The organism is Craterilacuibacter sp. RT1T, assembly GCF_023502145.1.
Taxonomy (GTDB): Bacteria; Pseudomonadota; Gammaproteobacteria; order Burkholderiales; family Chromobacteriaceae; genus Craterilacuibacter.
The window spans coordinates 1-57,671 of sequence record NZ_JAMFLI010000012.1 but is presented as its reverse complement, the minus strand read 5'-3'; the positions used below and the strand labels follow the sequence as shown (position 1 = coordinate 57,671).

The 57,671-nt window shown below is 57.1% G+C and carries 49 protein-coding genes and 1 pseudogene (1 of these 50 running past the window's edge); 28 read left to right on the top strand and 22 right to left on the bottom strand.

Annotated features, from left to right (window positions below; translation table 11 throughout):
• Both M3P88_RS14330 and M3P88_RS14325 read left to right on the top strand, forming a co-directional pair.
• Window positions 1-389: the 3' portion of a phosphoheptose isomerase gene (locus tag M3P88_RS14330; protein WP_249616679.1), read on the top strand. Its footprint begins 202 nt before the window's first position; 389 of the gene's 591 nt are visible here — the last part of the coding sequence; its start codon lies beyond the left edge, outside the window; the stop codon is at window positions 387-389.
• The gene (locus tag M3P88_RS14325) at window positions 386-967 is read left to right on the top strand and encodes a BON domain-containing protein (RefSeq protein WP_249616678.1); all 582 of its coding nucleotides are present in this window, start codon (window positions 386-388) and stop codon (window positions 965-967) included. Before M3P88_RS14330 ends, M3P88_RS14325 begins: the two co-directional genes overlap by 4 nt.
• Window positions 968-1,036: 69 nt before the next feature.
• On the opposite strand, the gene M3P88_RS14320 is transcribed toward M3P88_RS14325, so the two are convergent.
• The 3 genes from M3P88_RS14320 to tsaA form a co-directional block, all read right to left on the bottom strand.
• The gene (locus M3P88_RS14320; RefSeq protein ID WP_249616677.1) at window positions 1,037-2,227 is read right to left on the bottom strand and encodes a sensor domain-containing phosphodiesterase; all 1,191 of its coding nucleotides are present in this window, start codon (window positions 2,225-2,227) and stop codon (window positions 1,037-1,039) included.
• 143 nt (window positions 2,228-2,370) lie between these two features.
• Window positions 2,371-3,288, bottom strand: coding sequence for a Tim44 domain-containing protein (locus tag M3P88_RS14315; RefSeq protein WP_249616676.1), 918 nt, complete (start codon window positions 3,286-3,288; stop codon window positions 2,371-2,373).
• A gap of 58 nt (window positions 3,289-3,346) precedes the next feature.
• On the bottom strand, window positions 3,347-4,039 hold the full coding sequence (tsaA, locus tag M3P88_RS14310) for a tRNA (N6-threonylcarbamoyladenosine(37)-N6)-methyltransferase TrmO (RefSeq protein ID WP_249616675.1): 693 nt from the start codon (window positions 4,037-4,039) through the stop codon (window positions 3,347-3,349).
• Window positions 4,040-4,190: 151 nt separating this feature from the next.
• On the opposite strand from tsaA, the gene mnmG reads away from it, so the two are divergent.
• The 4 genes from mnmG to M3P88_RS14290 are packed head-to-tail and all read left to right on the top strand — an operon-like array spanning window position 4,191 to window position 8,344.
• Window positions 4,191-6,080 (top strand): tRNA uridine-5-carboxymethylaminomethyl(34) synthesis enzyme MnmG, encoded by a 1,890-nt coding sequence (gene mnmG, locus M3P88_RS14305; RefSeq protein WP_249616674.1) that lies wholly within the window; start codon window positions 4,191-4,193, stop codon window positions 6,078-6,080.
• A complete protein-coding gene (gene rsmG, locus M3P88_RS14300) occupies window positions 6,077-6,703 on the top strand; it encodes a 16S rRNA (guanine(527)-N(7))-methyltransferase RsmG (protein WP_249616673.1) in 627 nt (208 codons plus the stop codon). Before mnmG ends, rsmG begins: the two co-directional genes overlap by 4 nt.
• Window positions 6,700-7,491 carry a ParA family protein gene (locus M3P88_RS14295; protein WP_124735907.1) on the top strand — a complete coding sequence of 264 codons (792 nt, stop codon included), beginning with the start codon at window positions 6,700-6,702 and terminating at the stop codon, window positions 7,489-7,491. The genes rsmG and M3P88_RS14295 overlap by 4 nt, the downstream gene beginning before the upstream one ends.
• A 4-nt stretch (window positions 7,492-7,495) precedes the next feature.
• Window positions 7,496-8,344 carry a ParB/RepB/Spo0J family partition protein gene (locus tag M3P88_RS14290; RefSeq protein ID WP_249616672.1) on the top strand — a complete coding sequence of 283 codons (849 nt, stop codon included), beginning with the start codon at window positions 7,496-7,498 and terminating at the stop codon, window positions 8,342-8,344.
• 79 nt (window positions 8,345-8,423) lie between these two features.
• On the opposite strand, the gene M3P88_RS14285 is transcribed toward M3P88_RS14290, so the two are convergent.
• A complete protein-coding gene (locus tag M3P88_RS14285; protein ID WP_249616671.1) occupies window positions 8,424-9,314 on the bottom strand; it encodes a LysR family transcriptional regulator in 891 nt (296 codons plus the stop codon).
• Between the two features lie 124 nt (window positions 9,315-9,438).
• Between M3P88_RS14285 and M3P88_RS14280 the strand changes: the two genes are divergently transcribed.
• From M3P88_RS14280 to M3P88_RS14210, 15 genes are all read left to right on the top strand, one after another.
• Window positions 9,439-10,434, top strand: coding sequence for a TDT family transporter (locus M3P88_RS14280; RefSeq protein ID WP_249616670.1), 996 nt, complete (start codon window positions 9,439-9,441; stop codon window positions 10,432-10,434).
• A gap of 209 nt (window positions 10,435-10,643) precedes the next feature.
• Window positions 10,644-11,651 carry an ornithine carbamoyltransferase gene (locus M3P88_RS14275; protein WP_249616669.1) on the top strand — a complete coding sequence of 336 codons (1,008 nt, stop codon included), beginning with the start codon at window positions 10,644-10,646 and terminating at the stop codon, window positions 11,649-11,651.
• Window positions 11,652-12,032: 381 nt separating this feature from the next.
• The gene (locus tag M3P88_RS14270) at window positions 12,033-12,404 is read left to right on the top strand and encodes an ATP synthase subunit I (RefSeq protein ID WP_249616668.1); all 372 of its coding nucleotides are present in this window, start codon (window positions 12,033-12,035) and stop codon (window positions 12,402-12,404) included.
• A complete protein-coding gene (gene atpB / locus M3P88_RS14265; RefSeq protein WP_249616667.1) occupies window positions 12,404-13,213 on the top strand; it encodes a F0F1 ATP synthase subunit A in 810 nt (269 codons plus the stop codon). Before M3P88_RS14270 ends, atpB begins: the two co-directional genes overlap by 1 nt.
• A gap of 65 nt (window positions 13,214-13,278) precedes the next feature.
• The gene (atpE, locus tag M3P88_RS14260; RefSeq protein ID WP_124735913.1) at window positions 13,279-13,566 is read left to right on the top strand and encodes a F0F1 ATP synthase subunit C; all 288 of its coding nucleotides are present in this window, start codon (window positions 13,279-13,281) and stop codon (window positions 13,564-13,566) included.
• 52 nt (window positions 13,567-13,618) lie between these two features.
• Window positions 13,619-14,089, top strand: coding sequence for a F0F1 ATP synthase subunit B (locus M3P88_RS14255; RefSeq protein WP_124735914.1), 471 nt, complete (start codon window positions 13,619-13,621; stop codon window positions 14,087-14,089).
• A 7-nt stretch (window positions 14,090-14,096) separates the two neighbouring features.
• Entirely contained in the window at window positions 14,097-14,633 is a 537-nt protein-coding gene (locus tag M3P88_RS14250; RefSeq protein ID WP_249616666.1) for a F0F1 ATP synthase subunit delta, read from the top strand.
• An 8-nt stretch (window positions 14,634-14,641) separates the two neighbouring features.
• Window positions 14,642-16,186, top strand: a complete 1,545-nt coding sequence (atpA, locus tag M3P88_RS14245) for a F0F1 ATP synthase subunit alpha (RefSeq protein WP_249616665.1) — start codon at window positions 14,642-14,644, stop codon at window positions 16,184-16,186.
• 36 nt (window positions 16,187-16,222) lie between these two features.
• Window positions 16,223-17,089: a F0F1 ATP synthase subunit gamma gene (gene atpG / locus M3P88_RS14240; protein ID WP_249616664.1), complete on the top strand. Its 867-nt coding sequence runs from the start codon at window positions 16,223-16,225 to the stop codon at window positions 17,087-17,089.
• Window positions 17,090-17,132: 43 nt separating this feature from the next.
• Window positions 17,133-18,527: a F0F1 ATP synthase subunit beta gene (atpD, locus tag M3P88_RS14235; RefSeq protein WP_249616663.1), complete on the top strand. Its 1,395-nt coding sequence runs from the start codon at window positions 17,133-17,135 to the stop codon at window positions 18,525-18,527.
• A gap of 15 nt (window positions 18,528-18,542) precedes the next feature.
• A complete protein-coding gene (locus M3P88_RS14230) occupies window positions 18,543-18,965 on the top strand; it encodes a F0F1 ATP synthase subunit epsilon (RefSeq protein WP_124735919.1) in 423 nt (140 codons plus the stop codon).
• Between the two features lie 84 nt (window positions 18,966-19,049).
• Window positions 19,050-20,414: a bifunctional UDP-N-acetylglucosamine diphosphorylase/glucosamine-1-phosphate N-acetyltransferase GlmU gene (gene glmU / locus M3P88_RS14225; RefSeq protein ID WP_249616662.1), complete on the top strand. Its 1,365-nt coding sequence runs from the start codon at window positions 19,050-19,052 to the stop codon at window positions 20,412-20,414.
• 142 nt (window positions 20,415-20,556) lie between these two features.
• A complete protein-coding gene (locus M3P88_RS14220; RefSeq protein ID WP_249616661.1) occupies window positions 20,557-21,342 on the top strand; it encodes a DeoR/GlpR family DNA-binding transcription regulator in 786 nt (261 codons plus the stop codon).
• A gap of 2 nt (window positions 21,343-21,344) precedes the next feature.
• On the top strand, window positions 21,345-23,174 hold the full coding sequence (glmS, locus tag M3P88_RS14215) for a glutamine--fructose-6-phosphate transaminase (isomerizing) (RefSeq protein ID WP_249616660.1): 1,830 nt from the start codon (window positions 21,345-21,347) through the stop codon (window positions 23,172-23,174).
• A 206-nt stretch (window positions 23,175-23,380) separates the two neighbouring features.
• Window positions 23,381-25,111 carry a TnsD family Tn7-like transposition protein gene (locus tag M3P88_RS14210; protein ID WP_249616659.1) on the top strand — a complete coding sequence of 577 codons (1,731 nt, stop codon included), beginning with the start codon at window positions 23,381-23,383 and terminating at the stop codon, window positions 25,109-25,111.
• Here M3P88_RS14210 and M3P88_RS14205 read toward each other — a convergent pair.
• From M3P88_RS14205 to M3P88_RS14185, 5 genes are all read right to left on the bottom strand, one after another.
• Window positions 25,082-26,869 (bottom strand): TnsD family Tn7-like transposition protein, encoded by a 1,788-nt coding sequence (locus tag M3P88_RS14205; RefSeq protein ID WP_249616658.1) that lies wholly within the window; start codon window positions 26,867-26,869, stop codon window positions 25,082-25,084. The genes M3P88_RS14210 and M3P88_RS14205 overlap by 30 nt on opposite strands.
• A gap of 3 nt (window positions 26,870-26,872) precedes the next feature.
• The gene (locus M3P88_RS14200; RefSeq protein WP_249616657.1) at window positions 26,873-28,351 is read right to left on the bottom strand and encodes an ATP-binding protein; all 1,479 of its coding nucleotides are present in this window, start codon (window positions 28,349-28,351) and stop codon (window positions 26,873-26,875) included.
• 5 nt (window positions 28,352-28,356) lie between these two features.
• Window positions 28,357-30,525 carry a TnsB C-terminal domain-containing protein gene (locus M3P88_RS14195; RefSeq protein WP_249616656.1) on the bottom strand — a complete coding sequence of 723 codons (2,169 nt, stop codon included), beginning with the start codon at window positions 30,523-30,525 and terminating at the stop codon, window positions 28,357-28,359.
• Entirely contained in the window at window positions 30,518-31,393 is an 876-nt protein-coding gene (locus M3P88_RS14190) for a TnsA endonuclease N-terminal domain-containing protein (protein WP_249616655.1), read from the bottom strand. Before M3P88_RS14190 ends, M3P88_RS14195 begins: the two co-directional genes overlap by 8 nt.
• A 331-nt stretch (window positions 31,394-31,724) precedes the next feature.
• Window positions 31,725-33,062 carry an IS4 family transposase gene (locus M3P88_RS14185; protein WP_283773230.1) on the bottom strand — a complete coding sequence of 446 codons (1,338 nt, stop codon included), beginning with the start codon at window positions 33,060-33,062 and terminating at the stop codon, window positions 31,725-31,727.
• Between the two features lie 302 nt (window positions 33,063-33,364).
• Here M3P88_RS14185 and M3P88_RS14180 point away from each other — a divergent pair, with 302 nt between their 5' ends.
• The 3 genes and pseudogenes from M3P88_RS14180 (at window position 33,365) to M3P88_RS14170 (ending at window position 36,420) form a co-directional block, all read left to right on the top strand.
• Window positions 33,365-34,855, top strand: a complete 1,491-nt coding sequence (locus M3P88_RS14180) for a DUF8370 family protein (RefSeq protein WP_249616654.1) — start codon at window positions 33,365-33,367, stop codon at window positions 34,853-34,855.
• Between the two features lie 562 nt (window positions 34,856-35,417).
• Window positions 35,418-35,540: pseudogene (locus tag M3P88_RS14175) on the top strand (IS3 family transposase); the annotation flags it as partial.
• Between the two features lie 244 nt (window positions 35,541-35,784).
• Window positions 35,785-36,420: a hypothetical protein gene (locus M3P88_RS14170; protein WP_249616653.1), complete on the top strand. Its 636-nt coding sequence runs from the start codon at window positions 35,785-35,787 to the stop codon at window positions 36,418-36,420.
• A gap of 389 nt (window positions 36,421-36,809) precedes the next feature.
• On the opposite strand, the gene M3P88_RS14165 is transcribed toward M3P88_RS14170, so the two are convergent.
• Window positions 36,810-39,914: an ATP-binding protein gene (locus M3P88_RS14165; protein WP_249616652.1), complete on the bottom strand. Its 3,105-nt coding sequence runs from the start codon at window positions 39,912-39,914 to the stop codon at window positions 36,810-36,812.
• 2 nt (window positions 39,915-39,916) lie between these two features.
• The gene (locus M3P88_RS14160) at window positions 39,917-41,677 is read right to left on the bottom strand and encodes a hypothetical protein (protein ID WP_249616651.1); all 1,761 of its coding nucleotides are present in this window, start codon (window positions 41,675-41,677) and stop codon (window positions 39,917-39,919) included.
• Between the two features lie 809 nt (window positions 41,678-42,486).
• Between M3P88_RS14160 and M3P88_RS14155 the strand changes: the two genes are divergently transcribed.
• Entirely contained in the window at window positions 42,487-43,518 is a 1,032-nt protein-coding gene (locus M3P88_RS14155; protein WP_249616650.1) for a L,D-transpeptidase family protein, read from the top strand.
• Between the two features lie 71 nt (window positions 43,519-43,589).
• Here M3P88_RS14155 and M3P88_RS14150 read toward each other — a convergent pair whose 3' ends face one another.
• From M3P88_RS14150 to M3P88_RS14115, 8 genes are all read right to left on the bottom strand, one after another.
• Entirely contained in the window at window positions 43,590-43,838 is a 249-nt protein-coding gene (locus tag M3P88_RS14150) for an alanine-zipper protein (RefSeq protein ID WP_249616649.1), read from the bottom strand.
• 171 nt (window positions 43,839-44,009) lie between these two features.
• Complete coding sequence (gene copM / locus M3P88_RS14145; protein ID WP_249616648.1) at window positions 44,010-44,462, bottom strand: CopM family metallochaperone; 453 nt, start codon at window positions 44,460-44,462, stop codon at window positions 44,010-44,012.
• 18 nt (window positions 44,463-44,480) lie between these two features.
• Complete coding sequence (locus tag M3P88_RS14140) at window positions 44,481-44,912, bottom strand: DUF411 domain-containing protein (protein WP_249616647.1); 432 nt, start codon at window positions 44,910-44,912, stop codon at window positions 44,481-44,483.
• Between the two features lie 54 nt (window positions 44,913-44,966).
• The gene (locus M3P88_RS14135) at window positions 44,967-45,287 is read right to left on the bottom strand and encodes a hypothetical protein (RefSeq protein ID WP_249616646.1); all 321 of its coding nucleotides are present in this window, start codon (window positions 45,285-45,287) and stop codon (window positions 44,967-44,969) included.
• Window positions 45,288-45,366: 79 nt separating this feature from the next.
• The gene (locus M3P88_RS14130; protein ID WP_249616645.1) at window positions 45,367-46,149 is read right to left on the bottom strand and encodes an MOSC domain-containing protein; all 783 of its coding nucleotides are present in this window, start codon (window positions 46,147-46,149) and stop codon (window positions 45,367-45,369) included.
• 28 nt (window positions 46,150-46,177) lie between these two features.
• Complete coding sequence (gene hemF / locus M3P88_RS14125; RefSeq protein WP_249616644.1) at window positions 46,178-47,086, bottom strand: oxygen-dependent coproporphyrinogen oxidase; 909 nt, start codon at window positions 47,084-47,086, stop codon at window positions 46,178-46,180.
• Window positions 47,087-47,179: 93 nt separating this feature from the next.
• Complete coding sequence (locus tag M3P88_RS14120) at window positions 47,180-48,211, bottom strand: YeiH family protein (RefSeq protein ID WP_249616643.1); 1,032 nt, start codon at window positions 48,209-48,211, stop codon at window positions 47,180-47,182.
• A 115-nt stretch (window positions 48,212-48,326) separates the two neighbouring features.
• The gene (locus M3P88_RS14115; protein WP_249616642.1) at window positions 48,327-49,259 is read right to left on the bottom strand and encodes a YeiH family protein; all 933 of its coding nucleotides are present in this window, start codon (window positions 49,257-49,259) and stop codon (window positions 48,327-48,329) included.
• A gap of 160 nt (window positions 49,260-49,419) precedes the next feature.
• On the opposite strand from M3P88_RS14115, the gene M3P88_RS14110 reads away from it, so the two are divergent.
• Both M3P88_RS14110 and M3P88_RS14105 read left to right on the top strand, forming a co-directional pair.
• The gene (locus M3P88_RS14110; protein WP_249616641.1) at window positions 49,420-50,280 is read left to right on the top strand and encodes a LysR family transcriptional regulator; all 861 of its coding nucleotides are present in this window, start codon (window positions 49,420-49,422) and stop codon (window positions 50,278-50,280) included.
• Window positions 50,281-50,370: 90 nt separating this feature from the next.
• Window positions 50,371-52,701, top strand: coding sequence for a putative bifunctional diguanylate cyclase/phosphodiesterase (locus tag M3P88_RS14105; RefSeq protein WP_249616640.1), 2,331 nt, complete (start codon window positions 50,371-50,373; stop codon window positions 52,699-52,701).
• Between the two features lie 56 nt (window positions 52,702-52,757).
• Here M3P88_RS14105 and thrB read toward each other — a convergent pair whose 3' ends face one another.
• Genes thrB through M3P88_RS14090 form a run of 3 tightly spaced genes read right to left on the bottom strand, consistent with a single transcriptional unit; the run spans window position 52,758 to window position 54,775 of the window.
• A complete protein-coding gene (gene thrB, locus M3P88_RS14100; RefSeq protein ID WP_249616639.1) occupies window positions 52,758-53,696 on the bottom strand; it encodes a homoserine kinase in 939 nt (312 codons plus the stop codon).
• 9 nt (window positions 53,697-53,705) lie between these two features.
• Window positions 53,706-54,029 carry a DUF2782 domain-containing protein gene (locus tag M3P88_RS14095; protein WP_249616638.1) on the bottom strand — a complete coding sequence of 108 codons (324 nt, stop codon included), beginning with the start codon at window positions 54,027-54,029 and terminating at the stop codon, window positions 53,706-53,708.
• A gap of 17 nt (window positions 54,030-54,046) precedes the next feature.
• Entirely contained in the window at window positions 54,047-54,775 is a 729-nt protein-coding gene (locus tag M3P88_RS14090; RefSeq protein ID WP_124735937.1) for an LOG family protein, read from the bottom strand.
• Window positions 54,776-54,789: 14 nt separating this feature from the next.
• Between M3P88_RS14090 and polA the strand changes: the two genes are divergently transcribed.
• A complete protein-coding gene (gene polA, locus M3P88_RS14085; protein ID WP_249616637.1) occupies window positions 54,790-57,591 on the top strand; it encodes a DNA polymerase I in 2,802 nt (933 codons plus the stop codon).
• Window positions 57,592-57,671: the final 80 nt, after the last annotated feature.

The window sequence follows — 57,671 nt, the reverse complement described above, 5'->3', positions numbered from 1 at the left end:
GCTTTGAAAAAGAGCGTCCGGGTCTGGCCGCGATTTCGCTGGCGACCGATACCTCGGCGCTGACGGCTATTGGCAATGACTACGATTTCGATCTGATTTTTTCCAAGCAGGTGCGTGCGCTGGGGCAGCAGGGCGATGTGTTGCTGGCGATTTCGACCTCGGGCAACTCGGCCAATGTAATCGAAGCCATTTATGCCGCGCACGAGCGCGGCATGACGGTGATTGCCCTTACCGGCAAGGATGGCGGCAAGATTGCCGAGATTCTGGGGGCGGATGATGTGCACCTGAATGTGCCGGCCAGCCGTACCGCGCGTATTCAGGAAGTGCATCTGCTGCTGATTCACGCCATGTGTGATGCGATCGATTGCATGTTGCTGGGGGGCGAATGATGAAATTACGCGCTCTGGTGTTGGCTTCTGTCTGTGCGGCAACCCTGTCCGGCTGTGTGGCACTGGTTGCCGGCGGTGCTGCAACCGGCGCGCTGGTCGCTTCCGACCGGCGTAGCAGCGGGACCTATGTCGATGACCAGGCCATCGAGTTGAAGGCCGCGCGGCAAGTGGCGGATAAGCTGCCTTCCTCGCATGTGAATCTGACCAGCTATAACCGGACTGTATTGTTAAGTGGTGAGGCCGCATCGGATGCGGCGCGTGCCAGCGCCGAAATGATTGCGCGCTCGCAGCCTAATGTGCAGCGTGTGTACAACTATCTGGTGGTGGCGCCGGTCAGCGGGATTACCGAGCGCAGTAACGATACCTGGCTGACCAGCAAGGTACGTGCACGCCTGCTGGACGGTAAAGGTTACCCGCCCAATGCAATCAAGGTCGTGAGCGAGCGCGGCGTGGTGTATATGCTGGGTCTGGTTACCCGCGCCGAGGGTGAGGCGGCGGCACGGGTGGCCAGTGAAACCAGCGGTGTGCAGCAGGTGGTGACCTTGTATGAATATATTGCGGATGTAGCCGGGCAATAACAGTCTGCAGCATGGGTAGGTGAAAAAGGCATAGCTTGCGCGCTATGCCTTTTTTGTTGTGCAGTGGTTTTAATCGGGCAGCCCCATGGTTTTTGGCACCAGTACATCGGCACATAACACATGCAGGTCTTCATCGATCTCGATTGCCATCGACAGGGTGATGCAATGGCGGGTATCGGTCATCGACAGATAAGGCTCGCTCATATACAACACGCCGGGCTGGTCTATGGCGTGTTGGAAATAGGGGCGGCGTGACCAGACCGCGCCGGTGGTATCGGCCAGTGGTGCAAATTTGGGGTTGGCGCGTGACGGCGCTTCCCGCGTATTCAGATTGCGACCGATCTGGCGGCCGGTGCTGTCGAGCAAAAAGCAGCGGATGACATCAGGCAGGGTCAACATGGGCTGGGCGGCATCGGTAAAGTTGGTGCCCTGCATCAGTGCGATGGCGCTTTGTACAAAAGCCTGACGCGCCAGTTCGATCTGGCGCCGCGCCAGTTTGCGCTTCATCAGTTCGCGCACCATCAGTTCGTCCCAGCGGGTATCGATACGGCGGGTAATGATTTCATCCGTATCCGGCTGCAAGGCCGGGCGGGCCACATAATAGCCCTGGATTAGATCGCAGCCGGACTCTAGGGCAACCAGTACATCGGCTTCGGTCTCTACGCCCTCCACCACTACCAGCGCCCCAATTTCGTGCGCTAGATGCACCAACTTGGTCAGGAGGTTGCGCGTACGGGCTTGTTTGGTCGCGCTACGCAGCAAGTTGCGGTCAAACTTGATCAGGTCGGGCTCCAGCAGGCAGACCCGGTCCAGATTGGAGTGGCCGGTGCCGAAGTCGTCGATGGCGATCAGGAAGCCGGCTTCGCGCAAGAGCCGGCTGCCGGCGATCAGCGCTTCATCGGCTTCCAGCGCATGCTCCAGTATTTCCACGACCACCCGTGCGGCGGGGACACCGCTTTGTTGCAGCATGCTGATCAGGGCCTGGGTGCGGGTGAGACTGCTGAGCGTGCTGGCGTCGACATTGAGAAATAGCCAGCTTTCACCCGGGGTCGAGGCCGCAAAGTGGCGGATGTGCTCCGTGCTGACGCGAAGATCAAACTCATGGCGGCTTTGCGTATCTTCGTGGGCAAGATAGGCCTGCTGTGGCGGGATGGCTACACCGGCTTGTTCGGCGCGTAATAGTGCTTCAAAGCCAACTGTGCGGCGGTGCGCCAGGCTGTAAATGGGCTGGAAGTGGCTATGCAGGGCGAGGGTGGACAACGGATAACTCCTTATCGGGTTTTATTCTGTGTAGCAATCCGTGTTCCAGTCTAACGCATAATTATGACATGGGTGTTTTGTTGTAATGGGCGTAAAAAAACGGACGCGGGTAAGCGTCCGTTGGAGCAATCCTTGTTGCAGGCTTAATCCTGCTGTATGCCTGCCAGCAGCCAGCGCGGGCTGTCGCTGTCCTTGACGTAGTGCCAGGTTTCGGCAAACGGTACCGTGGCGGCGTTGACGTCTTCGCTGACCGTGCCGGAAAAACGCACGCTGGCAATATAGCGGCCGCCTTCGGTGACGGCATCGATCACGCTGCATTCCAGTTGCGGGAAATCGGCCATGCCGCTATTGGACAGAATGTCTTCGCGCATGGCGGCAAACAGGTCCGGCGTCATGTATTTGCTGATTTCATCCACATTGTCCGGCGAGTTCAGGCTTTGCAGATGCAGGAAGGTCGCCTTGGCCTGACGCAGGAAGGCCGGCACTTCGGTGCCGTCCGGCAGTCGTTGCTGGCCGTAGCTGCCTGCCATGGCGCCGGCTGCGCCGCCTTGCAAGCCTGAACCTATGCTCGGGATGCCATCGAAGCGTGCCGGCTGTGCGGCGGGTGCCATGCTTTGTGGTGGCATGCCGGCCATTTGCGGAGTGCGCATGGCGGGTGCGGCTTGATTGGCCATGCGGCGACGGAACAGCATCATGCCGCCGGCAAACAGAAGACCCAGCATGGCCAGCGTGCCCCAAGGCATGCCCGAGCCCGCGGTTTCGCTGGCCCCGCCTGAGGCTTCGCCTCCGCTCATGGCCGAACCCAGCATATAACCTGCGGCGGCACCGGCGGCGCCGGCGGCAATCGCCGTGCCTACGCCCGGGCCTTTGCGTGGCTGCTGCTGCGCGGGCGCCATAGGCTGAACCGGCGCACGTGCCGGCTGTTGATAGCTCTGGGTCGGTGCCGAACGCTTCATGCCGAAGCTTTTGCTTTTGCCCAGTTTGGCCGCTTCGGCAAACGGAGCTGCCAGCATTGATGCCATGGACAACGCGAGAACCAGTGTCTTCGCGTAGGAACTCATAGGTCTTACTCCTGTAGGGTGAGGCTGGTGTGACATGCGCTTGTCTGACAAAGTTCGGTCAGAGGGCATTAATTTCAAGTGCGGTGACGATGTTGTCGGCAATGCGAAAGCGGATATCCAGCTGATAAAGGCGCACGCCGTAGATGCGCAAGGGGTCATCCTGATAAGCGGGGCGCGGGTCTTGGGCCAAAATTTCCTCTATCAGCGTCGCCAGTTCCGGGTGCTGAAGACGGTGGATAGCCAGATCGGCCAGCGCCTTTTCGCTCCAGCATACGCTCAGACGTGGTGGCGGGCCGTCGATAAAACCGGCACGGGCTTGCGGGCGCGATTCGACAAAGGGGATATAGGGTTTGATATCCAGCACCGGCGTGCCATCCAGCAAGTCGGCGCCAGCCAGCTCCAGCGTTACACCGGCGCGGGTGTCAATATGGACAAGCTCGACCAGTGACAGGCCGATGGGGTTGGGACGGTGAGTCGCGCGGCTGGCAAAAACCCCGACCTTGTCATTGCCGCCCAGTCGTGGCGGGCGCACCAGTGGCCGCCAGCCGCGCGCCGCCGTTTCATGAAAGACAAACTGCAGCCATAGATGGGAAAAGTCGGCCAGACCACGCACCGTGTCGGCATGGTTGTAAGGCGCAAGCAGTTCCAGCGTCATGCGTGCCGACGGTGCCAGCGAAGGCTGGCGCGGGATGCCGAACTTTTCCTTGTACGGCGAATGGATGATGCCTATGGGCGTAAAGCTGAAATTCATCGGCGGATTGTAGCAGGGCTAGAGGTGGCTGCGGTCGATGAAGTTCGGGTAAAGCCTTACCGCCGGATAGCGTTAGTCAAATCAATAACTTACATGAGGCCATGTTTTGCCGTAAAATGCCCGGTTTTCCGCCAGATTTGTCGTATTGATCATGATCTATCCAACAACTTTCGACGTGATAGTCGTCGGTGGCGGGCACGCCGGCACCGAGGCTGCGCTTGCCGCTGCGCGCATGGGGCGTCAGACACTGCTCTTGACGCACAATATCGAGACTCTGGGTCAGATGTCGTGCAATCCGTCGATAGGCGGGATAGGCAAGGGCCATCTGGTGCGTGAGGTCGATGCGCTGGGCGGCGCGATGGCGCTGGCCACCGATATCGGCGGCATCCAGTTCCGCACGCTGAACGCATCCAAAGGCCCGGCCGTGCGCGCCACCCGTGCCCAGGCCGACCGCGTGCTGTATAAGGCGGCCATTCGTGAAATGCTGGAAAACCAGCCCAATCTGACCCTGTTCCAGCAACCGGTAGATGATCTGCTGCTGGAAGGCGATCAGGTAGCCGGTGCCATTACCGCCATTGGCCTGGTGTTCCGCGCGCGTACCGTGGTACTGACCGCCGGCACCTTCCTGTCGGGCAAGATTCACGTCGGTCTGGAAAACTATACCGGGGGACGGGCCGGCGATTCGGCTGCATCGGTGCTGGGCGCAAAACTGCGTGAACTGGATCTGCCGGTCGGCCGCCTGAAAACCGGCACGCCGCCGCGTCTGGATGGCCGCACGATTGATTTTTCCGTGCTGGAAGTGCAGCCGGGGGATACGCCGGAGCCGGTATTCTCTTTCCGTGGCTCGCGCGATCTGCATCCGCGCCAGTTGCCGTGCTGGGTGACGCATACCAATGAGCGTACCCATGACATCATCCGCTCCGGTTTTGACCGCAGCCCGATGTTCACCGGCAAGATCGAGGGCGTCGGCCCGCGCTACTGCCCGTCGATAGAAGACAAGATCAACCGTTTTGCCGACAAGGACAGTCACCAGATCTTCCTCGAGCCGGAAGGTCTGACCACGCACGAGATCTACCCTAACGGGATCTCTACTTCACTGCCTTTCGATATCCAGCTGGCGGCGGTGCGTTCGATGAAGGGCATGGAAAACGCCAATATCCTGCGTCCGGGCTATGCCATCGAATACGATTACTTCGATCCGCGCGGCCTGAAGTCCACCTTCGAGAGCAAGGCCATCAAGGGCCTGTTTTTTGCCGGCCAACTGAACGGCACCACCGGTTATGAAGAAGCGGCCGCACAAGGCCTGCTGGCCGGCTTGAATGCCGCGCTTTACAGCCGCGATGAAGAAGGCTGGTGTCCGCGCCGTGATGAGGCCTATCTGGGTGTGATGTCGGATGACCTGGTGACCAAGGGCGTGACCGAGCCTTACCGCATGTTCACCAGCCGTGCCGAGTTCCGTTTGCAGTTGCGCGAGGATAATGCCGATCTGCGCCTGACCGAGGCCGGCCGCAAGCTGGGGCTGGTCGGGGATGCGCAGTGGGATGCCTTCTGCCGTAAACGGGATGCTGTCGCAGCAGAAAAGCAACGCCTCGCCACAACCTTTATTCATCCGGGTAAAGCGCCGGCGGGCGAGGTTGAGCGCGTCGTGGGCCAAGCGCTGACGCGCGAGTATAGCCTGATGGATTTGCTGCGCCGCCCTGCCGTCGACTACGCCTTGCTGATGACGTTGCCCGGGGCGGGGGAGGGGGTGGATGCGATGGATGTTGCCGAACAGGTAGAAATTCAGGTCAAATACCAAGGCTATATCGACCGCCAGAACGACGAGCTGGCGCGTCAGGACAAGCTGGACGACGTACGCCTGCCCGAGGGGATCGATTATTCGCTGGTGTCCGGGCTGTCGCGCGAGGTGCAGCAGAAACTCACGCAGCAGCAGCCGGAAACACTGGGGCAGGCCTCGCGTATTCAGGGGATTACACCGGCCGCGGTGGCCCTGCTGATGGTTCACCTTAAACGCGGCCTGGGCGATAAGAAGACGGCATGACACATACTGAAGAATTGAAACAGGGGCTGGCCGAGCTGAAGCTGGGCCTGAGTGACGCACAGGTCGCACAGCTGGAGGGCTATCTGGCCCTGCTGGCCAAGTGGAACCACACTTACAATCTGACTGCCGTGCGCGAAGAAGCGCGCATGGTCAGCCATCACCTGCTGGACAGCCTGACGCTGGTGCCGCATCTGGCGGGTTTTAAGCGCTTGCTGGATGTAGGCTCGGGTGGCGGTATGCCCGGCATTCCGGCGGCGATTGCCCGCCCGGACTTGCAGGTGGTGCTGCTGGACTCCAACCATAAAAAGACCACCTTTTTGCGCCAGGCCGTGATCGAGCTGGGTCTTGCCAATGTAGAAGTCATCACCAGCCGGGTCGAAGCCTATCAGCCCGAGCAGAAGTTTGATGCGATCACCAGCCGCGCCTTCTCCGAGCTGGCCGAGTTTGTTCGCCTGACGCCGCATTTGCTGGCGCAGGACGGGCAGTGGCTGGCGATGAAGGGAGTCTACCCGTATGAAGAAATTGCCCAGTTGCCGGAGAGTGTGGTCATGGCGGAAGTCTTGCCGCTGATGGTGCCGGGGCTGGATGCCGAACGCCATCTGGTGCGGGTTGTCGCGCGATGAGCGCGCGCATTATTGCCATTGCCAACCAGAAGGGCGGGGTCGGCAAGACCACGACCGGCGTCAATCTGGCCACCGGTCTGGTGCAGTTGGAGCGGCGTGTCTTGCTGGTCGATCTTGATCCGCAGGCGAATGCCACCATGGGCAGCGGCATTCAGAAAGCCGGTTTGACGCAGACGATCTATCAGGTGCTGCTGGGCGAGGCAACGGTGGCGGAAGCGCGTCAACGCTCGCCTGAGGGCGGTTACGATGTATTGCCGGCGACGCGCGATCTGGGCGGTGCCGAGGTTGAACTGGTGCAGGAGCTGGCGCGCGAAGCGCGCCTGAAGCAGGCGCTGGCCGAGGTCGAGGATGAGTACGACTACATCCTGATCGACAGTCCGCCTTCGCTGACGCTGCTTACGCTTAACGGCCTGGTGGCGGCGCAGGGGGTATTGATCCCTATGGTGTGCGAATACTATGCGTTGGAAGGCTTGTCCGATCTGGTGACCACCCTGCGCAAGGTGAGGCAGGCCGTCAATCCCAAGATCGAGATTCTGGGGCTGGTGCGTACCATGTTTGATGCGCGCAGCAACCTGTCGCAACAGGTGTCCGGCCAGCTTGCCGCTCATTTCGGCAACAAGGTGTTCGAAACCGTTATCCCGCGCAATGTCCGTCTGGCCGAGGCGCCCAGCCACGGTCTGCCCGGTGTTGTATATGATCCTTCCTCGCGCGGCGCACGCGCTTACAAGGCGTTGGCTGCCGAGCTGCTTGCCCGTCTGGAAACTGCGCCAGTAGCTGGAATCCAATAGAAACATGGCCAAACTCAAAGGACTGGGGCGCGGACTTGACGCGCTCCTTGCCGTGACCGATCCGGCAGACGACAGGCTGCAAACACTCGCTGTCAGCAGTATCCGCCCGGGGCGTTATCAGCCCCGCTCCCATATGAATGAAGCGGCGCTGGAAGAGCTGGCCGCCTCCATCCGCGCGCAGGGCATTATCCAGCCGGTAGTGGTGCGCGAGATCGGTCTGGGCGAGTATGAGCTGATTGCCGGTGAACGGCGCTGGCGTGCCAGCCAGAAAGCCGGACTGAGCGAAATTCCTGCCGTGATCCGTAGCGTGGCGGATGAGTCCGCGCTGGCCATGGCGCTGATCGAGAATATCCAGCGTCAGGAGCTGGATCCGATCGAAGAGGCGCTGGGTATTGCCCGGCTGATCAAGGAGTTCGAGCTGACACACGATGCCGCCGCCGCCGCGGTCGGCCGCTCGCGCAGTGCAGTGTCGAATCTGCTTAGATTGTTGTCCTTGCCGGAGCCGGTGCAGCTTTTACTGCATCAGGGGCAGATCGAGATGGGGCATGCCCGCGCCTTGCTGGCCCTGCCTGCATTGCAGCAACTGGAGCTGGCCAATCAGGTCGTGCTGCATGGCTGGTCGGTGCGCGAGGTCGAGCGCAGAGTGCATGCCTTGGCCGGCGCGGTTGCGCGGACATCCGCAGCCGCCAGTACGCGGGACGCCGATGTAGCCAGACTGTGTGAAGAGCTGTCGGAAGTGCTGGGTGCCAAAGTGGCCATCAGGACGGCCAAGGGCGGGCGAGGCAAAATGACTATCGAGTATGCAACGCTGGATGAACTGGACGGCATTATCGGCCGTTTGCAGATCCGCTAGCGCTAGCGGCGGCACAGGTGGCCGCCGCTTTTTTTCGCCATGCGCCCGGTTTTCTCAGGTCAATCATGCCGGCGCTTTCTTACTCTTGCGGGCTGGATTCCTGGCCTGCCAGCCATTGTAGGACCTGTGTGGTGCGCGGTGTGATATAGCGGTTTTTCAGCCGGACAATGGTCATCGGCCGGCTGAGCTGCTGCGGCAGCGTGACCCGCCTCAATGCACCATCCTCGACGCGCTTGCTGACGGCCAGTGAGGAAAGCAGGGCGCAGCCCAGTCCGGCGCAGACAGCTTGTACGATCGCTTCGGTGGTATTGAATATCAGGGTGTTTGGTGTGTCTCCTAGTTGCGGCAGTAGCAGTTGCTCAAACTGAACCCGGCTACTGGAGCCAGCCTCCCGCACGATCCAGCGCTGTTGCCGTAGTGCCGGCCAGTCCATAGGGCTTGCGCTGTTGCCAGGTGCGACAATCCACAGCTCATCCTCTCTCCATGGCGTTACCGCCAGCTCGCTATCGAGTACTTCTCCTTCAATCAGCGCCAGATCCAGCTCATAGCGTTGCAGCTGGCCGCACAGGGTTTGGCTGTTGTAAATGCCGACTTCAAGCTGCAGGTCTGGAAAATGCGCCTGCAGCCGGGCGACGATTTTCGGTAGCAAATAGCTGCCGATGGTATCGCTGGCACCCAGCCGCAATTTGCTTGGCAGTTTGTCCGGTTCGCCAAACTGTTGTTCTATTTGCCGGGTGCGGGTCAAAAGCTCATCTGCCATTGGTAGCAGGGTTTCACCTGCGGCATTCAGCCGCAAGCGGTAGCCGCTGCGGTCGAATAGGGTGCAGCCAAGTTGTCGCTCCAGTTCCTGTAGCGACTGGCTGAGCGCTGCCCGGCTCAAGCCTTGTTCTTCGGCTGCCGGGGTGAGCGAACCCAGGCGGGCAACGGACAGGAATGCCTGCAATTGGCGTAAGGTCAGGTGTGTTGTCAATTTTTTATTTACGTTATGTAAAAAACATTCAGATGTTATTTATTTTTGGCCGGACGTACAGTGTTGTTCATCGATACCAGAGCAGTCAGACGTTGGCAATATCTGCTGCAGCAAGGAGATCAGCATGGAAACCATTCTGCACAACCCGGCCGGCGACACCGCCAAATCAACCTTGGACAGCTGCCTGTGCGCCATCCCGACGCCGATGGGGGGGCTCGCCTTGGGTATTGCCAGTCTGGGCTGGTGTTGGGAGAACTTTATGCCAGCCGGCGGCATGTTCCAGCTGACTGGTGCCGCACTTGCCGGCGTGTTGCTGCTGGCGCTGTTGCTGAAGTTTATCCATGCTCCGCAACTGTTGCGTCAGGATCTGGCGCACCCGGTGGTCGGTAGTGTGGTGCCAACGATGGCGATGGCGTTGATGGTGGTCGCCAAGGCGATTTCGTTGTTCTCTTTGCCGCTGGCGCTGACGGTCTGGTTGTCGGCCATCGTCCTGCATCTGGTGTTCCTGACGAGTTTTGTCTGGCACCGTGCCCGCGACTTTCGCCTGCACCATATGGTACCCAGCTGGTTCGTGCCGCCGGTCGGCATCATCGTGGCCGCGGTCAGCTTTCCGGGTGGCAGCTTGCTGTGGCTTGCGCAGGCGTTGATCGCATTCGGCCTGGCTTGTTATCTGGTGATGCTGCCGGTGATGATCTACCGTCTGGTGTTTGCCAGCGAAGTGCCCGACCAGGCCAAGCCTACGCTGGCGATTCTGGCCGCGCCAGCCAGCCTGGGTCTCGCCGGTTACCTGACTGTGGTGCAACAGCCTTCGTTCCTGCTGGTGGGGCTGCTCGCCGGGATCGCCGTACTGATGACCAGTGTGATCTACCTCTTTTTCCTGCGCCTGATGCGCCTGCCGTTCTCTCCTGCTTATGCGGCCTTTACTTTCCCGATGGTGATTGGCGCTACGGCATTGTACAAGTTGTCGGCACAGCTGGGTGTGTGGGGCTTGGCGAATAAATACGTGGCTCAAGTGCATGCGCTGGCTGATTTCGAGCTGTGGGTCGCCGCACTGGTGGTGGGCTATGTAAGCTGGAAGTTTCTGCGTCATTACTTGCTCGCTCGTCTGCTTGGACGCTGAAAAGGAAGCACAGGGCTGGCATACGTGGCGCTGCGTGCTATACAAATATTAGTGAATTATTAAATGTTAATTCGTATTGGGGCGATCCGTCTGTCAGTAGGGGTCACATCCAGTGCGGGTAGGGCAGGATCTTTAAGTTGTTTGAACGTCACTCGCCTGCCATTGCTGGTGAGGCGCTCAGGGTAGTTTTAATCTCAAGGAGTATCAAAATGGCTTTCAATCTGAAAAACCGTCACTTTCTGAAAGAGCTGGACTTCACCCAACGCGAGTTGCTGTACTTGCTCGATCTGGCACGCGACCTGAAACGTGCCAAGTACGTCGGTAACGAAGTGCAGCGCCTGGTTGGCAAGAACGTCGCGCTGATTTTTGAGAAGACCTCGACCCGCACCCGCTGCTCGTTCGAAGTGGCCGCCCACGATCAGGGCGCGCATGTGACCTATATCGATCCAAGCAGCTCGCAGCTGGGGCACAAGGAAAGCATCGCCGATACCGCCCGTGTGTTGAGCCGCTTCTACGACGGTATTGAATTCCGCGGTTTTGCCCAGGACGACGTGGAAGAGCTGGCCAAGTATTCCAGCGTACCGGTTTTCAACGGCCTGACCGATGCCTGGCACCCGACGCAGATGCTGTGCGATGTGATGACCATGACCGAAAATTGCGACAAACCGATGTCGCAGATCGCTTACGCCTATGTCGGTGACGCACACAACAATATGGGCCACTCGTTGATGGTGATTGGCTGCCTGATGGGCATGGACGTGCGTATCGCTGGTCCGAAGGGGCTGGAGCCGGATGCAGAGTTGGTTAAGCAGTGCCAGGAGATCGCCAAGAAGACCGGCGCTCGCCTGTTGGTGACGAATGATCCACAAGCTGCGGTTAAGGGTGCAGACTTTATCCACACCGACGTCTGGGTGTCGATGGGTGAGCCGATGGAACGCTGGGGCGAGCGTATCGCGCTGCTCAAGCCATTCCGCGTCGATAGCGCGCTGATGGCCGCTTCGGGCAACCCGCAGATCAAACTGATGCACTGCCTGCCAGCCTTCCACAATACGAACACCAAGGTCGGTAAGCAGATTGCGGCTCAATATCCTGAATTCGCCAACGGTATCGAAGTGACCGACGAGGTGTTTGAAAGCGCCGCGAGTCTGGCTTTTGAGCAGGCGGAAAACCGCATGCACACCATCAAGGCGATTATGGTCGCAACCATGGGTAGCTAAGCTGCCGCGGTGTGGTAAGCCGGGATGAGATGGCGGATGTTTCTCCAGATCTCATCCCGGGTGGCAGTTTATTCGTTTGCCCAAGGCGGTGTGTTGCCACCTTGTTCTGCCGCGCCTAGAGTGCGGCTTTGCGCATTATGGCCCAATGCCATTGTTGTCAAAGTCGTGTTTGGCAGTGAGTGGAATAGGGTGGCCAGATTTTTTCGTGTAATGACTATCGAGTATTAGGCGCTAACTGAATGTCGCTGTATGATCGGCCGCTTGCGGGGCGAGCAGGGCTGGATGGGGTATGCTGCACTGCAGCTATATTAGTCGTAATTTGTTGACGTCATTTTAATGGCGTGACTATAATCGGTCGATTTTTCTAAGACGATGTGCGTCATGGCTAAGCCGGAAATTAAGCGCATCGTGCGCTTGCAGTTTGTATTGACAGCAATAGCTGTCCTGATTGCAGCGGTACTGGGGCAGGGGAGTATTAGCGGTGCTGTCTCGGCATTGCTGGGCGGATTGACGGTCATCCTGCCAGCATTGCTGTACATCCGCATCGCTTACTCGGTGCCGCGTGCATCACCTGCAGTATTGATGAAGGCTCACTACAAGGCGGAAGCGGTCAAGTTTGTTATGACCATTCTTATATTTGCAGTGGTTCTTCTGTTTTTCAAGGATATATCGGTAGCAGCGTACTTCGCCAGTTACATGCTGGTCGTGTTCGGCTACTGGTTCGGGCTTCTAATCAAAATTGAGAAAAAGTGATGGCAGGCAACGCAACAGAGTATATCAAGCACCACCTGACGTTCTGGAAGTCTTCTCATGAAGGGTTCTGGTCCATTCACGTCGATACCTTCAGCGTCTCGCTGATTCTGGGTTTCCTTTTTGTAGGCGTCTTTGCACTGGTTGCCAAGAATGCCAAGCTGGAAAACCCGGGTCGCCTGCAGCTGTTTGTTGAGTCGTTGGTGGAGATGGTCAATACCCAGGTCAAGGAAATTTTCCATGCCGAAAGTAAAGTGGTTGCGCCTCTGGCTCTGACCATTTTCTGCTGGGTGTTCCTGATGAACGCGATGGACATGCTGCCGGTGGATTTGATTCCGCAAATCGCAGCATGGATTGGTTCCACCTTCTTCGGTGCGGATCCTCATCATGTGTATTTCCGCGTGGTACCGTCGGCTGACGTTAACTCCACCTTTGCTATGTCGATTTCGGTGATGTTCTGCATTATCGGTTTCTCGATCAAGGCCAAGGGTCTGGGCGGCTGGGGCAAGGAGTTGTTGACCGCTCCGTTCCACGCACACAGCCCGATTCTGGTTGCCATCCTGGCTCCGGTGAACTTCGCGTTCCAGATGGTTGAGCTGATTGCCAAGCCGATTTCGCTGTCGCTGCGTCTGTTCGGCAATATGTATGCCGGCGAACTGATCTTCATTCTGATTGCGCTGCTGCCTTGGGGTGCACAGTGGATTCTGGGCGCGCCATGGGCGATCTTCCATATCCTGGTGATCACCTTGCAGGCCTTCGTCTTCATGATGCTGACCATCGTGTATCTCAGCCTAGCGGTCGAGAAGCACTAAAGAGTTCCTTAGTTTTTTAAACGTTTCACCAACCATCCTTAGTTTTAGTTTCAGGAGATATCTAAATGGAAAAACTTGCACTGATTTCCCAGATCCAGTCGATGACCGTTCTGGCTGCCGCACTGATCATCGGTCTGGGTGCCATCGGCACCGCTCTGGGCTTCGCCATCCTCGGCGGCAAGTTCCTCGAGTCTTCCGCTCGTCAACCAGAAATGATCCCAGTTCTGCAAACCAAGCTGTTCATTATCGCCGGTCTGCTGGATGCGATCTCCATGATTGGTGTTGGTGTGGCTATGCTCTACACCTTCAACAACCCGTTCCTGGCTGCTGCTCTGGCCGCTGTGGGCGCTTAATCCCTGAACAGGGATAGGTTGTTGCAAGTCATCATTCTGGAGGGAAACAAGCGTGGAATTTAACGCAACACTACTGGGTCAGGCGATCACGTTCGCCATCCTGGTGTGGTTCACCATGAAGTTTGTTTGGCCTCCGCTTACCAACATGATGGATGAGCGCGCCAGGCGCATTGCAGATGGCCTGGCTGCTGCCGAACGTGGCAAGCAGGATCTGGAGGCCGCTGAAAAACGCGTTGCGGATGAAGTTCGCAAAGCCAAACAGCAGTCGACCGAAATCATGCTGGCCGCCGAAAAACGTGCCAATCAGATCGTGGAAGAGGCAAAAGACGCTGCACGCGTCGAGGGTGCCAAGCTGGTATCCGATGCCAAGGCTGAAATCGAGCAGGAAGTGCTGCGTGCCAAGGAGGTTCTGCGTGAGCAGGTTGCCGTCCTCGCCGTAGCCGGTGCAGAGAAGATTCTGCGCCGCGAGATCGATCAAGCCAAAAACGCCGATCTGTTGGCCTCCATCAAAGCGGAGTTGTAATCAGCTCATGGCAGAACTTACTACCGTAGCAAGGCCCTACGCCGAAGCGGTATACAGCCTCGCCGGCGAACAGCAGTCTATGGGCGCGTGGTCCGAGACGCTGTCCTGGCTGGCTGCCATGGTGAAAACCCCGGGTGTGGCCGAAGTAATCACCCACCCGAAACATACCGCACAAGAGGTTGAGGCATTGCTGCTGGACGTGCTCGCCGAGCGTGGCAACGAAGAAGTGAAACACTTCCTCGGCGCGCTTATCGAAAACGGACGCCTGCTGTTGTTGCCCGAAATCGCCGAACAGTTTGAACTCCTGAAGGCCGAGGCAGAAGGGGTGCTGGATGCAGTCGCAGACAGCGCCTTCCCCATGACCGACGTCCAGAAGTCCGAACTCACCGACACGCTTTCCAGGAAGTACGGCAAGACCGTACGCCTTGACGTGCGTGTGGACCCCGAGCTGATCGGTGGTATCCGGGTGTTGATCGGTGATGACGTCATCGACGCTTCCGTTCGCGGCAAACTGCACGCGATGGCGGCAAGCCTCAAGAATTAGGAGAGATCATGCAGTTGAACCCCTCTGAAATCAGCGACCTGATCAAGGCCAAGATCCAGAACCTGGCTGAAAGCGCCGAAGCACGTACCATGGGTACCGTGATTTCCGTGACTGACGGTATCGTTCGTGTTCATGGCCTGATGGACGTGATGCAGGGCGAAATGCTCGAGTTCCCGGGCAATACATTCGGCCTCGCCATGAACCTGGAGCGCGACTCTGTCGGCGCCGTGATTCTGGGCGAGTACGAGCACATTTCCGAAGGTGACGAAGTCAAGTGCACCGGCCGCATTCTGGAAGTTCCGGTAGGTCCGGAACTGATCGGTCGCGTAGTCGATGCACTGGGCCGTCCTATCGATGGCAAGGGCCCGATCGCCGCCAAGGCGTTCTCCCCTATCGAAAAAATCGCACCGGGCGTGATTGCCCGTCAGTCGGTGTCGCAGCCTATGCAGACTGGCCTGAAGTCGATTGACTCGATGGTGCCTATCGGCCGTGGCCAGCGCGAGCTGATCATTGGTGACCGCCAGACCGGTAAGACCGCTGTGGCGCTGGATGCGATCGTCAACCAGAAAGACACCGGCGTTATCTGTATCTATGTTGCTATCGGCCAGAAAGCCTCGTCGATCGCCAACGTGGTACGCAAGCTGGAAGAGCACGGCGCGATGGGTCACACCATCATCGTTGCTGCCACCGCTTCCGAAGCCGCTGCCCTGCAGTACATCGCACCGTACTCCGGTTGCGCCATGGGTGAGTACTTCCGCGACCGCGGCGAAGATGCGCTGATCGTATACGATGACCTGTCCAAGCAGGCCGTGGCTTACCGTCAGATTTCCCTGCTGCTGCGTCGTCCACCGGGCCGTGAAGCCTATCCTGGTGACGTGTTCTACCTCCACTCCCGTCTGTTGGAGCGCGCATCGCGTATCAACGAAGACGAAGTGACCAAGCTGACCGCAGGCGCCGTAACGGGCCAGACCGGTTCGCTGACTGCTTTGCCGATTATCGAAACCCAGGCTGGCGACGTGTCTGCCTTCGTTCCGACCAACGTGATTTCGATCACCGACGGCCAGATCTTCCTGGAAAGCGACCTGTTCAACTCCGGTATCCGTCCAGCTATTAACGCTGGTATTTCGGTATCGCGTGTGGGTGGTGCAGCGCAGACCAAGGTGATCAAGAAGCTGGGTGGCGGTATTCGTCTGGCGCTGGCTCAGTATCGCGAACTGGCTGCGTTTGCGCAGTTTGCTTCCGATCTGGACGAAGCGACCCGCAAGCAGTTGTCGCATGGCGAGATCGTGACCGAGCTGATGAAGCAGAAGCAGTTCTCCACCCTGTCGACCGCCGAAATGGCGCTGACACTGTGGGCGGTGAACAAGGGTTACTACGAAGACGTTCCAGTCAAGAAGGCATTGGCATTCGAAGCGAGCTTCCTCGCTTACGTTCGTGCCAACCACGCCGAGCTGCTGAAGACCGTCGACGACAAGGGTGACCTGTCTGCCGATAACGAGCAAATTCTGGCTAAGGCGATGGAATCGTTCAAGGCCGGCTACAGCTTTAACTGAGCCTTTCGCTAACGCTGTTCAAAGAAAGGTCTAGTTATGGCAGTCGGCAAAGAGATTCTCACCAAGATCCGCAGCGTGAAAAACACGCAGAAGATCACCCGCGCAATGCAGATGGTGTCGACCTCCAAGATGCGCAAATCGCAGGAACGCATGCGTGCTGCGCGTCCCTACGCCGAAAAGGTGCGCGCAGTGATGGCGCACCTTGCCCAGGCCAATGCTGACCTGGAGCACCCGCTGCTTGCCCGTCGCGACGAAATCAAGCGTGCCGGCATTATCCTGATCACCTCGGACAAGGGTCTGTGTGGCGGCTTGAACGTCAACACACTCAAGGCCTTCTACGGTAAGGTGAAGGATCTGACTGACGCAGGCGTCGAAGTCGACGTTTGCGCCCTGGGTCAGAAAGGCCTCGCGGCCTGCCAGCGTACACGCATGAATGTCGTGTCGAGCGCGGTCCAGCTGGGCGATGTGCCCAAGATGGAAAAACTGATCGGCCCGCTGACGGTGTTGTTTAAGAAATACGCCGCCGGTGAGCTGGATGCGATTTATATCGTGTATCCGGGCTTCGTGAATACGATGAAACAGGAGCCGGTGTTGGAGCAGTTGCTGCCGCTGACACCGCACTTGATGGTGGTTGAGCATTCGCACTCGTGGGATTACCTGTACGAGCCGAACGCACACGACGTCATGGAGTTCCTGGTGCGTCGCTATATCGAGTCGGTGGTGTATCAGGCTGCAGCCGAATCTTCTGCTTCCGAGCAGGCAGCCCGTATGGTTGCCATGAAGTCGGCCACTGATAACGCCGGTAACGCTATCAAGCAGCTGCAACTTGTGTACAACAAGTCGCGCCAGACGGCGATTACCACGGAACTGTCCGAAATCGTAGCCGGTGCCGCCGCAGTTTAAGCGCACAGCGCCTGTAAAAGTTTATTGAGTTTAGGAACCGATAATGAGCCAAGGCAAAATCGTACAAATCATTGGTGCGGTGATTGACGTGGAGTTTCCACGCGACGCCATGCCAAAGGTTTATGATGCCCTGAAGCTGGTGGATGCCGAGCTGACGCTCGAAGTCCAGCAGCAGCTGGGTGACGGCGTGGTCCGTACCATCGCCATGGGCAGCTCGGACGGTCTGAAGCGCGGCATGGCAGTTGCCAACACCGGGGCGCCGATTTCGGTGCCGGTGGGCAAGGCTACGCTGGGTCGCATCATGGACGTGCTGGGTAACCCGGTGGACGAAGCCGGTGCAGTTGCCACCGACGCGCGTCGCGCCATTCACCAGAGCGCACCGAAGTTCGACGAACTGTCGCCTGCTACCGAACTGTTGGAAACCGGCATCAAGGTGATTGACCTGCTGTGCCCGTTTGCCAAGGGCGGTAAGGTAGGTCTGTTCGGCGGCGCCGGTGTGGGCAAAACCGTGAACATGATGGAGCTCATCAACAACATCGCCAAGGCGCACTCGGGTCTGTCCGTGTTCGCAGGCGTAGGTGAGCGTACGCGTGAAGGTAACGACTTCTACCACGAAATGAAGGACTCCAACGTTCTTGATAAAGTGGCAATGGTCTACGGCCAGATGAACGAACCACCGGGCAACCGTCTGCGCGTTGCGCTGACCGGTCTGACCATGGCCGAGCATTTCCGTGACGAGAAGGACGAAAGCGGCAAGGGCCGTGACGTACTGTTCTTCGTGGACAACATCTACCGCTACACCCTGGCCGGTACCGAAGTTTCGGCACTGCTGGGTCGTATGCCTTCCGCCGTGGGCTACCAGCCTACACTGGCTGAAGAGATGGGCCGTCTGCAGGAGCGTATTACCTCCACCCGCTCCGGTTCGATCACCTCCATCCAGGCCGTTTACGTGCCTGCGGATGACTTGACCGACCCGTCGCCAGCGACCACCTTTGCGCACTTGGATGCAACCGTGGTGCTGTCCCGTGACATCGCTTCGCTGGGTATTTACCCTGCCGTTGACCCGCTGGACTCGACTTCGCGTCAGCTGGACCCAATGGTTGTGGGCGACGAGCACTACTCCGTAGCGCGCGGCGTGCAGACTACGCTGCAGAAGTACAAGGAACTGCGTGACATTATCGCGATTCTGGGTATGGACGAACTGTCGGAAGAAGACAAACTCGTCGTGTACCGTGCGCGTAAGATTCAGCGTTTCCTGTCGCAGCCGTTCCATGTAGCTGAAGTCTTTACCGGCTCGCCGGGCAAGTACGTACCGCTCAAGGAAACGATCAAGGGTTTCAAGGCCATTCTGTCGGGCGAATACGACCACCTGCCGGAACAAGCGTTCTATATGGTAGGCGGGATCGAAGAAGCCGCAGAAAAAGCCAAGACCCTTTAATAGAGGAGACGGCTCATGGCTACGATGCAGGTGGAAGTGGTCAGCACCGAACAGCTGATTTATTCGGGTGAAGCCGAGTTTCTGGTGGCTCCGGCTGCCGAAGGCGAAATCGGTGTCTATCCGCGTCACGTTCCGCTGCTGACCCGTATCAAGCCGGGCGTATTGCGTCTGACGGTACCGGGTAGCAAGGAAGAAGTGCTGGTGGCCGTGTCGGGTGGCATGATGGAAGTGCAGCCTACACTGGTGACCGTACTGACCGACACCGCGATTCGCGGCGAGGACCTGGACGAAGCGCGTGCAAACGAAGCGAAGCGTGTAGCCGAAGAGGCTATCCGCAAGTCCGGCGACGATATGGACACAGCCAAGGCGCAAGCCGCGCTGGCAGTGGCCATCGCCGAACTCAAGACGCTCGACTACCTGAGGAAGCGCGTCCGCTAAGGATGTGCCGATTTTGGTGTATATTCGAAGGCTGCCACGTTACGTGGCAGCCTTTTTCTTATCCGTTGAAAACATAGAACTCACATGAACCGTCTGAGCGTCGCCATTCTCGCTGCCGGCAAGGGCAAGCGCATGTATTCCCGTCTTCCCAAAGTGCTGCACAAGATCGGTGGGGCACCCATGCTGTCGCGCGTGGTCGCAACCGCACGTACGCTGAAGCCGGCCAAGCTGGTCATTGTGTATGGCCATGGTGGCGAGCAGGTGCGCGAGACGCTGCGTGATACCGATCTGGGGTGGGCCTTGCAGGCCGAGCAGCTGGGCACCGGCCACGCGCTGAAAATGGCCTTGTCCGAACTGCCGGCCGATGGCCATACCCTGGTGCTGTATGGCGATGTACCGCTGACCCGTGCCGATACCCTGAGCGAGCTGGTGGCACTGGCCGGTGACGAAGTGGCGCTGTTGACCGATACCCTGGCCAATCCGTCCGGCTATGGCCGCATCGTACGCGGCAGCGACGGCGCGATTGCCGCCATTGTCGAAGACAAGGATTGCAGCGCCGAGCAGCGTGCGATTACCGAGATCAATACCGGCATGCTGGTGCTGCCGAACAAGCATCTGGCGCGCTGGCTGGAAGAGCTGAAAAACGGCAATGCTCAGGGCGAGTATTACCTGACCGATGTGATTGCCCTGGCGGTGCGCGACGGCGTGCGCGTGCACGGCATGAAGGTGGCGGATAGCTGGCAGGCCGCCGGCGTCAATAACAAGGTGCAGCTGGCCGAGCTCGAGCGCATCTTGCAGCTTAATCAGGCGCATGAACTGCTGGTCAACGGCGTCGGCCTGGCTGATCCTGCGCGCATCGATATCCGCGGCACGCTCAGCCATGGCCAGGATGTGCTGATCGACGTCGGCTGTGTGTTTGAAGGCGAAGTCAGCCTGGGTGAGGGCGTGGAAGTTGGCGCCTATTGCGTGCTGAAGAACGTCAAGGTCGCTGCCGGCAGCAAGATTGCACCGTATTCGCATCTGGAAGACGCGGTAGTGGGCGAGGCTTGCCGCATCGGGCCGTATGCGCGCCTGCGCCCGGGCGCCGAACTGGCGGCACATGTCCATGTCGGCAACTTTGTCGAAATCAAGAAAAGCGTGGTGGGCGAAGGCTCCAAGGTCAATCATCTCACCTATATCGGCGACACCGATATCGGCAGCCTGGTCAATGTGGGTGCCGGCACCGTTACCTGCAACTACGACGGGGTGAACAAGTTCCGCACCGTGATCGGCGATAATGTCTTTGTCGGCTCCGGTTCCATGCTGGTGGCACCGGTGACGCTGGAGGCCGGGGCGACCATTGCCGCCGGTTCGGTGATCAGCAAAACCGCGCCGGCCGGCCAGCTGACGGTGGCGCGTGCCCGCCAGACCAGCATCCCCGGCTGGAGCCGGCCGCAGAAAAAAGCCTGATAGATAGAGCTTCTGGCTGCTCACGCCTTGCCCTGCGGCAAGGCGTTTTTTTGTGCCGTCTCACCTGCTTGCTGCGCGCCTTTCTTGCCCTGTCCTGCATGCTGCTGCTATAGTCGGAAAACTTTCGAAACGAAATTTAGCCATGACCAAACGAAACACCCAGCAGCGGCGCCACGCCATTGTGGCACTGGTGCAGGAGCGTGGTGAAATCAGCGTGGACGAACTGACGCAGTGTTTTTCCACCTCGGAAGTCACCATACGCAAGGATCTGGCTTTGCTGGAGACGGGCGGCTTGTTGTTGCGGCGCTATGGCGGCGCGGTGTCTTTGCCGGCGGAAATGGTCGGTATCGAGCCGCTAAAAGTTTCGCCACGAAAGCTGGCCATCGCCAGTGCTGCGGCCGAATGCATACGCGACCACAACCGCATCATTATCGATAGCGGCACCACCACCAGCGCCATGATTCCCTTGCTTGGCAACAAGCGGGGCTTAGTGGTGATGACCAATTCGCTGAATGTGGCCGGTGCGCTATGCGAGCTGGAGAACGAGCCGACGCTATTGATGACTGGCGGCACTTGGGACCCACATTCGGAATCGTTTCAGGGGCAGGTAGCCGAACAGGTGCTGCGCTCCTACGATTTTGACCAGTTGTTTATCGGTGCCGACGGCATCGATCTGGAACGCGGCACCACCACCTTTAACGAACTGGTGGGGCTGTCGCAGGTGATGGCCGAGGTCGCGCGCGAAGTGGTGGTGATGGTCGAGTCGGACAAGATAGGCCGGCGTATTCCCAATCTGGAGCTGCCGTGGGCACGCATCCGGACGCTGGTGACCGACGACGCGCTGTCGCCGGCGGCAAGGGACATGATTCAGGCCAAAGGGGTGACGCTGATCTGCGCGCCATGGCCTGCGGATTCTTCAAGGAGATAAAGATGTGTGGAATTGTTGGCGCTATTGCCTCGCGTAATGTCGTTCCGGTTTTGGTCGAAGGCCTGAAGCGCCTCGAATATCGCGGTTATGACTCGGCTGGCATCGCCGTATTGGCCGGCGACAAGATCCGCCGCGTGCGCCGTGTCGGCCGGGTGGTCGAGATGGAAAATGCGGCGCTGGCCGAAGCGCTGACCGGTCAGCTCGGCATCGGCCATACCCGCTGGGCCACCCACGGTGGCGTCACCGAGCCTAATGCCCACCCGCATGTCTCCGGCGAGCTGATCGCCGTGGTGCATAACGGCATTATCGAAAACCATGAAGCCAAACGCGCCGAGCTAAGAGACGCCGGCTATCACTTCACCTCGCAGACCGACACCGAAGTGATTGCCCATCTGGTGCATCACTACTACCAGCAGGAGCGCAACCTGTTTGCTGCGGTCAAGCATGCGGTGCGCGAGCTGACCGGTGCCTACGCCATCGGCGTGATTGCGCTGGACCGTCCGGACGAACTGGTGTGCGCGCGCATGGGCTGCCCGCTGCTGGTGGGCTTGGGTGAGGGCGAAAACTTCATCGCCTCCGATGTGTCCGCCATTTTGTCGGCCACCCGCCGCGTGATCTTCCTGGAAGAGGGCGATATCGGCCTCTTGACCCGTGACGGCGTAACGCTGACCGACAAGGACGACCAGCCGGCCCTGCGCGCCATCCATGTGTCCGATGTCTCGCTGGCTTCGCTGGAGCTGGGGCCGTACAGCCACTTCATGCAGAAGGAAATCCACGAACAGCCCAAGGCGATTGCCGACACGCTGGAAAACCTGCTGGATAGCGGTTTCGTGCCCGAGTTGTTTGGCGAAAAGGCGGCCGAAGTATTGAGCCGTGTGCGCGGGGTGAAGATTCTCGCTTGCGGCACCAGCTACTACGCCGGCCTGACCGCCAAATACTGGATAGAAGCCATGGCCGGCATCCAGTGCGATGTGGAGATCGCCAGCGAATACCGCTACCGTGCCGCCTGGGCCGACCCCGAGCATCTGGTGGTGACCATTTCGCAGTCGGGCGAAACGCTGGACACCATGGAAGCGCTGAAGTACGCACGCGAACTGGGTCACAAGTGGGCGCTGTCCATTTGCAATGTGCGCGAGAGCGCCATTCCGCGCGCCTCCGATCTGGTGTTCTATACCCGCGCCGGCGCCGAAATCGGTGTGGCTTCGACCAAGGCGTTCACCACCCAGCTGGTTGCGCTGTTCACCCTGGCCGCAACCCTGGCCAAGCTGCGCGGCAAGCTGGGCGACGCGGACGAGGCACGCCTGATCGACGAGCTGCGCCATCTGCCGGGCTCGGTGCAACATGCGCTGAATCTCGAGCCGCAGATCAAGGCCTGGGCCGAGCGTTTTGCCGCCAAGAATGATGCCCTGTTCCTCGGGCGCGGTCTGCACTACCCGATCGCACTGGAAGGCGCGCTTAAGCTGAAGGAAATCACCTATATCCACGCCGAAGCCTACCCGGCTGGCGAGCTCAAGCATGGCCCGCTGGCACTGGTGGATGAAAACATGCCGGTGGTGGTGATTGCGCCTAACGACAGCCTGCTGGAGAAGGTCAAGTCGAATATGCAGGAAGTCTCGGCCCGTGGCGGCGAGCTGTTCGTGTTTGCCGATCTGGACAGCCATTTCGAAGACAGCCCGGGCGTGCATGTGATCCGCACGCCGCGCCACTCCGGCGTTTTGTCGCCTATCGTGCACACCATTCCGGTACAGATGTTGTCCTACCATGTGGCGTTGGCCCGTGGCACCGATGTCGATAAGCCGCGTAATCTGGCCAAGTCGGTCACTGTCGAGTAAGGCATTAGCATCATGCTGGTGAAAATGATGAATGACATAAATGTTTGCACTGTGACAATTCTGTCTGCGCTCTAACAAATATGTTTGTACTCTAAGTTCTTCGTCAGTGGTGCCTGTAGCGCTGCAGTGCCCCCAAGAGTTCTTGGGGGCACGGTTGTTTCGTCAGTGTCACAGTTCAGAGTTTCTTGGTTGAAATAAGGTTTCCCGTGAGTTCCAAGCGCGTCACTCATTCCCTTTCAGAAAAGGTCAAGCCCGCTGCTTTCGATGCCGAAGCATGTTTAGCGCTGCCATACCTGACTGATGAGACCATCATCTCGATGGTGTCCCGTTACCATGTACAGAGTGGTAACCCCACAGTAGATCGCACACTGAATGTGCTATTTGGTACCCAGATGATCACACTGAATCACTGGATTCCTCGCCATCTTGATCGGTTGGCCGAATACATGCCGGGGTCGACGAATCTCCTGCTGGAAGGACTTCTGAAGAACAACACGCTTTTCCCTTTGGTCAACTTGTTCCTTGGTCGGATGGAGGAGTCTGCGTACCTGATGCAGCAGTCGTTACCCAAAAGAGCGTTCTCGGGGGCGGGAGCAGTGAGGATCTGCCTGCCTTGCTTGAGAGAAGATGAACAGACTCATGGCACACCTTATATCCATCTGTCCCATCAAACTCCCGGGGTCTATGTTTGTACCAAGCATCAAGTCTGGCTGACCGAGCGTTGCCCTTACTGCAGACAGCCATTATCTCGGGATGGTAGCTTGCCCTTGGGGCTATGGCGAGAATGCGTATGTGGGCATTCCTTGTCTTCATTTGACGCGGAGCCAGCGTCTAGTTGGCAGAATGTGGAGTTGAGCTATGCGTCTTTCTGTGCGGACTTGCTTGGTTCCCGTGCATTCCCAGTCCCTGCTGACGTACTTAGAGAGATGTACCGATCACGTGCAATCGAGGTTTGTGGTGGGCATCGGAATGGCGCCCTTGACCGGCTAGAATTCCAGAGGATGATTCATGAGTATTATGGACCATTGTTTCTTGCCAAGCTGGATATGGACTATAGCCTAGGAAATTTCACCAAAAGTTATCATTGGTTGAGTACCTCGACTGTCAAGGAAGTCCCCTTGATTCGGCATCTGGTGCTATCAAATTTTCTTTTCCGTTCTGCCCAAGATTTCAATGAGGCTCGGACTGTGGCTGAGGTACGCTGTGTCGAACAACGTAGGAAAGAAGACGAATCTCAGCAGCCCCCGGACAAGTCGGTCAAATTGTTTGAGGATATGCTCTCGGCGGCAAGAGAGATCCCAAAATGCACGCTTGAAAAGCTGTGGGAACAACACTTCGGCCTGACTAAGCGATTTATCAAACGATTCCCTGACCGCCTTGATGAGTTACTCCTTGCTGCACGAAAGAAGTCACCGGCTGCGGCCAAGCCGCTTCAACGACGAGCTTTGACAAAGCATGAGGATCATGAATGGGCGGATCGATTTAGGGAGACGGCCTTTTCGCTTTATCAGCTTGTTGACGAACGGCCGGTTCGAGTGAGCCGTAACCGGATCATGGGGGAGGCCGGTTGGAAGCGCCCCTATCCGAACGTCGAAACAAGTCCATCAGCTTGGAGGGCTTTGGAGGAATCCCTCGAGTCAGATTGGCACTATCATGCGCGACGTTATGTGTGGGCGTCGATTTATCTTCGGCCTGAACAAGGGACTTCTCGCATTACAAAAGCATCTGGTCTCGATAACTTGCGAATCAAGGAACTTCGCCTCTTTTTTAGCGCTGTGACACATTGGCCTCTGCTTAAACCAGGGATCCTCATGGAGTTCCTTGAGAGTTTCGGGATCACAAGGCAGTGGGTGGGGCCTTGCCCTGATAAGCAGTTTCCTCTGTTGGGACGTAAGTACCAGCGCAAATTACGGGAGCCCGGCCTGGCGTCGGAGTAGCCAGCTGGGGGGATCATTTCCTACCTCTTCTTCATATTTCTTGCGGTACCAGTCCAGTCTGCGCTGCTGAAAAGCCGGGATCGATTCTAAGTATTTACTTAGGAAGTCCCGAGTGAGGGGGAGATGGTTGAGTTGCTTATCAAGCCAGTCGGGATGTTCGACAAACTCGGATAGGGATGCGAGGCTGATTCGTCGAGGCTTATCTGAGATGGTCTGCAGGGTGAGGATTGCTGCCTCCAATGCATTAATCATCGTAAGATCTCGAGAATTCCAATCGATAGCATGGCGTCTGTGAGTCAATGGATGGGCCAGTGTCTGTCTGAATCTATCCAGCCAGATATGGTCGTGTCGGGTAAGCCAAGCGCAGGCTGCGGGTGCTCGATTGCGTAGTTGTTGCCAACTCGATGCTTTGTTTCGATGCCGGATATGTCGCAAGTTCGCTCTATATGCCACACGCTGGCTCAAGAACAGCCTTTTCTCGCGGACCCTCTTGGCGTCGGGGTATGCCGCTAAGATGCGGCATAAAGTTGACATGGAGGCGTGATGATCTCTGGCGATCTCAACCAGCGATCGTGGTTCCAGAAGAGCGGTTAGGAGTTGACTGCGTTTTCTGGCGTCGAATTTCTTCGGGCGTCGCGGCACAGGGACGTGAAGTTTCAGTGCAAGGGTTTGTACCGTTTGCAAGCTGAGGCCCAACTTGCAGGCAGCTTGTCTGAGCGAGATTGGCTCCTGTTCGAGCAAACGTGACAACTGAGCAAGTCTCTCATCCCTGCTTGGTGTCAGGGCTGGGGTTGGATTCGATGCTCTGGCTGGCTCTACCGGCGCGAGAGAAAAGAATTCCTCAATGCTGCGTGCGAGGAAACCCATCAAGAGGAGATGTTTTAAGGGGTGATGTGCAGCTCGTTGATGCCGGCATAACGTTGCAAGCCAATGGCCCTCTGTTCGTTGGAGGTCGCTGAGCAATCGATCAAATGGCGGGATGCTACTCAGTGGCTGCCAATAGGTGGTCAGTGCCTTTGCAAGCACCTGTTGGTCGATGTAGGCGGACTGTTTGGCCAGCCCAGCCTGCAGCAGCCAGGCTGCATAGTGCCAGCGTAGTGGAGACCGCACGGGAATCGGTTCTGCGCCGAGTAATTCGCTGCTCATCTTGGCGATTTGGCACAGCCGTTCCAGTGTGGCTTGAGCACAAGTCCCTTCGGTCTCCGGCTGGCAGAGGTCACCAATATCCTCCGGCAAAGGCAAGCGATACGGATGGCGTTGCAGTAGTCGAGTTGGCAAGCCCACAAGTGGGAGGTAATGTTCGGCGCAGACTAACACCCCGGGCAATTGAACGTCACGGTGCCAAGTTGCAATACCAATGCGTTGGAAATCTTGCTTCGCACAAGCAGGGCAGAAGGCCAAGCGGTTGGATCCGCCTAGACGACTAGCCAACAAGCCCAGAGATAGCTTGCAACCCCCTGCATTTGGCCCGGCCATGGCATCCATGGCACGGGTGTAGATGGTTGGTGTGACAAAGCGTTTGAAGTACGGTAGCGCAGTGTGTGTTTCGATAAAGTCTGTGACGGAGTCAGGATATTCAAGTTGTTTTACCATCCATTGCAGATGGCTAGGCAGCATATTGGCCGGTTTAGCGTTACGGGTGCCGAATACAGCGTGGAGGGTATCTTGGTAGCGGAGCAGACCCGCCAGCCGATGGAGGCGGGCTGCTATTCCCAATACGGATTCGCCGCAACCGAGTACAGGCAATAGGGGAAGCATGACTCATTCGTCAGGGACGTTTGGCAGTAAGCCGGGGGAGGCCGTGTTCAAGTGGCCGGCCGCATGGAGAAACTCGAGCGGTGTCGTGTGGGAAACCGCATGGCGCAAGTCTTTGGGATCGCTAGGAGACGAAGAGCGGCCTCCTTTCTTGGGCGCCGCAGGAACAGGGGCAGGTGGGGAGGCATGGCTGGGAACTTCAAACAGCTCATCGATGTGTTCCTCCAGGTTTTCGAGGCAGGGAAGTTGAGGTTGTCTCAGCTGATCGAGATAACGGTCGGGTGGGAGGAGGTCTTCGAAGGCGAACAGCGATTCAATCGTATTCTTCCTCAGTGCGTTGATCGCAGGCTGGAGCAGGGGGAACGACTCGTCGTATGTCGCCTGAATGGCGGCTTCGGTAAGCGTCTCGGTGCCGTCCTCCATCACCCGCTGCTGGGTCAACTTGAACAGGATGACCAGGAAGTCTGTTACGCCCTGGGTCAAGTCGAACAAGCGATCCTGCATTGAGGGAGTAAGAGACGTATAATTGTGCACCCACTGATAATTCCAGAGGCGTTCCACTAGTTTGTCCCATTCGGCATCTCGGCACACCGGGCGCTTGAAATCGAGCAAGCCTGACTCTGACGCCCGTCTGGCATCCTTCATTTCCTCCTTGAACAGGCTGACTGCCTTATACGTGCCGACCAGCACGATCGGAACCTTCAGCATGTCGCGCAGATTCTGGATAAAGTCCAGCAGTCGTTCGGCACCACCTGATTTCGGCACGCTTAGTCGCTGAATTTCATCAATGACCAACACACCCAGAAAATAGGTTGCCGCATGTTGTCGCATCATGCCTTCCGCCTCATCGGTCGTCACACGAGAGCGCGAGTACATTTTTTCGTACTCTTGGGTTCCGAGCGCGAGGTCAAGCTGACGGGCGAATTCCCGGCAAAAAGCGAGGATTGAGCCATTTTTTGGACAGGTGACCTTCAACCATACCAATTGCTGAATCGGTAAGGGCTTATTGCGCCAACGTTGGTGTCGGATAAGCTGCTGGGGATAAGTTCGCAAGACAGCATCGATGGCGGTGGTTTTCCCCATTCCACTGAGTCCGACGACTACACATTCAGAATCGGTGGCGGTCAGATGACGGTGTAGGAGTGGTGGCGGCGTGTTGGCCTGCGCCTTGTAAACGGCTTGCCATGTCTCTGGCTTACAGGGATTCCGTAACACATAGCCGGACCGAATGAGCCGGGATACTGTTCGCTCCAGTTGATAAAAATAGGGGCGGGGGGCGACCAGATGTTTCAGGCGCCCTAGTAGATGCCAGCGTTCTTCGACAGTAAATGACTTCTCCGCCAGATCAAAGGGAGGTTTGTACATCATGTGAATACCAGCCTCCCGAGCACTCAGAATAGGTGGAAGCGCCTCGATCAAAGGGTTGTCCTGATATTCCTGGATTTTTTGTCGCAGGTATGTCGGTGAGCGATCTTGGGTACTCATAAGGATTACCAAATGTCATCAAGAGGGTCTGGAATGGTCGGGCGTACCGGTGTTTGAGCAGTGCCAGACTGGGGTGGGGTGGTGCTATAGGACTCGACTTCTTTGCGAAGACGTTCGGCACGACCGGCTTCCTTTTCGAAGGCTCGATGGCTGGCAATCGAAGCTTTGGCCTGTGCCTTACTCAGACCTTGTCGAGCATCTTTTGTGGCGGCCAGGGCTTGTTGGATGATGTCATCGCATTCTGCATCCAACCGAGCGTTGATCTGCCTTTGCTCGTCCTGTTTCTTTTCTGCGGCGTGATTCAGTATCTGAATCTGATCCCAGATTTCCTCGATGCGCGCCTCTGCAAAGTGTCGTTCATGCTCAACCAGGTGGCAGGGTTCCCATTGCCGGGTTTCCGGGTTCATGATCCAAATTTGCTTTGGGGCATATGGCAAATGGCGAATCTCGATAGTGTCGTACTTACCCTTGGTGCGGACTCTGGCAAACAGCTCTTCACGGCATAGTCGATCGTTGATGTAATGACGACCGCCGAAATAGAGCCCTTTAGGTCTAATTGAGGCCGTGTCTTTAGGCAGTAGAGCCGTCCAGACAGTTTGGGAGTCTTCCTTGCGTGCTCGCCCTGTCTTGTTGGCCAGTCCCCAGTTCCAAACAGCTAATGGCGTAGCATCCAGCAACCCTTCGCCAACCATTTCTGGCGGCAATCTGTCAGCCTTATATCTGGAGTGATTGAACTTGAGGAAGCGCCGGATCAAGATAGCGGTCAGCTGGCGAAGCGTTAGGCACGCATCCAGAGGATTTCCACGCTTGCGGACCTCCCGCTCCCTTTGAACGAGTGCTCCAGGAAGAAACTGCACTGTGCCGGTATTGATCAGATGGAATTGCTGCTCGATGTTCGGTTTCCAGTCAGCCCGCCGCACAGCAGCATTTTCTGGGTCAATCTTTAACGTATTGACCAGTGTGTCAGAGGCTTTGCTAATCATCTCGCCGTTATCACCCAGCAACTTATGTGGGAGGTGATGACATGGCCAATCTTCAGGAGAGATGTCAACGCCAAACGATTTACAGAATTCAACCTTGTCGGTGAAGGCGTTGAACAACGTCAGCCTGGCCCCTTCCCAACTCGGTCCTTCCAGCCCCAAGTGAAAGCCCACGACCATGCCTGAGAAGACATCGACAATGACATATAGAACTGGCCTGCCAATGATCCAGGCACGGTTAAAGACGGACACGAGATAAATGTCCATGATCGTGGCATCAATTTCAAACCGGGCACAGGGACCGAACAGCCGGCTTCGCGATGAGCCGAGAACCCCTCTATAAGCCAAGTTCCACGTTGATGTATCGATCTGTTTCTTGGTAAGGGACAGGTCATAGTCGAGCTGTTTGACCAGGTAGCGAAACTGCCGCAGTGAAGGCTTTTCATGAGCGGCCGGCATGATCGGGACGGTCGTCTTACCATGCTGCTCATAGCCTTTATTGAAGTGTTTCTTGGTTGTATCGTCATAGGCTTTGGTGACGGTTATACCGGGTTTAAGAAACTCAGTTATACCGGCGACCAGGCGTGCTCTCACACTGGCGGCAGCAACCCCAACTTGCCCGGGAGAATCATCAAATTTGAGGCGGCCGGGCTTGCGACCACGTTTACCCATAGTGGGTTTTTGACGGCGCTCGTCCTTATCCCCCTGTGGGCCGCAGAGGTCATAGCAAGGGAGGAGCGCATTGGGCGTACTGCCATAGGCCCAGTATTGATAAAGGATACGGCGAAGCTGACTAGGGGGAACGGTTAGTATTTTCGCGCGATGTGCAATGGCAGAACCGCGGTACGCTTTCAGATAAATCCAGGGGGTCATGGTTTCACTTACGAGCGGTTCGATCATCCCCCAAGATCTATCTCGCATGGCCTTATATCGCTCAGGTAGGGCATCTTCACTAGTCGTCCCAAGTGAGCGTAGTGTTAGTTGCGTTGATTGAATTAACTGCTCGTTGAGAAGTTGCTGCAATCCGCTCAGTTGGAATTCTTGTGGGGCCTTGAGGGGAAATTGGATCTTAATGGCGACCAGCAAGTCATTGCCAGGATCAACCCAGAGAGTGCGGTGCAGACCCTTCAGCGGCGGGTTGTCCAAACCGGGGGATGGCTCGAACAGGGTGTTTTCCAGGAAAATGTCATCCATGGCGAGACTCCGGTTGCTCGCGTGTGAAGCGTTCCTTAGCCGGGCTCGGTTGAGCTGCTTGAAGGGCGCGAACTGGCTGTGTAAGAGAAATCGGTCGACTTAGATCTACTTGGAGGTGATGTGTCCATACGCCGTGGCAGAACAATTGCTGTGCGTCCTCTTGGCCTTCAAGACCGATTTGGTCGGCCACGATCGCCAATAATTGAGAAAGCGGTAGGTTCGCATGATCAAGAGAGATGACTCTCTCCAGAAAGTGCGAAAGCTGAGCTAGGAGTTCTGGTGGCACGCCACGTGCTCCATAACTGAGCCAATGTAAATTGTCGATGATAATGGGATTGAAGGCTTGCTCGGTGACCAGCGTCCATGGCACGTTTAGCGATTGCCATAGGCGTCGTTCAATTTCGAGTTTCTCTAGCGTGCGTTTGCGCCGGCGTCTACTTTCTGTCAATCGCGATGATGGTTTGATGCTGTAGGCGTGGTAGTGGGGGAGGCAAGCTCCATCTAGTCGTGTCAGGACGAAATCAGTAGTCATCACAACCTGTTCATCTTTCTTCCGGTCCCATGGATGACGAACTCCCATCTCCTGAGCAATCTGTAGTGTTAGCTCAATCGGCAGCAAGGGGAACTGCTCACGGATGTCGATGACATCCGGTGCAAAGTCGGCCAGCAAAAAAAACTGGGTTTCCAAATCAGAGAGTAAGTGATAACCCCTGTCGACAGTGTGGCCGGCTGCTCGGGTTTTGCGGCCATGGGATGGCACATCCCTGACCGTGAGCCAATGTTGATATGCCGTTCCTTCCCCCTGTAGTGCGAGAACCAAAGGGGGGCATCTTTGTTCAGCGGTCAGGGCAGCAGATGAAATTTTCATGGCAATAGAGCAAATGAGAAGTGGCGATTTTGAAAGTGATGTCGGGATGGATAGCCGTTCCGTGGAGCGCGAACCTAGGTAAATAGCTGGGTTCCGCGCAGGGCGGCCGGACGATTCAAGCAGGTTTCAAGTCCCGATTACTCTGACTTCTAGCCACACCCAACATGCCTTTGGCAGGTTGATCGAAAGGTAGCCACGCGTGTTTCCTAAGCCAATGCTCCAAGCAGGCTGACCGCAGCTTTGTTTTCCATATTTTCAGATGCGTATCGTTTCCAACATTATAGCGTGTGCAATTTGTAAGAGTGTAGAGGAGACGTTCGAGGGCATTCCGTTACCCATAAGTCCCCTGGAACCGCATCCCGAGAACGCAGGCTGCTATTTTCTGCAGCCCGTTCCATATCGCTTTGACGCCGGGTTCGCCATCTCCTTTGCGGCCAAGGAAGCCGCCCTGTCGGGCAATCATGCGCACCGCCTCACGCAGGGTGGGCGTTTGCTGCGGAACCGGCTTGCGCGCCAAGATCCACGCCGCCTGCCACTCCTCCCGCGATAGCAGGAGTTCGGCATCCCAGTCCGGGCAGGCTCTGCCTAGTCTCATCAACTGTCCGATGCGCCAGGACACCACCAGGTACAGCGCCAGCGCGCGCTCAATGCGCTCCATACTCGCCAGTTGCAAGGATTCGACACGGCAGCCGCTCTTCAGCGTATTGAAGAAGATCTCGATCTCCCAGCGTGCCCGGTACCAGTCGATCAAGGTCGCTGCAGCCTCCAGATCAGGTACATCCCGATTGGTGAGCAACCGCCATTCCAAGCCTTTTACGCCCGGGGGCGGTTCAAGTTCGGTTGCCACAACGGCGCTCACTTCCAGCATCTTGCCGTTAATCGGCAGCTTGACGCGCTGAATGCGAACACTTTGCCGCACGGGGCGAGCCTTCTGGCCATGACGGGACGGCAGATCGAACAGGATCTCGCCGCAAGCTTCCACATGCGCGACCTGATCCCATAAACGCTCGCCTTTCTTGGCCAGCTTACGGTTGTGCTGGCTGCGCAGCAGCCAGTCCGCCGGATGACCCAATGCAGCCGCGCGCTGCATCAGCCCCAACATGTCGCCTTCACGGTCAGCTACATAGACCAGACGGACTTCAGGCAGGGCTTGAGCCTGCTCGGCGACCCGCTCGTAGCCTTCGATCCAGCGTGTACCATCCTTGATGGCGGGTGGTCGACGGCCATCTTTGCCCTTGGGCTCTCGCGCCCACATCCAGGCATCCAGCACGCCAAGCGGCACTCGGTCTGTGGTGACGGACAGCGTGGCATGCAGATACATGCCGCGCTGGGCTTCATAGCTCAACGGGCCAAGCCCTTCGATAGTCTGGCCGTTGAAGTCCAGTTCGGTGGTGTCCTGCAGGCAGAGAACCACCGGTTCGGCACGCATGCGCTCCTGCGTCCGCGCCCAGTGCGGCTCCAGGATGTCTTCCCAGCCGATCTTGTCTTGGGCCAGCAGCCGATAAGCGGCCTTGGTTTCGGCCCAACCGTCACAGGCGTCCGGAATGCTGGCGCTGGGCCGCTCGCTCAGGCTTTCCAGCAACTTTACCACCCGACTATTCAACCGCTGGTCGCCCAGATCGATTCCCGACATCTCCGTCTCCGCCCACGTCACCACATCATCCTTCATTCGTCAGGGCATGATGGTAACGGCTGGTGCGGGACTTGTGGGTAATGGGATGGTTCGAGGGGGGGTAGTAGAACAGAAATTCATAATAAAATGTACTAAGTAGTTTGCCGTCCAAATCGTGGGGCAGGCCAAAAGTGTGGCATAGTGCCGTTAGCTGGCTATCGCGGGTAGAGTATAAATAATAACAATTAATAACAACTCGTGAGCATCCAGAGAACCAAAGGTTCTCCAAAGTAGAGATCAGTTTGAAGATGCCCTTGATGTGCTGAACGCCTACATAAAATAGTGATTTAGGAGTCAAGATGTGTGCAAAAATTTATTTTTCTGATTTCTTTAACGTTGCGCCTGATATTTTGGAGCGGTATGGTGCCTTCAATATATCTCTAATAAATGATCTTCCACTATTTATTGACCCTTTTTTGCTTTTTGATAGCAAAGAAGATAAGTACCAGGCTCTTCATGAGGAAATCATCCGCTACGTGAGGTTTCTACGGGATGTATCTGGGGATGAGTCCATCGCAGTTGGTCTAATAGAAAGCTGGTTTTTATTTCCAGAAGTCAGCCAGAACTGGCTAGGATTTAGTAAGACTGGAAATAAGGGAAGTGGTTTGGGTAAAGACTTCGCGAAAAGTCTTAACAAGAACCTGCATCGGGTATTCAAAAGCTTTGGCCAAGAAACGATCACTAGAGGAAGTCACCTTGAGAAGCTATGCCTGCTTGCCGATGGGGTTGGGCGTGATCATCTCAGTGATTTTACGGCCAATCTGATCAAGGGATATCTGTTGGAGTACACACAGCAGTTTGCTCGTGAGCACATTGACCCTGTACTTCGTAAGACCTTTGCGGTTAAACGGGTCAGTTTCGATTATGAAACACGTAGATGGCACGACGCGCGCTTTGAGCTGCCAGCGCATCAGGGCGACTATATTCTACTGACGCCAAAGAACATGCTGACCAAGGATGAATCTTGGATCAATAGAACGGACCTGCTCGATACCTTTACTGATATTTACCCAGCAGTTCCTGATGAGCAACTTCGTGCACAGGTTCAGGAGCATTTTCTGAAACGACTATCAGAAAAGCCAAAGGGGCAAGAGATTCGTGAAGCGGCCTCGGCAACAGTTGAGCAGTTTCCTGAAGTGTTGGATTATTACATTCGCATGAAGGAAGAATCGGCAGATGAGGCTCATCTAGTCAGTAATCTAAAGGTGCGGGACACAGAGGAACAATTTATCGATCAAGTTCAGCAATTGGTTGGTAATCACCTAGAAGGTACCGAATTTTATAATCTTGGTGATAGCTTTGAGGAGTCTTTACGGCGTGTTCACTTCCTCAAGAAAGTCATTGAGGATAATGATGGATATAGGCTGTTTTATGTAAAGGGTAAGCCAGTTCAGCGCGAGGCTGATTTGCAAATAATGTACCGGTTGACGTGGTATGCTACAATTTTTGACGTTAATCGTGAGGTCAATAATGGTCGTGGCCCCGTTGACTTTAAAGTTTCAAAAGGTAATGCAGATAAAACATTAGTTGAGTTCAAACTCGCGTCAAACAGTAAGCTTAAACAGAATCTTAAGCACCAAGTTGATGTGTATGAGGCAGCCAACGACACATCCAAGTCGATCAAGGCAATCTTGCATTTTTCCTTATCTGAATACCGCAGAGTTCAAGAAATTCTAAAGGATCTTGGATTGCTGGCACGCAGAGATGTTGTCCTGATTGATGCAAGCGTAGAGAGCAAAGTGTCCGCTTCTAATGTTACTGATCAAAATCAAACGGATTTGGATTTCTGAGAGTGAGCGTTCCATCAAGGATTTAATGGTTAGATATAAAGTTGAGCCCATCTGTAGGTCTCGAAGTTTGACGTAAGCAATCTGCCTGCTTGCGGGCTTTATGCTGAGAGTGGAAAGCGAGCACCCTGATCGAGGAAAACGATAGCTTTCGGTACGTTGTTGCCACTTGGCTTTAGGGGTATGATAATGACATTCGCTAGGGGTGTTTATGGTTTTTGAATTCATGCCGGTGTTGTTATGAGTTATTGGCATGGATATTCAAGGTTCTCCCATAACCCTGTCGAGCTTGGCTGCAGCATATCTCCAAGGCTGTAGCTTCCTCTTCGCCATACCAGACACTAAAGCAATTAGAGGGTGCTAATCCAATGTACGTCCACCGTGCTATCGAATGGGGCTATCTCAACAGTGGGGTGCACGACTCCCAATGAGACCATGAGTTCGATCGCGCCACTGTACGCACAATAGTTGAATCGGTCACAGCTTTGGATGAAGCATTAGTCGTGCTACTCAACCGTTAACTCAAGGTAAGAAATCGATCCACGTGACATGTTTCTTAGTCACCCGCCGTGACCTCTTCGATTACATCGGTATACTCTACAACCCGAATCGCTGGAATGGTTTTGCAAATGAGTTTTCGCCGGTAGAGTATGAAAGGAAGTATTTCCAACAGCCACGGAGTGTCTAGAGAAGCTGGGGGCGATTCAGATTTTTCTGGATTTACCTATGGAAACCTTTGGCATGCCCACCCTAGCGAGGTAGGTCATGTAAAAAAGATAAAAATTAACAGGAAGATATATTTGGGGTGTATTTAATGAAGCTTTGCAGTAAATTTTACTCTCAAGCCGATCCCTACTTTTTAAATGCCTGTTAAAATTTCAAACAAATGGTTTGTCTGTTAATACAATGTACTGCAAGTTGGAAAATAAATTGTGAGAAAATTATTATTTATAATATCAGTTTTTATGATTTTTAATGTGGCTGCCCATGCAGATGGGGGGCAAAGCAATGCCCCATCTGTGAGCCTATCCTCCCCTAATAACAACAATGTAACCATTTCTATCACTAAAGATAAAGATAGAAATGAGGTAGACGATAAAACATGGGTTGACATTATATCTGCCATTGGGTCGCTAGGTAGTTTTGCTGTTGCTTTTGTTGCTGTAGTTTATACATACTTCCAGTACAAAAATAACAAGAAAGAAAATAGAAGATCTCAAGCATATCAAAATTACTCATTATTCCTGCAGTTGGCATTTGATAATCCAAAATTTTCCAATCCAACGGAGAATTTAATGTGTAATTCAATTGATGAAGATTCGAATATTGCTAAAGAAGAAATTTCTGCAGCCAAGAATGAGAATCTAAAGTACAAGTACTTTGTTGCAAATATGCTTTTTGCATTTGAGCAAATTTTTCTGGTGATTGGTAACGAACCGGATTGGCAGGCTGTAATGCGAGACCATCTTCTTCGGCATAAAAGTTACTTGAGTAATTCAAAGTCTATCCAGAATGGGCATTGGAATGTGAATTTCCGTGATTTTATTAAATCAACCATTCAGGAGTGAAAATTTGAAGATAATAAACTCTGAGTAGGCTTATGAAACAGTTATCGGAAACTTAATCAATGGGATGGACTCCTCCCTCCTGATACGGACATCAATGTCCCAGACTGTAAGTGTCAACAAACCAGTCAACAGAAATGAGGAGTCCACCATGAATAGTATGCGCATTGATTTGCTCTCTTGAGGCCTTACCAATCAAAAGTCGAGAGAAGTCCATCTCGGACCTCATTTCGACTAACCGAGCGGTCTGACTTAGAGATTCAGGGCTTCAAGGTAGGTGAGTCGGAACTCGCGGGGAGTCCGGTCGTCACAGTGAGCTGTGTGGCCTGAATTTATTGCAATCCTGCGCGCTAGCGCTCGACCTTATCTCGCGTATCTTCCAACAATAGAAACTAATGCACGCCACGTACCAAGTCAATTCGCTTGAAGTCGTCGCCGAGGAAACCGAACTTGCGGGTAAACAGCGAGGCAACTCTTGCATCCGCCGTCGCGAAAAACACTTGTTTCTTCGACATCACGGCGAGGTCACGCAGGTAATCAAGGAACGAAAGTGCGTTTAGGTCGTCGACATGAGCCACTGGGTCGTCAATCAAAATGACTGGCGGAGCTTTTGCTGCCGTCCGATTCACTGCCAGAAATACTGAAAGTGCAAACGCAGCGCGCTGGCCAGTACTTACCTTATCGAGCGACCAATCCTCTTGGTCTTCCTTAGATCGGAGTAGTACACCGTTGCTGCCTACGTACTCATACTCACTTGGCGAGTGAATTCGAACAAATGCTTCGTTTATTTCTTGCCCGATGGCCTTCAGAGACTTGGCTGTTGCACTTTCCAGAGAGAGCTCGGAGCTCAACTTGCTCAACGTCGTCGAGGCCGCCTGGAGATTTAAACTCCGCATCTGATACTTGCGAGTAAGTTCCTCCTGGTTTTTAATGCCACTCTGAAGTCGAGAGATATCTGCCGACGCTGTTTGCTCGCGGGTCGTGGCCTCAACTGCCTTGGTCAGCGCTCTAAGTGTGCCAGCGAATGTTGCTTCGACATCCGATAGTTTTGTCTCGTTACCGACGTCAAAGTAATGAAGCAGTTCATCGCGCTGTCTTTCAAGTGCAAGCGTCTCTTGCTGCAGCTGGGAAAATGCCACCAAACCTGCTGACATCGATGTTTGGGTGCGCCAGCGGCCATCAAATAGTGGTGTCATATGCTGAGAAATACGTTCCAACAGCAGCTCGCTTTGCACACGAAGTGAGGGGATTTGTTCACGTGTCTGCGCTGCCGAGCTCAGATACGTGTTGCTTTGAGCTTCTACAGCAGCGACATCGTATGGATTCTGGGTCAACGTTGGGACAGTAGTTGCTGATGAGAGTAAGGCATTCTGCTCGTTGTCCGACATTCCGGCTTGATGCAGTCTGTTCAACGCTTCGGATGCGGATTGCATGTTCGCCTTTGCTTCTTCGAAGTCGCGGCGAGCTTGAGAGAAAGCCTCCACAATTTCATTGCAAGTTTGAGTGAGCGGCAGCGACAATTGAAGGGCAATCTGCTGTAGTTGCTCCAGAAACGCCTTCCAGGCCAGCCATCCCTTATGCCTCTCTCTTGCAGCGCTGAGTTTTTCCGATAGTTCAGTCAACTCGGCTGGATGTGCCAATTCCGCGGTGATTCGCTCAATGTGCGCTGCCAGCGCTGCTTCACCATGAACTGTTTTGCAGACTGGGCAAGTAGTCGCAGGTGCTCCGCCTTTCAAGGCAGCCAGCACGGCGGTTTTTAGCTCTTGAGCGGTCCGGGCTCGTGCAGTAGCTGCTTGCCCAAACGAAGCACTCAATTGTTCGAGAGAGGTGATCTCGCTTGAAGCTGATTGAATGCCCTGAATCGCACCATTAAGTGCGTCTACCAGGCGGATGTATTTGTATGCTTGGTCCACTGGTAGCACTTCGAAGTTTGTTAACGCGCCGATTCTGCTGCCGGCGGCAGTTACCAAATTACGACAACGAAGGTATTCGTCACGAATAGGTGCGTATCGGACTCGAACGTACTCAGCCCAACGAACTAGGTTTTTTGCCCAAGCATCAAAGTTACCTGCCTGACTCTCTATCTCCGCAATTTGCGTATGGAGAGCCTTTGCTTGGGTATCAAGCGACTCAACTGCCCTGCGCGCCTCATCGATGGTTCGGCTACGCGCGCCAAGTGACGCCAGCGTCGTCAGCCCCGGGCCGGCCGCAAGCAATGCTTGCAATGCGGAATATGCGGTTTGTATGGGTTTCGCCTCATCCGCTGAAGCGAACGGTGCCGACGGCAGAATACCCCGATAACCAATCAGCGGAAGGCTTGCCCGAAACGCTTCGCTGAGTGCTTTGGCTTCCGATGGACGTTCTTGCAACTCTTTGAGTTTTGTCTGCAGGTCTTTGAACGTTTTCTGCGCGTCTTGAACTTTGAGAAGAGCGCGCTCGGCTGCTGTCTGAACTTCAGGCGCCAGCTTGTCGACGTAAGACCAAACTTGCGACGCATCCGAGCCAACAATCAGCCGGCTGAGATCCTCTGGTAGCTCCTGAGGGTTCAGGTCGGCAGCCACGCGAAATGCGGCATCGGTGTCTAGGAAGTTGTACCTGCCGAAGCCATTCAATAGTCCTACTGAGTTTTTCTCCTCGCGGTTGTACCAATGCAAACACCTCGCTCGGAGCCGGGCGGGTTTGGTCGTCGCCTGAAGTTCTTTGTTGCTATCCCAGAGTTTTCCGTACACCTTGGCCGTGTCGTCGGTTTGTGCGCGCCGGTTTTGGCCGCAGTAAAAGAACTCAATGGCCTCTAGGAGCGAAGTTTTCCCGGTTCCGTTTGGTCCGGTGATGAGCGTTACTTGGCCGAAGTCAAAGGTGGCTTTGCCGTCGTGCACGGGGCGAAAGCTTTCAACCCTCAGGCTCGACAGCCATTTCTCGTGTAAATGTTTGTCATCATCATGCAGGATGGGTGACTTTTTCTGTGCTGGCGCGCGCTCAGATTGACCGGAACTGATTCGTTCAACCATCTCCGTTCGCGCAGGGCGGTCGAGGATGCCATCAATGTGCGCTTCAGCGAGGAGCTTGCCCCACTCCCCGACTATGTCGAATTCCTGCGAGTCCGCACTGGGAGTGAAGTATTGAGCTGCCCCAAGCACTGAGGCAAGCTCGTCCTCAGACACGACCCGCTTTCTGGCGAAGTCCTCGTCAGCCTCAATCACTGCCTTCGCGCGCTGGAAGTCAGGCTGCTCGATGGACTTCGGGCCGGCGACGATGTAGATATAGTTGTTCCATCGAAGGTTGCCAGGCAAGTTGAAGTAGTCCTCGCCAAGGACGCGCTCTTGGAACTCACGCAGGCCCTCCGCGCGGCCGACAACATCATCCGCAAGGTCCACATAGGCCACCGCGAAGCACTTGCCTTGGTGCAGGCGCTCGCCGCGGACGACGGCCTCCTCTACGTCTTGGACCCCTCCCAGCAGCTGGGCGACTTTTTGTCGTGCAGTTTCGAGTACTTGCATAGTCATCCCCGGGCGAAAGAGGTTGGACTCTTGCCATCATCGGCGATATGAGTCAGCTGTTTGATTTCTGGGAATACGGGGCCGGCTAGAGTGAGGTAGCAAACCGCGACACGATGCCGGCGGCCTGGCTTGTTCTCACGATGGAGCAAGCCGTATGCCGCGTCGCAGGCGTTCTCTATTCGCCTTTGGTCCGGCTGGAGGCCTAGGAACGCGACGTGTGCAGGCTCAACGCCGTCCTTGATGACGTTCGTGTGCGGAGACTGCTTCGACCAATAGACGGAGGCTCCTCCACCGCTCAGGTTGCGGATTTGAAGGGGAAGCTGCGCGGTTGCCAGAATCTCGTGCAATAGCGACACGTTCCGCAGTTGCCTATGCCTTGCCGCATCTGAATCCTCGTTGCGCTCTAAGCGTACCGTGAGTCGCTTGGTGACCTCGTCATCACTCATGCTGAGAGACTTCAAAGTGCCGGCGGCATGCCAGTCGTCCGCACCCGAGGTGAGACCGCAGGAGATAGCGACGGCCCGCTCAACTCGAAGTTTGCTATCGTCCTTGGACAGGGCGGTGAAAGCCGTAGTGACCTTCGCATCGCACGCGAACAGCTGTGCGAGTCCGGCATCTGCGCATGCGGTCGTGGCGACCCAGCCACCTGCGTCATCCCAGACGTAGCGGCCCTCGAGCTTGGGGCCGCAGGAAACAGCGTGGACCTGCAGACCCGTGTGCACTACCTTTGGAACGCTGAACTCGAAGACCGCTGGCGCGTTGTGGAAATGGAGGACATGCCTGCTGCGCCGATGCCACGAGTAGTAGAGACCATTGTGTTCGTTCTGTTCCACCAGTGCATCGTCTGAGGAAGCTCGGTCATGCGGCAGGTACCACGCCGAACCAGCTTCGTTTTCCCACTTGTGTTCCTTACCGCCTTCCTGCTCAAGGAAAATGATGTCCTCGGCCCAGTTGAGGCACACGATGTCGCAGTTGCTGGTCCGCTCGTGACGGCGGAAGGTGTCCACCCGGTACTTCAGGTAGTCGGTGTTACGCGGCTTTGGGTTCAACTGAATGTGGAGGAGCGTCGCATCCTCAGTGAGCTGCAGCAGGACGTCGCTGTTCTCCGTAATGTTGAAGGCGTCAGAGCAGATAATAGACGCGAGCGCAAGTCGATTCGTTGGTCCACGGAACTGATAGATATGCTTCCCAGTGCGCAGAACACCGTTCTCGAAGTACTCAGGGTCTTTCGATGAGATGGTCTTGAACTGGATGAGGACGACGCGCTGCTCTTCTCCCGTCGCCTTGTTTTTGGAGAGAAAACAGTACGCTACCGGGTCGAAGTAGTTGCCCTGAGCCGGAGCTGCTTCGTCGTTCTCATAGAACACGCGACACTTTCCTGTGCTCTCTGCATTGGCCTTGAACTCGGCCAGCTGTGCGGGTGTCATGCTCTCGCAGCCAAGCACCCAAACTGCATCAGCAGCAGGGAAATTGTCTCCCAGCACGCACTTAAGAAGCGTCTTGATGGGGAGGTAGTATTCGGGCGTGACGACGAGATGGTGACCCCGCTTAGTGGCCATTTCAAGCAGTGCGGACGCTTGCCGGTCCGCAAATTCCAAGTCAGCCGGACCGATTCGGATCGTGTTACCGACGAACGAGCCCGCCGGCTGAAACAGCAACGCGCGATAACTCTGCTCGGTAGCCGCCAAGACCTCTAGCGTCGGATTCGACAGCCCCTGCGCGTCCAGAAAATCACCGACGTCAATTATGCAATCAACATTCACCTATAGACCCCCTTATTGTTTCCATTTCCGCTTTTCAGACATCGTATCAATTCATTACAGTCTCATGGGGCTTTGTGAATGGAATGGACGCCTCCTACTAAGAGTGGGAGTGTACTAAATTTTGTGTAAACAGACATTTGGCAGGAAACTGCTACCTAGACTGGAGACACAATGAGCTCGAAAAAGCACGTCGTAAGCGCATCTCGGTGCTGACATGTTTCATGGGTGCATGTACGGCTGGGGCGATTCAACCAGTCCCTCAAGCAATAAGGTCAGCGTTTCTTCGATCGGATTGCTCAGTTATGGAGTTTCCGAGGCTCGGGATTGAGGATGAAATCCAGATACGACTTTGGCTCCATCTGTACTTGGCTGACATGGCGTCGCCCGCCGTTGATCTGAAGGTCCGGGCGCTGGGGGCCGAGCCAGTTATGTGGAATTCCTGATCGGAGAAGAAAGCTGGAGATATCGATTGACTGCAGGGCGAGTGCCTCACAATAGTCGACCATATCATTTACCCAATGGAAAGATACACTGGAGACTGAGGCGATTCATAGATCTGGAAAAAGAAGAGTGCAAACATATTTGTTACAGTTGGTGGTGGCCCAGCTACTTTAGTGCAAACTTTGCATTGAGAGTGATGGGCTGTATCTAGCTGATATAAAAAGACATATCAGTGCATACATATTTGTTACTCTTCAGAAAACGGGGCGCCTGCGGGTGCCCCGTTTTTATGTGCTAGCGGGCAGAAATACGGTTTCGTGTGGCAGATGTGCTTCACTAAAGGCATCGCAAATGCGATGGAGGATGATATGCACAGTCTGTTCTCTTGGCGCCTGACGGTGCTGGCACTGGCTTTGGCTTGTGTCGGCGCACAGGCGCAGGTGTTTGATCTGCCGGACAATGGCGATACCGTGGTCGGTGCGCCGCAGGCGGTCACGGTCGAGGCCGAGGGCAATAGTTTGCTGGATCTGGCGCGTCACTACGGCACCGGTTTTATGGAAATGACCGAGGCGAATCCCACGGTTGATATGTGGACGCCGGACGCGCATGCGCGGGTGGTCGTGCCCACGCAGTATGTGTTGCCGCCCAAGCCGTGGCAGGGGGTGGTGGTGAATATTCCGCAGCGGCGCCTGTTCTATTTCTTGCCGCCGAAAAAAGGCCAGCCGCGTCAGGTGTATACCGTGCCGCTGGGGATTGCGCGTGAAGGCTGGTCGACCCCATTGGGGGAGACGCGGCTGGTGGCCAAGATTCAGGATCCGGGCTGGACGCCGCCGGACAGCATCAAGGCCGAGCATTTTGAGCGCGATGGTGAAGTCCTGCCCAACTATGTGCCGCCGGGTGAGGATAACCCGATGGGGATGCTGGCTTTCCAGACCGGCTTTAAGAGCATCTTCATTCACGGCACCAATAAGCCGTGGGGCTTGGGCACACGCGCCAGTCACGGCTGCCTGCATCTGTATCCGGAAAATGCTGCCGAGCTGATGAAGCTGCTGCCGCGCGGCGTACCCATCCGCATCATCAACCAGCCGCTGATGGCCGGGGTGCTGGATGGCAAGCCGGTGCTGGTGTCTTACCCCATCGTTGGCGAGTATGAACAGGCGCCACCGGATCGGGAGCAGGCGCAGGCGCTGCTGGATGCCTTGCCCGACAATGAGGGGCGCGATGTGGACTGGCAGCGGGTGGATGCGGTACTGGCCAAGCCGACTATCTTGCCGCTGGCACTCAGCCCTGGCGCTCCTGCCACTGACCAGATTGTCGAGAGTTTGCCGGTGCAAGCCTATACCGAGCCGCCTTATGGCGAGGACGCCAACAAGGCCAGAGTGCCGTTACGCAAGCAGTGACGCGTCAGGGTGGGTAGAAGTAAAAAAGAGCCGCAGCGAGCGGCTCTTTTGGTTTGTGCTGTGGCGCAGCTTTACTTGACCATGCCCTTCTGCATCATGCCGTTAAGCTGGGCGGCGGTCTGGTTGGCGGTTTGTTGCGCTTGCTGTGCCATCTGGGCTGCCGCTTGCGAGTTGGCATTGGCCTGATTGGCAGTGGATAGGGCTTGGTCGGCCGTCGATTGTGCCTTGGCCGCCATATCGCGGGCATCCTTATCAACGGTGGCACAGGCTGCGAGGGATAGTGTCAGCGCAACAAGGCTGAGCGTGGTTTTTACATTCATCGCACGATCTCCTGAAGGATGGAGCCCGCCAATGTTGGCCGCAAGCTGATGCAAGCGTTGACCCCATAGAGAATAAGTAACAGCTATATGGCAAAAGGCAAGAATTGCCGGTGGCTGGCGTAAAAAAACCGCCCAATATTGGGCGGTTTGATGATGCGGGCTGTTAAATGATTACTTCAGCGGGTGGGTGGCCAGCCACTGGTTCATTAGCGCGATTTCTTTTTCCTGCGCTGCGATCACTTCCTGCGCCAGCTTGCGTACTACCGGGTCCTTGCCATGTTGCAGAGCGACGCGGGCCATATCGATGGCGCCCTGATGGTGGGGGATCATGCCGGCCATAAAGTCGCGGTCGGCATCGCCGCTGTACTGGATGGCCATGCCTTTCATCATCGCATCATGTGCCTTCATATAGTCGCGGGTGGACGGCGTGGCGGCGGCAGGTGGCACTGCCATCATATGGCCGGCGTGTGCGTCAGCCATCGGGCAGTTTGCCGGCATGGCGTGACCGGGCATGGTATGGCCGGCAGCGGCCATCGGGCATACCGGTTTGGCTGCCGGGGCCGGGGTGGCGGCAAAGGCTAGTGGACTCAGGGTTGCGAGGGCGATCAGCAGTATTTTTTTCATGATGGTATTCCTTAAATATTAACGGTTGGCGTAGACGTAGGTCTTGCCCTGGCGGTCGAAAGCGACGACCTGATAGGCTTGTTTGCTCGGGCCTTCCATGCCCGGACTGCCCATGGGCATGCCCGGTACGGCGAGGCCGGCAATCTTGGGCTTGTCTTTCAGGACTTTTTTCACCAGATCTGCCGGGACATGGCCTTCAAACAGATAGCCGCCTATTTCTGCAGTATGGCAGGAGCGCAAGTTGGCCGGTACGCGGCGTTCATCCTTGATCTTGGCCATGTTCTGCTCGATGCGGCTGCTGAGTTCCAGGCCGTTTTGCTTCATATGGCCGGCCCAGGCATCGCAGCAGCCGCAATAAGGATCTTTGAGCATGACGCCGGCGGGTGCGGCCAGCGCTGGCAGGGAAAAGGCGGCCGCAAGCGCAGCCACAATAAAGTGTCGGTGTTTCATGGTAAGACTCCACGAGGGGTTTGAATAAGGTCAGCCGGCTGGCTGTCGCACTATTCAGGCCCGTCGTGGCGGGTGTTCGGGCGGGGCGGGTATGCAGGATTCGGGCGCGAGCGCCATCAGTTCCTGCCATGTTTCGCGGGGAGCGAGCAGCGGTGGCGTGGTCAGAATCACCGCCGGTGTGGCCGCGTGCAACTGGCAGCACATCATGCTGCTATTGCCGGCCAGCGAGTCCTGCATGCCCTGATGACAGTCTGTCTGGCTGATCTCGCTGGCGCAGCAGTCGTCCTGCCCGATAATGGGCATCGCCAAGCTGGCCTGCAGTGGAATCAGCAGGCTGAGCGTAAGCAGGACAAGGCGGAGCAAGCGCGCAAACATGAGTGTCTCAAGGTATGGGTGCCGCCATGGTAACACTGCAGCTTAGCTGGCGTCAGCTGCGTGTTGCCTGCGGGCGGCTTTACGCCAGTATTTCCACCGCATCATCCACGTTGATAAAGCCTTGCGTGCGGGCGACCAGATTCAAGCCGAACAGCACTTCGCCATCGATACGGCGGCGTTTGCCCAATAAGCGCAGCGGCTCGCTGTCGCGGCGGCGCTGGCCGCTGTCCGGGTCTAGCGTGGTCAGCACGCAGCGTGCACATGGCTTGGCCACGTCGAAGACAAGGGCACCGATGCGCAGCGTTTTCCACTGGTCTTCTGCCCACGCTGCAAACCCGTCCACCACCAGATTGGGACGGAAATGGCGCATGCTGACCGGGGTGGACAACTCGTTGTTCAGTGCGCCCAGCGAAGCCTGATTAGTCAGCAAGTAGGGGTAGCCATCGGCAAACGACACCGGATGCTCAAGCTGGGTACGCTGGCGTTTTGATTGCGCGCCCAGCCATAGCAGGCGGCAGGGCTTGTCTAGCAGCGCACTGAACCATGCATCCAGTGCCGCATCGCCATGCCAGGCGCTGAACGCGTCGCCCCAGACTTCGGCGGCGACCGCTTGGGTGTAGCGGGTTTCACAGGCGGCGATAGGCGGGCGACCCGGCGCACGAAACAGCATCATGCCAGGCCAGGGTTCGGCACTGACCGTCAGCAGGGCGGGATCGGTGCGTGCGCTGATAAAGCCGCCATCCGGTGTGGCCAGCAGCCATTCGCGGTCGTGCAAAAAGCCGCTCAAGCCGGCAAACGCGCGCCCGCTCGCTATACCGCGACAGGATTTGAGCGGGTGTATGAAAATTTGCGTGAGCGGCATGGCTTAAGCTCCGTGGCGGGTTTGCGGGTCAGACCCAATCCCTGGCGGTCAGAAAATGGCTGCTGAGCCGCTCTTCATCCGAACCGGCGACCGGCGTGTAGCCGTATTCCCAGCGCACCAGCGGCGGCATCGACATCAGGATGGACTCGGTACGCCCGCCGCTTTGCAGGCCGAACAGCGTGCCCCTATCCCATACCAGATTGAATTCCACATAGCGGCCGCGGCGATAAAGCTGGAACTGCCGTTCGCGCTCGCCCCATGGCAGGTGCTTGCGGCGCTCGACAATCGGCAGATAGGCATCGAGATAGCCGTTGCCAACCGCCTGCATCAGGGCAAAGCTTTGTGCGAAATCGGGCGTATTCAGATCGTCAAAGAACAGACCGCCGATGCCGCGCGGCTCGCTTCTGTGCTTGAGATAGAAATAGTCGTCACACCATGCCTTGTACTTCGGATAGGTTTCTGCGCCAAAGGGGGCGCACAGATCGCGTGCGACGCGATGCCAGTGCACGCAATCCTCGTCAAAACCGTAGTAGGGGGTGAGGTCAAAGCCGCCGCCAAACCACCATACCGGCTCTGCACCGGCTTTTTCGGCGATAAAAAAGCGCACATTGGCGTGGCTGGTCGGCACATACGGGTTGGCCGGGTGAATGACCAGCGACACCCCCATCGCCTGAAAACTGCGTCCGGCCAGCTCCGGGCGATGGGCGCTGGCCGAAGCGGGCAGGCTGTCGCCCGAAACATGGGAAAAATTGACGCCGGCCTGTTCGAATACCGCGCCACCGCTCAGAACCCGGCTGCGCCCGCCGCCACCTGCCGGTCGTAGCCAGGCGTCTTCGTTAAAGTGCGCCTGGCCATCGGCGGCTTCGAGTGCGTGGCAGATACGGTCTTGCAGATCCAGCAAGAAGGTTTTGACCTGCTCAAGGTGGGGGTGGCTCATAAGGCAACAGTCCGTCGAAATGATGACGGATTGTAGCAGCCGTAATCGGTATTGTTGATTCCGGCTGCGATGGCTGCACGCGTGGATGGCTCATTACAGAACGGCAAGCAGGCCGGCACTGATCAGGCCGCCGCCGGCAATCAGCCAGACAAACAGCAAGGCGGCCAGCGCCAGCGGCTTGACCCCTGCCTGGCGAATGGCCGAGAGATGGGTGGTCAGCCCCAGTGCGGCCATGGCGGCCGCCAGCATCAGATTGTCGAATGACACAATCCAGGCCACCAGCGGATGGGAGAGCAGATTCAGCGAATTAAAGCCGGCCACCACCAGAAACAGCACGGCGAACCATGGGATCTGTACCTTGCCGCGCCCGGGGCCGCTGCCGCGATGGCGTTTGGCCAGCCAGCTGGACAGAATCAGCAGAAAAGGCGCCAGCATCATCACCCGTATCATCTTGGTGATTACCGCACTGGTGGCGGCGTCTTCACTGACCGCCTTGCCGGCTGCGACCACTTGCGCCACTTCGTGTATGGTTGCGCCGCTGAAAACGCCGTAGGCAAAGTCGTTTGCGCTCAGCCAGCCAGCCTTGATTAGCGCATGATAGGCCGCCGGGTAAAGAAACATGGCCAGTGTGCCGAACACCACCACGGTGGCCACGGCCACCGCCACCTTGTCGGCCTTGGCGCGCAGCACCGGTTCGGTGGCCAGCACCGCCGCCGCGCCGCAGATAGCGCTGCCGGCGCCGATCAGGATGGTGCTTTCCTCATCCAGACCGAACAGTTTGCGTCCCAGATACCAGGCCAGCAAGAAGGTCGAGGTGAGGACCAGCGCATCGATCAGGATGCCGGCCAGGCCGACGCCGGCAATATCCTGAAAGGTCAGGCGAAAGCCGAACAGGATAATGCCCAGACGTAGCAGCTTGGCTTTGGAAAAATTGATGCCTTCGTGGCAGGGGGCGGCAAACAAGGGATAGACGGTATTGCCTATGATCATGCCGCCGACGATGGCGATGGTCAGCGCCGAGAAGCCGAATTCGCGCATGATGGCCAGTTCTGCCGCCCAGATGGAGGCGAAGGCCAGGAGTAATGAAAGCGCAAGGCCGGGGATTAAGGGTTTGAGTGGCGGCATGGCGGTGTTTTCTTTCCGTTACGGGGCGTGAGTCTTGTCGTTAAGACTATAGAAGCCGGCGGCAAGGTATGCTCGCCGGCTTATGCCCGGATAGGCGCCATGCCGCAGTGCTTGCTTACAGCGTCAGCGCCGCCAGACTGGCCGTGCCGATAATGGCCCACAAGATCAGCCCCAGCGCCATCGGGCGTATGCCGACAGTTCGCAGCACATCGCGCGACAAGGCTGCGCCAATCAGAAACAAGGTCAGCACCAGCGCTTTTTTCGAGAGCCAGACGACGCTGCTTGTCAGTGCGGCCGGAATGCTCAGATAGGTGTTGGCAATCATCGCCAGAATAAAGAAGAAGATAAACCACGGAATCTGGATCTTGGCGCTTTTGTCGCGGAACACCAGGGTCGTGACAAAGGCCAGCGGAATGATCCACAGTGCGCGCGTCAGCTTGACCGTGGTGGCGATTTTCAGCGCTTCCTCGCTATAGGCGGCACCGGCCCCCACTACCGAGCTGGTGTCGTGAATGGCCATGGCCGCCCAGATGCCGAACTGCTGATCGCTCAGGCCGAAGTAGTGGCCCAGCGGCGGAAAGATAAAGAGCGCGATGGCATTGAGCACGAAGATGGTGGCCAGTGCTACCGAGATCTCGCTTTCGCTGGACTTGGTCAGCGGCGACACCGCGGCGATGGCGCTGCCGCCGCAGATGGCGGTGCCGGCGGCAATCAGATAAGCCGTGCCGTCGGACAGCTTGAGGCGGCGGCCGATAAACCAGCCCAGCAACATGATCAGGCTGACCGATACGATGGTAAACAGCATGCCTTCGCGCCCGGAGGCCAGCGATTCATGCAGATTCATGCCAAAGCCCAGACCAATGACCGAGTATTGCAGTAATTGCTTGGACAGTTTTTTGGTCAGACCGGGTAAGGGGTTGCCCAGTGTCAGGGCAAACAGCAAACCGGCAAACAGGCTGATGGCCGGGCTGGTCAACAGGCAGAGCAGGGCGGCGACGGCAAAGAGTGCGGTCTTGGGCTGACAGGTGAAGCGGGTAAGCGTAGCCATTTTGTTTTTATTGGTCTGCGCGCGGCGAGCGCGGCAGACCGATTCGGTTTTAAAGGTAGCGAACAATATCTTCCATTTGGTTAGAAGAAAAACGGATAATATTAATCATATAGATTCGCAAAACTGATTAATTAGGCTTTCGCCATGGTGGAGGGGATAGATGCGCATTACCCTGCGTGAAATGGAAGTATTTACCGCCATCGCGACAGAGGGCAGCGTGACGCGTGCGGCGGCGGGAGTGGCTTTGACCCAGTCAGCCGCCAGTCAGGCCTTGGACAAGCTGGAAGCCAGTTTGGGGGAACGCCTGTTTGACCGGGTGGGGCGGCGTCTGGTGCTGAACGAGCACGGACGCGTGCTATTGCCGCGTGCCCGCGCCTTGCTGGAGAGCGCACAGGATGTAGAGACGCTATTTTTGAGCGATGCCGGCTGGCTCAAGCTGGGTGCCAGCACCACGATTGCCAACTACCTGATGCCGGCGTATCTTGCTGCGTTCCGGCGTGATTATCCTGCCGTACAACTGGAAATGAAGGTCGCCAACACGCACGATATTATTGCGGCGGTGCTTGGTTTTGAAGTCGATTGCGCTTTTGTCGAAGGGCCGTGCCATCATCCGGAACTGCTGGTTTTGCCCTGGCGCGAAGATGAACTGGTGGTGTTTGCATCGCCTGCCCATACGCTGGCCGGGCAGAGTCTGACGCTGGCCGAGCTAGCTCGCGCGGCATGGATTTTGCGCGAAGCCGGTTCCGGCACGCGCGAGGAGGTCGAGCGCTTATTATTGCCCCATTTGCCCGGGCTGAATCTGGAGATGGAGCTGGGTGACTCCGAGGCGATCAAGCGCAGCGTCGCGGCAGGACTTGGCATTTCCTGCCTGTCGCGCGAGGTGGTGGCTGAATGGCTGGCCGATGGCCGCCTGGTCGAACTCTCGACGCCGCTGCCGCGCTTGGTGCGTAGCTTGTGGCAGGCGCAGCGGCGCGAGCGGATGGCGGCCCGGCATCTGCAGGCTTTTCTGCACATGTTGTGAAATAGTTTTTCCTGACACCGGCTTGGTGTCGTAGATTCATTTATTGGTAGTGGTTTTTATTTATCAAGTGTATTTTTACAATAAATAAACATGAAAGTGTGGCCTGTGCCAACCCTGACGCCGCCGGATGCTTTCCCTTTTATCCGTTTGCAGACGCTGCTGACGCGACGTTTTGTCCTGCTGATGACGATGTTGGCAAGCTTGTTGCTGCTTATCAGTATGTGCCTGCTGGTTCTGTTCACTCATCTGGCCGACAAGGCTCTGATGCAGGCCGAGGCCGACAAGGCGACCCTGCTATTGGCTTCCGAGCGCGAGCGCCTGCAGGTATTGGCGAAGGATTACGCCAGTTGGGATGATACTTACCATTATGTTAACCATCCTGACCGCCGCTTTATCGAAACCAATTTCTCCAGTAGTTATCATGGTTTTGGTGTCGATTTCACGGCTATTTTCCGTCGCAGTGGCGAGTTGTTGTATATCGTCGGCGACGGCAGTCGCCCCTTGTCGCCGGCATTGCTGCAGGCCTTGTCTGCGCCGGCTATCCAGAGCCAGAAACTGGCGGCGGGGGAGAGCATCAATCAATTGGTTTTCATTGGCTCACGTCCGGCGCAACTGGCGCTGGCCGGTGTCAGTACTTCCGATGAAAGCGCTCCCAGCAACGGCATGATCGTGATGGGGCGTTATCTTGACGGGACCAATATGGCGCGGCTGGGAGCACAGGCCGGGCTGGATGTGGCGCTCGGTCAGGGGGGGGAGGAGGCGCGCGCCGATTATGGCTGGGATGGACGGGTGGATTATCGTCTTGCCCGCGCGCTTGCCGATGCGCCAGGCTGGTCGCTGCAGCTCAATAAGCAGCTGGATCACCGCATGCTGCTATGGCTGAGCTTGTTCTTTGCTTGCAGCATTGTCTTGCTGATTGCGATCGCCAGCTGGTGGATGCGCCATTTTTTGCGCGAGCTGGTGATTTCTCGTATCGAGCAGTTTGCCCGCCTGGCACGCGCGGGCGATGGGGGCGAGACCCTGCACTGGCCAGTGACGGGGCGCTGCGAACTGGATGATCTGGCGCTGGCATACAACCGGCAAATGGATGAGCTGGCCAAGATGCGGGAGAAGCTGCAGCAACAGGCCGTGACCGATCCATTGACCCGGCTGGGCAACCGCTGGGCGCTGGAGCAGGCGCTGGCGGACATGGCAAGACGCCGCGACGGGCAGGTCTATAGCCTGCTGCTGCTTGATCTGGATGGATTTAAGCGGATTAACGACAGTCTGGGCCATTTGGTTGGTGACCAGTTGTTGCAGGCACTGACAGTGCTGCTACACCGTGCACTGGATGGTCGCGGCACATTGTTCCGCAGCGGCGGCGACGAATTTTGTGCCTTGATCGCCGGCGATGCCGCCACCTTGTCCGTGCATGTGACGCAGCGGCTACTGCCCGTCTTGCGCCGACCCCTGATCGTGGGCAGTCATGAGTTGAAGGTCACCGCGTCAATCGGGCTGGCAAGCTGGCAAGCCGGTATGGAGGGGCAGGCGCTGATGCGTCATGCGGATCTTGCCATGTATGCCGCCAAGCAGCAGGGGCGGGATGGTTTGTGCGTCTATAGCCAGGAGATGAGTGCCGCTGCCGATGAGCGTTTGTTGCAGGAGCAGGCTTTGCGTAGTGCGGTTGCAAACGACGAGATCCGGCCATGGTTCCAGCCGGTGGTGGATGCGGTAAGCGGTCAGGTGGTTTCGCTGGAAATGCTGGCGCGCTGGTCCCTGAATGGTCGCATGGTGCCACCGCCGGCCTTTATCCAGCTGGCCGAAGAAATCGGCTTGATCGGTACGCTGTGGGAGCAGATGCTGCGCCGGGCCTTGGTCGACTTCTGTGCGTTTCGGGCCTTGCAGCCTGCGCTCAAGTTGCAGGTCAATCTGTCTGCATTGCAGCTGCTGGAAGAGAATTTGGCCACCCGATTGCAGGCGCTGATTGTCGCGCATGGTTTGCCGGTGGACGCCGTTTCGATCGAGATTACCGAAAGTGCGACACTGGATGAGCTACCGCTAGCCGGGCAGACGCTGGCCGAACTCGTGGGCATAGGCATAGGCTTGCATCTGGATGATTTCGGCACCGGCTACTCGTCCATGGCGCGGCTATGCGCGCTGCCGTTTGATACGCTCAAGCTGGATCGCAGCTTTGTCCAGTTGCTGGGAGCCGGCGATGACACGCTGGCGCGCACCGTGTACGACATGGCGCAGGGCATGGGGCTGGCGTTGATTGCCGAAGGGGTGGAAACCGTCGCGGAGTACAGGCAGCTGCGCGCCATAGGCTATCGCCAGATACAGGGCTATCTGTTTGCCCGGCCGATGGATGGTGTGGCCATGCTCGCCTGGTTGGGCGAGCCCCATGACTGGGCCGCGCTTGAGCGGCCTGTGGCGGCGGTTTAGCGCGTATGCCATGGCCTGTACTGCGCGTTTGCTTGGCGCCCAGTACAGGCCGATTTTTACAGCCAGAAATCCGTGCGGCTGCTGTAGTTGACAATCAGCTGGCGAAATACTGCCGGGTCTTTGGTGAAGGTCAACTCGCCTGCGGGCGGGAAGTGCAGGTCCAGCAGGCGTGACACCCAAAAGCGCAAGGCACCGGCGCGCAACATCACCGGCCAGTTTTGTTCTTCTTCGCTGGTGAACGGGCGCACCTTGCGGTAGCCATCCAGCAGTGCACGCGCCAGCGTGTCGTCTATCGTGCCGTCGGCCTTGCGTGCCCAGTCATTCAGTGCGATGGCCACGTCGTACAGCAGTACATCGTTGCAGGCATAGTAAAAGTCGATAAAGCCGGCAATGGCCTCGCCCTTCATCAGCACATTATCCTTGAACAGGTCGGCATGGATCACGCCCGAGGGCAGGTGATCGAAGCGGTGGCTGTCCTGCAGCTTGATCTCTGCGCGCAGCATGGACGCGTCGCTGTCCGGCAGCTTGGCGTAAAGCATTTGCGCCGTCTGGCTCCACCAGCGCGGTCCGCGCGGGTTTTTCATCTTGAGGGTGAAGGTATCGCCGGCACGGTGCATGGTGGCCAGCATCTCGCCCAGCGCGCGGCATTGCGTCGCCGAGGGTTCGCTGACATCGGCGCCATCCAGACAGGTGACCAGACAGGCCGGCTTGCCGCACAGCATGGATGCCAGCCGGTCGGTATTGTCGGCAACCGGCGCCGGGCAGGCGACGCCGTGGCGCGACAGATGGCTCATCAGTTGCAGATAGTAGGGCAGTTCGTGCAGTTGCAGCGCTTCAAACAGCGTCAGCACATAACGGCCATGGGTGGTGGTGACGAAATAATTGGTATTGGTGATACCGGCGGCGATGCCTTTCAGATCGACCAGCTCGCCCAGCGCATAGCCGGCGAGCCAGTCTGTCAGCGCCTGTTTTGTAACCGAGGTGTAAACCGACATGCTTCGTCCTTAGAATCGCATCAAGACCCATTGCGGGATGACGATGCGGCGTGCCGGATCGATCTGTTTGAGGTTGCCGGTGCCATCGTCGTCGACCAGATAGTAGGGAAAGCCGATCGATGGGGTGACCTTGACCATATAGAGCAGGCCGTTGATGCGGTATTCCTCTATCTTGTCCGCGCCTTTCTGGATAATGCGTACTTCGGGCTCGGGGCCGCCGCCCTCGATCATGCCGTCGGCAATGGCCGGTGGTGGGGGCACGGGGGTAGCCGGCGGGGTATCGGCCAGTGCCAGCGGGCTGGCAAGCGTCAGGGCAAGCAAAAGGTGGCGCATAGTGGTTTCCTTGGTGCTCAAAGATTGAGCAGTTGTTCGTTTTCTTCGGGCAGAGCCTCGAAGCCACGGGTTTCGTAATACTTGAAAATGGTGTCGACAATGGCCTGCGGCTCGTCGATCAGCTGCACCAGATCGAGGTCGGCTGCGGCTATCATGCCGCCGTCGACCAATTGGGCGCGTATCCAGTCGAGCAGGCCCTGCCAGAATTCGCTGCCGCATAAAATAATGGGGATCTTGCGGCTCTTGCCGGTCTGCACCAGCGTCAGCGCCTCGAACATTTCGTCCAGTGTACCAAAGCCGCCGGGCATCACCACGTAGGCGATGGCGTATTTGACGAACATCACCTTGCGGCTGAAGAAATGGTTGAATTTGAGGCTGAGATCCTGATAAGGATTGGGCGTCTGCTCGTGCGGCAGCACAATATTGAGCGCAACCGACGGGCTGCGCCCGTAAAATGCACCCTTATTGGCCGCCTCCATAATGCCGGGGCCGCCGCCGGAGATGACCGAAAAGCCTGCATCCGACAACAGGCGGGCGACTTCTTCGGTCAGCTTATAATAACGCTGGTCGCGCGCAGTACGCGCGCTGCCGAAAATACTGACTGCAGGCGTGATACCCTGCAGTTCTTCTGCCGACTCAACAAATTCCGACAATATCTTCATCACGTGCCAGGCTTCGCGGGCACGGAAGCGTTGCATCATCTCGTAGCGGTCGCTGCTGGGCGGCAACTTATCGGACAAGCTCATCTTTAAAGCCTCTTATGAAAACACTGCTGCTGATTGACGGCTCTTCTTATCTTTATCGCGCCTTCCATGCCATGCCGGATATGCGCTCGCCCGATGGCAAACCCATGGGTGCGGTATACGGCATGGTGAACATGTTGCGCCGGCTGGAAAAGGAGGTGGCTTCCGATTATAGCGCCTGCATATTCGATGCTAAAGGCAAGACTTTCCGCGACGAGCTGTATCCCGAGTACAAGGCACAGCGCCCATCCATGCCGGAAGAGCTGGCAAGCCAGGTCGAAGCGGTGCATGCGGTGGTCGAAGCGCTGGGCTGGCCCAAGCTGGTGGTGGGCGGGGTCGAGGCCGATGATGTGATCGGCACCTTGGCCCATGCCGGTGAAAAGGCCGGCATGAAGGTTATTGTCTCGACCGGTGACAAGGATATCGCGCAGCTGGTGACGCCTGCCGTGACGCTGGTCAATACCATGACCAATGAAGTGCTGGACGAGGCCGGGGTGCTGGCCAAATTTGGCGTGCCGCCTGAACGCATCATCGATTATCTGACGCTGATCGGCGATAAGGTCGACAACGTACCCGGCGTGGACAAATGCGGCCCCAAGACCGCGCTTAAGTGGCTGACCGAATACGATACCCTGGCGGGCGTGATGGCCAACGCCGACAAGATAGGCGGCAAGGTGGGCGAAAACCTGCGTGCGGCGCTGGCATGGCTGCCCAAGGGGCGCGAGCTGATCACCATCAAATGCGATGTCGATCTGGCCGGCCATATGGCGCATGGCATGGACAGCCTGATTCATGGCCGGCGCGATGTGGTGCGTCTGGCCGAGTTGTTCCAGCAGTTCGGCTTCCGGACCTTTTACCGCGAGCTGATGGAGGAGAGCGGCAGTGCCAGCGTGGCGGTCGCGCCTGCACTCAGTCAGCCCGTGCCGGCACTGCATACGACCGATGACCTGTTTGCCGACCCTGCTCCGCTTGATGAAAGCGTGGCGCCAGCTGTGGCCGAACCCGCGCCCTTGGCGCGCGACTACCAGATGATCACCACGCCCGCCCAGCTGGATGAATGGCTGGACAAGTTAAACCGTGCCGATCTGGTGTCGGTCGATACCGAAACCACTAGCCTGGACCCGATGGCGGCGCGCATCGTGGGGCTTAGCCTGTCGGTACAGGCTGGCGAGGCGGCATATATCCCGTTGCGCCATGATTACCCCGGTGTGCCCGACCAGCTGGATCTGGATGCGACGCTGGCCCGGCTCAAGCCGTGGCTGGAGGACGCCAGCCGGAAAAAGCTGGGACAAAACCTCAAGTACGACCGCCATGTCTTTGCCAATCACGGCATTCGCCTTGCCGGCGTGGCCGACGACACCATGCTGGCAAGCTATGTGGTCGAAAGCCACCAGCGCCACAATATGGATGATCTGGCGCGCCGCCATCTGGGCGAAAACACCATCGCCTACGAAGACATCTGCGGCAAGGGGGCCAAGCAGATCGGCTTTGCCGAAGTCGATCTGGACACGGCTACCCGCTACGCGGCCGAAGACGCCGACATTACCCTGCGCCTGAATGCGGTATTCAAGCCCATGCTGCAAGGCCGGCTTGCCTCGGTCTATCGCGATATCGAACTGCCGGTGGCCGAGGTGCTGTTCATTATGGAGCGCCACGGCGTGCTGATCGACCGTGACCGCCTGCATGCGCAAAGTCATAGCCTGGGTCTGGAGATGCTGACGCTGGAAACGAAGATCCACGAACTGGCCGGGCAGAGTTTCAATATCAACTCGCCCAAGCAGTTGCAGGAAATCCTGTTCGGCAAGCTGGCGATTCCAACCAAGGGCGTGAAAAAAACCGCCAGCGGCGGCTATTCCACCGATGAGTCGGTGCTGGAAGCGCTGGCGCTGGATTATCCGCTGCCCAAGCTGATTCTGGCGTACCGCAGCCTGGCCAAGCTGAAGTCGACTTATACCGACAAGCTGCCCTTGCTGATTCATCCACAGACCGGGCGTGTGCATACAAGTTATTCACAGGCGGTGGCGGTGACCGGGCGCTTGTCCAGCTCCGACCCCAATCTGCAGAACATTCCGGTGCGTACCGAAGAAGGGCGGCGTGTGCGCGAAGCCTTTATCGCGCCGGCCGGCTCCTGCATCGTGTCGGCCGACTACTCGCAAGTCGAGCTGAGAATTATGGCCCACCTGTCGGACGACGCAGGCATGCTGGCAGCCTTTGCCGCCGGCGAAGACATTCACCGTGCCACTGCCGCCGAAGTGTTCGGTGTCAGCCTGAACGCGGTCAGTAGCGAGCAGCGCCGTGCCGCCAAGGCCATCAACTTCGGCCTGATCTACGGTATGAGCGCATTCGGCCTTGCCGCCCAGCTGGATATCGAGCGCAGCGCCGCCCAGCAATATATCGACCGCTATTTCATGCGCTACCCGGGTGTGGCCGACTATATGGCGCATACCCGCGAGTCGGCGCGCGAGCTGGGCTATGTGGAAACCGCCTTCGGCCGCCGCCTGTACCTGCCGGAAATCCGTGGTGCGAATCCCATGCGCCGTGCCGGCGCCGAACGCGCGGCGATTAATGCCCCGATGCAGGGCACGGCGGCGGACTTGATCAAGCTGGCGATGATTGCGGTACAGAACTGGCTGCAGCACGAAAAACTGGCCAGCAAGCTGATTATGCAGGTGCACGACGAACTGGTGCTGGAAGTCCCCATGGATGAACTGGATCGGGTCAAGGTCAAACTGCCCGAGCTGATGGCCAAAGTGGCGGCGCTGAAAGTGCCGCTGCTGGCCGAAGTCGGTGCCGGCGATAGCTGGGGGGCTGCACACTGATAAATGGGGAACAGGGATCGGGGAGCCGGGAACTGGGAACTGGGAACTGGGGTGTTGACGTGGTTTAGCCGCTTCGAAAT

What these genes read in the sequence shown, in the direction of transcription:
- M3P88_RS14130 (WP_249616645.1), bottom strand. Translation starts at nt 46,149, where the DNA reads ATGCCGCTCACGCAAATTTTCATACACCCGCTCAAATCCTGTCGCGGT.
- M3P88_RS14220 (WP_249616661.1), top strand. Translation starts at nt 20,557, where the DNA reads ATGACCAAACGAAACACCCAGCAGCGGCGCCACGCCATTGTGGCACTG.
- M3P88_RS14180 (WP_249616654.1), top strand. Translation starts at nt 33,365, where the DNA reads ATGTGTGCAAAAATTTATTTTTCTGATTTCTTTAACGTTGCGCCTGAT.
- M3P88_RS14270 (WP_249616668.1), top strand. Translation starts at nt 12,033, where the DNA reads ATGGCTAAGCCGGAAATTAAGCGCATCGTGCGCTTGCAGTTTGTATTG.
- M3P88_RS14165 (WP_249616652.1), bottom strand. Translation starts at nt 39,914, where the DNA reads ATGCAAGTACTCGAAACTGCACGACAAAAAGTCGCCCAGCTGCTGGGA.
- hemF (WP_249616644.1), bottom strand. Translation starts at nt 47,086, where the DNA reads ATGAGCCACCCCCACCTTGAGCAGGTCAAAACCTTCTTGCTGGATCTG.
- M3P88_RS14135 (WP_249616646.1), bottom strand. Translation starts at nt 45,287, where the DNA reads ATGTTTGCGCGCTTGCTCCGCCTTGTCCTGCTTACGCTCAGCCTGCTG.
- polA (WP_249616637.1), top strand. Translation starts at nt 54,790, where the DNA reads ATGAAAACACTGCTGCTGATTGACGGCTCTTCTTATCTTTATCGCGCC.
- M3P88_RS14140 (WP_249616647.1), bottom strand. Translation starts at nt 44,912, where the DNA reads ATGAAACACCGACACTTTATTGTGGCTGCGCTTGCGGCCGCCTTTTCC.
- M3P88_RS14230 (WP_124735919.1), top strand. Translation starts at nt 18,543, where the DNA reads ATGGCTACGATGCAGGTGGAAGTGGTCAGCACCGAACAGCTGATTTAT.
- M3P88_RS14105 (WP_249616640.1), top strand. Translation starts at nt 50,371, where the DNA reads ATGAAAGTGTGGCCTGTGCCAACCCTGACGCCGCCGGATGCTTTCCCT.
- M3P88_RS14155 (WP_249616650.1), top strand. Translation starts at nt 42,487, where the DNA reads ATGCACAGTCTGTTCTCTTGGCGCCTGACGGTGCTGGCACTGGCTTTG.
- M3P88_RS14205 (WP_249616658.1), bottom strand. Translation starts at nt 26,869, where the DNA reads ATGCTTCCCCTATTGCCTGTACTCGGTTGCGGCGAATCCGTATTGGGA.
- M3P88_RS14275 (WP_249616669.1), top strand. Translation starts at nt 10,644, where the DNA reads ATGGCTTTCAATCTGAAAAACCGTCACTTTCTGAAAGAGCTGGACTTC.
- M3P88_RS14115 (WP_249616642.1), bottom strand. Translation starts at nt 49,259, where the DNA reads ATGGCTACGCTTACCCGCTTCACCTGTCAGCCCAAGACCGCACTCTTT.
- rsmG (WP_249616673.1), top strand. Translation starts at nt 6,077, where the DNA reads ATGACACATACTGAAGAATTGAAACAGGGGCTGGCCGAGCTGAAGCTG.
- M3P88_RS14295 (WP_124735907.1), top strand. Translation starts at nt 6,700, where the DNA reads ATGAGCGCGCGCATTATTGCCATTGCCAACCAGAAGGGCGGGGTCGGC.
- tsaA (WP_249616675.1), bottom strand. Translation starts at nt 4,039, where the DNA reads ATGAATTTCAGCTTTACGCCCATAGGCATCATCCATTCGCCGTACAAG.
- M3P88_RS14325 (WP_249616678.1), top strand. Translation starts at nt 386, where the DNA reads ATGATGAAATTACGCGCTCTGGTGTTGGCTTCTGTCTGTGCGGCAACC.
- copM (WP_249616648.1), bottom strand. Translation starts at nt 44,462, where the DNA reads ATGAAAAAAATACTGCTGATCGCCCTCGCAACCCTGAGTCCACTAGCC.
- M3P88_RS14195 (WP_249616656.1), bottom strand. Translation starts at nt 30,525, where the DNA reads ATGGATGACATTTTCCTGGAAAACACCCTGTTCGAGCCATCCCCCGGT.
- atpE (WP_124735913.1), top strand. Translation starts at nt 13,279, where the DNA reads ATGGAAAAACTTGCACTGATTTCCCAGATCCAGTCGATGACCGTTCTG.
- thrB (WP_249616639.1), bottom strand. Translation starts at nt 53,696, where the DNA reads ATGTCGGTTTACACCTCGGTTACAAAACAGGCGCTGACAGACTGGCTC.
- atpD (WP_249616663.1), top strand. Translation starts at nt 17,133, where the DNA reads ATGAGCCAAGGCAAAATCGTACAAATCATTGGTGCGGTGATTGACGTG.
- M3P88_RS14095 (WP_249616638.1), bottom strand. Translation starts at nt 54,029, where the DNA reads ATGCGCCACCTTTTGCTTGCCCTGACGCTTGCCAGCCCGCTGGCACTG.
- mnmG (WP_249616674.1), top strand. Translation starts at nt 4,191, where the DNA reads ATGATCTATCCAACAACTTTCGACGTGATAGTCGTCGGTGGCGGGCAC.
- M3P88_RS14150 (WP_249616649.1), bottom strand. Translation starts at nt 43,838, where the DNA reads ATGAATGTAAAAACCACGCTCAGCCTTGTTGCGCTGACACTATCCCTC.
- M3P88_RS14200 (WP_249616657.1), bottom strand. Translation starts at nt 28,351, where the DNA reads ATGAGTACCCAAGATCGCTCACCGACATACCTGCGACAAAAAATCCAG.
- M3P88_RS14290 (WP_249616672.1), top strand. Translation starts at nt 7,496, where the DNA reads ATGGCCAAACTCAAAGGACTGGGGCGCGGACTTGACGCGCTCCTTGCC.
- M3P88_RS14250 (WP_249616666.1), top strand. Translation starts at nt 14,097, where the DNA reads ATGGCAGAACTTACTACCGTAGCAAGGCCCTACGCCGAAGCGGTATAC.
- M3P88_RS14120 (WP_249616643.1), bottom strand. Translation starts at nt 48,211, where the DNA reads ATGCCGCCACTCAAACCCTTAATCCCCGGCCTTGCGCTTTCATTACTC.
- M3P88_RS14315 (WP_249616676.1), bottom strand. Translation starts at nt 3,288, where the DNA reads ATGAGTTCCTACGCGAAGACACTGGTTCTCGCGTTGTCCATGGCATCA.
- atpA (WP_249616665.1), top strand. Translation starts at nt 14,642, where the DNA reads ATGCAGTTGAACCCCTCTGAAATCAGCGACCTGATCAAGGCCAAGATC.
- M3P88_RS14280 (WP_249616670.1), top strand. Translation starts at nt 9,439, where the DNA reads ATGGAAACCATTCTGCACAACCCGGCCGGCGACACCGCCAAATCAACC.
- M3P88_RS14185 (WP_283773230.1), bottom strand. Translation starts at nt 33,062, where the DNA reads ATGAAGGATGATGTGGTGACGTGGGCGGAGACGGAGATGTCGGGAATC.
- atpB (WP_249616667.1), top strand. Translation starts at nt 12,404, where the DNA reads ATGGCAGGCAACGCAACAGAGTATATCAAGCACCACCTGACGTTCTGG.
- M3P88_RS14110 (WP_249616641.1), top strand. Translation starts at nt 49,420, where the DNA reads ATGCGCATTACCCTGCGTGAAATGGAAGTATTTACCGCCATCGCGACA.
- atpG (WP_249616664.1), top strand. Translation starts at nt 16,223, where the DNA reads ATGGCAGTCGGCAAAGAGATTCTCACCAAGATCCGCAGCGTGAAAAAC.
- M3P88_RS14090 (WP_124735937.1), bottom strand. Translation starts at nt 54,775, where the DNA reads ATGAGCTTGTCCGATAAGTTGCCGCCCAGCAGCGACCGCTACGAGATG.
- M3P88_RS14190 (WP_249616655.1), bottom strand. Translation starts at nt 31,393, where the DNA reads ATGAAAATTTCATCTGCTGCCCTGACCGCTGAACAAAGATGCCCCCCT.
- glmS (WP_249616660.1), top strand. Translation starts at nt 21,345, where the DNA reads ATGTGTGGAATTGTTGGCGCTATTGCCTCGCGTAATGTCGTTCCGGTT.
- glmU (WP_249616662.1), top strand. Translation starts at nt 19,050, where the DNA reads ATGAACCGTCTGAGCGTCGCCATTCTCGCTGCCGGCAAGGGCAAGCGC.